This is a genomic window from Lysobacter sp. H23M47 (assembly GCF_015209765.1).
GTDB lineage: Bacteria > Pseudomonadota > Gammaproteobacteria > Xanthomonadales > Xanthomonadaceae > Novilysobacter > Novilysobacter avium.
The window spans coordinates 344,964-401,609 of sequence record NZ_CP063658.1; the positions used below are offsets into that span (position 1 = coordinate 344,964).

The 56,646-nt window shown below is 66.9% G+C and carries 49 protein-coding genes and 2 pseudogenes (2 of these 51 running past the window's edge); 30 read left to right on the plus strand and 21 right to left on the minus strand.

Going from position 1 to position 56,646, the window contains the following annotated elements:
- A protein-coding gene (locus INQ43_RS01460) for a type VI secretion system Vgr family protein (protein ID WP_194036889.1) crosses the window boundary here: on the minus strand, positions 1–1,996 show its 5' portion. The gene continues 773 nt to the left of window position 1, outside the view; only the first 1,996 of its 2,769 coding nucleotides appear in the window; it begins with the start codon at positions 1,994–1,996; its stop codon lies beyond the left edge, outside the window.
- Between the two features lie 220 nt (positions 1,997–2,216).
- Between INQ43_RS01460 and INQ43_RS01465 the strand changes: the two genes are divergently transcribed.
- The 3 genes from INQ43_RS01465 to msrA all read left to right on the plus strand — a co-directional run bounded on the left by INQ43_RS01465 (position 2,217) and on the right by msrA (position 4,695).
- The gene (locus INQ43_RS01465) at positions 2,217–3,629 is read left to right on the plus strand and encodes a deoxyribodipyrimidine photo-lyase (protein WP_194036890.1); all 1,413 of its coding nucleotides are present in this window, start codon (positions 2,217–2,219) and stop codon (positions 3,627–3,629) included.
- Between the two features lie 110 nt (positions 3,630–3,739).
- Positions 3,740–4,189 (plus strand): peptide-methionine (R)-S-oxide reductase MsrB, encoded by a 450-nt coding sequence (gene msrB, locus INQ43_RS01470; protein ID WP_194036891.1) that lies wholly within the window; start codon positions 3,740–3,742, stop codon positions 4,187–4,189.
- Positions 4,186–4,695: a peptide-methionine (S)-S-oxide reductase MsrA gene (gene msrA, locus INQ43_RS01475; protein ID WP_194036892.1), complete on the plus strand. Its 510-nt coding sequence runs from the start codon at positions 4,186–4,188 to the stop codon at positions 4,693–4,695. Before msrB ends, msrA begins: the two co-directional genes overlap by 4 nt.
- Before the next feature lie 32 nt (positions 4,696–4,727).
- Here the strand turns inward: msrA and INQ43_RS01480 are convergent, their stop codons facing one another.
- The 3 genes from INQ43_RS01480 to INQ43_RS01490 are packed head-to-tail and all read right to left on the minus strand — an operon-like array spanning position 4,728 to position 6,709.
- On the minus strand, positions 4,728–5,063 hold the full coding sequence (locus INQ43_RS01480) for a J domain-containing protein (RefSeq protein WP_194036893.1): 336 nt from the start codon (positions 5,061–5,063) through the stop codon (positions 4,728–4,730).
- Positions 5,060–5,770 (minus strand): hypothetical protein, encoded by a 711-nt coding sequence (locus INQ43_RS01485; protein WP_194036894.1) that lies wholly within the window; start codon positions 5,768–5,770, stop codon positions 5,060–5,062. Before INQ43_RS01485 ends, INQ43_RS01480 begins: the two co-directional genes overlap by 4 nt.
- Before the next feature lie 12 nt (positions 5,771–5,782).
- The gene (locus INQ43_RS01490) at positions 5,783–6,709 is read right to left on the minus strand and encodes a DUF2167 domain-containing protein (RefSeq protein ID WP_194036895.1); all 927 of its coding nucleotides are present in this window, start codon (positions 6,707–6,709) and stop codon (positions 5,783–5,785) included.
- A 241-nt stretch (positions 6,710–6,950) separates the two neighbouring features.
- Here INQ43_RS01490 and INQ43_RS01495 point away from each other — a divergent pair, with 241 nt between their 5' ends.
- A complete protein-coding gene (locus INQ43_RS01495) occupies positions 6,951–7,433 on the plus strand; it encodes an Hsp20/alpha crystallin family protein (RefSeq protein WP_194036896.1) in 483 nt (160 codons plus the stop codon).
- A 69-nt stretch (positions 7,434–7,502) separates the two neighbouring features.
- Here the strand turns inward: INQ43_RS01495 and INQ43_RS01500 are convergent, their stop codons facing one another.
- The 4 genes from INQ43_RS01500 to INQ43_RS12845 form a co-directional block, all read right to left on the minus strand.
- A complete protein-coding gene (locus tag INQ43_RS01500) occupies positions 7,503–7,880 on the minus strand; it encodes a hypothetical protein (protein ID WP_194036897.1) in 378 nt (125 codons plus the stop codon).
- Positions 7,881–7,959: 79 nt separating this feature from the next.
- Complete coding sequence (locus INQ43_RS01505; protein WP_194034838.1) at positions 7,960–8,736, minus strand: LytTR family DNA-binding domain-containing protein; 777 nt, start codon at positions 8,734–8,736, stop codon at positions 7,960–7,962.
- Positions 8,729–9,982 carry a histidine kinase gene (locus tag INQ43_RS01510; RefSeq protein WP_228062576.1) on the minus strand — a complete coding sequence of 418 codons (1,254 nt, stop codon included), beginning with the start codon at positions 9,980–9,982 and terminating at the stop codon, positions 8,729–8,731. Before INQ43_RS01510 ends, INQ43_RS01505 begins: the two co-directional genes overlap by 8 nt.
- A gap of 158 nt (positions 9,983–10,140) precedes the next feature.
- Positions 10,141–10,461, minus strand: coding sequence for a hypothetical protein (locus tag INQ43_RS12845; protein WP_228062577.1), 321 nt, complete (start codon positions 10,459–10,461; stop codon positions 10,141–10,143).
- 114 nt (positions 10,462–10,575) lie between these two features.
- On the opposite strand from INQ43_RS12845, the gene INQ43_RS01515 reads away from it, so the two are divergent.
- Both INQ43_RS01515 and INQ43_RS01520 read left to right on the plus strand, forming a co-directional pair.
- Positions 10,576–11,988 carry a coniferyl aldehyde dehydrogenase gene (locus INQ43_RS01515; RefSeq protein ID WP_194036899.1) on the plus strand — a complete coding sequence of 471 codons (1,413 nt, stop codon included), beginning with the start codon at positions 10,576–10,578 and terminating at the stop codon, positions 11,986–11,988.
- A 103-nt stretch (positions 11,989–12,091) separates the two neighbouring features.
- The gene (locus INQ43_RS01520; protein WP_194036900.1) at positions 12,092–12,763 is read left to right on the plus strand and encodes an SDR family oxidoreductase; all 672 of its coding nucleotides are present in this window, start codon (positions 12,092–12,094) and stop codon (positions 12,761–12,763) included.
- Between the two features lie 30 nt (positions 12,764–12,793).
- Here INQ43_RS01520 and INQ43_RS01525 read toward each other — a convergent pair whose 3' ends face one another.
- Positions 12,794–13,435 (minus strand): hypothetical protein, encoded by a 642-nt coding sequence (locus INQ43_RS01525; protein WP_194036901.1) that lies wholly within the window; start codon positions 13,433–13,435, stop codon positions 12,794–12,796.
- Positions 13,436–13,657: 222 nt separating this feature from the next.
- Here INQ43_RS01525 and iadA point away from each other — a divergent pair, with 222 nt between their 5' ends.
- From iadA to INQ43_RS01545, 4 genes are all read left to right on the plus strand, one after another.
- Entirely contained in the window at positions 13,658–14,887 is a 1,230-nt protein-coding gene (iadA, locus tag INQ43_RS01530; protein ID WP_194036902.1) for a beta-aspartyl-peptidase, read from the plus strand.
- Positions 14,887–15,729, plus strand: a complete 843-nt coding sequence (locus INQ43_RS01535; protein ID WP_194034844.1) for a cyanophycinase — start codon at positions 14,887–14,889, stop codon at positions 15,727–15,729. Before iadA ends, INQ43_RS01535 begins: the two co-directional genes overlap by 1 nt.
- Positions 15,730–15,733: 4 nt before the next feature.
- Positions 15,734–18,523 carry a cyanophycin synthetase gene (gene cphA / locus INQ43_RS01540; RefSeq protein WP_194036903.1) on the plus strand — a complete coding sequence of 930 codons (2,790 nt, stop codon included), beginning with the start codon at positions 15,734–15,736 and terminating at the stop codon, positions 18,521–18,523.
- A gap of 152 nt (positions 18,524–18,675) precedes the next feature.
- Positions 18,676–20,271: a Mur ligase family protein gene (locus INQ43_RS01545; protein WP_194036904.1), complete on the plus strand. Its 1,596-nt coding sequence runs from the start codon at positions 18,676–18,678 to the stop codon at positions 20,269–20,271.
- 15 nt (positions 20,272–20,286) lie between these two features.
- Here INQ43_RS01545 and INQ43_RS01550 read toward each other — a convergent pair whose 3' ends face one another.
- On the minus strand, positions 20,287–21,588 hold the full coding sequence (locus INQ43_RS01550; protein WP_194034847.1) for an MFS transporter: 1,302 nt from the start codon (positions 21,586–21,588) through the stop codon (positions 20,287–20,289).
- Positions 21,589–21,762: 174 nt separating this feature from the next.
- Here INQ43_RS01550 and INQ43_RS01555 point away from each other — a divergent pair, with 174 nt between their 5' ends.
- Positions 21,763–23,133 carry an MFS transporter gene (locus INQ43_RS01555; RefSeq protein ID WP_194036905.1) on the plus strand — a complete coding sequence of 457 codons (1,371 nt, stop codon included), beginning with the start codon at positions 21,763–21,765 and terminating at the stop codon, positions 23,131–23,133.
- 61 nt (positions 23,134–23,194) lie between these two features.
- Positions 23,195–23,779, plus strand: coding sequence for a hypothetical protein (locus INQ43_RS01560; protein WP_194034850.1), 585 nt, complete (start codon positions 23,195–23,197; stop codon positions 23,777–23,779).
- 60 nt (positions 23,780–23,839) lie between these two features.
- On the opposite strand, the gene INQ43_RS01565 is transcribed toward INQ43_RS01560, so the two are convergent.
- A complete protein-coding gene (locus tag INQ43_RS01565) occupies positions 23,840–24,559 on the minus strand; it encodes a glycosyltransferase (RefSeq protein ID WP_194034851.1) in 720 nt (239 codons plus the stop codon).
- Positions 24,560–24,875: 316 nt separating this feature from the next.
- Here INQ43_RS01565 and INQ43_RS01570 point away from each other — a divergent pair, with 316 nt between their 5' ends.
- The 4 genes from INQ43_RS01570 (at position 24,876) to INQ43_RS01580 (ending at position 28,429) form a co-directional block, all read left to right on the plus strand.
- Positions 24,876–26,555: a sodium:solute symporter family protein gene (locus tag INQ43_RS01570; RefSeq protein ID WP_228062578.1), complete on the plus strand. Its 1,680-nt coding sequence runs from the start codon at positions 24,876–24,878 to the stop codon at positions 26,553–26,555.
- 11 nt (positions 26,556–26,566) lie between these two features.
- Positions 26,567–26,698: a putative transporter small subunit gene (locus tag INQ43_RS12850; protein WP_228062579.1), complete on the plus strand. Its 132-nt coding sequence runs from the start codon at positions 26,567–26,569 to the stop codon at positions 26,696–26,698.
- Between the two features lie 175 nt (positions 26,699–26,873).
- A complete protein-coding gene (locus INQ43_RS01575; protein ID WP_194036906.1) occupies positions 26,874–27,665 on the plus strand; it encodes a ZIP family metal transporter in 792 nt (263 codons plus the stop codon).
- A gap of 134 nt (positions 27,666–27,799) precedes the next feature.
- A complete protein-coding gene (locus tag INQ43_RS01580; RefSeq protein ID WP_194037517.1) occupies positions 27,800–28,429 on the plus strand; it encodes a fasciclin domain-containing protein in 630 nt (209 codons plus the stop codon).
- A 132-nt stretch (positions 28,430–28,561) separates the two neighbouring features.
- On the opposite strand, the gene INQ43_RS01585 is transcribed toward INQ43_RS01580, so the two are convergent.
- Both INQ43_RS01585 and INQ43_RS01590 read right to left on the minus strand, forming a co-directional pair.
- Entirely contained in the window at positions 28,562–30,169 is a 1,608-nt protein-coding gene (locus tag INQ43_RS01585; protein WP_194036907.1) for an MFS transporter, read from the minus strand.
- Between the two features lie 31 nt (positions 30,170–30,200).
- Positions 30,201–30,467 (minus strand): DUF3297 family protein, encoded by a 267-nt coding sequence (locus INQ43_RS01590; protein ID WP_194034855.1) that lies wholly within the window; start codon positions 30,465–30,467, stop codon positions 30,201–30,203.
- Between the two features lie 346 nt (positions 30,468–30,813).
- On the opposite strand from INQ43_RS01590, the gene INQ43_RS01595 reads away from it, so the two are divergent.
- Positions 30,814–31,023: a cold-shock protein gene (locus INQ43_RS01595; RefSeq protein WP_043958777.1), complete on the plus strand. Its 210-nt coding sequence runs from the start codon at positions 30,814–30,816 to the stop codon at positions 31,021–31,023.
- A gap of 97 nt (positions 31,024–31,120) precedes the next feature.
- On the opposite strand, the gene INQ43_RS01600 is transcribed toward INQ43_RS01595, so the two are convergent.
- Positions 31,121–31,447, minus strand: a complete 327-nt coding sequence (locus tag INQ43_RS01600) for a DUF3247 family protein (RefSeq protein WP_194034856.1) — start codon at positions 31,445–31,447, stop codon at positions 31,121–31,123.
- 133 nt (positions 31,448–31,580) lie between these two features.
- Between INQ43_RS01600 and INQ43_RS01605 the strand changes: the two are divergent.
- The 3 genes and pseudogenes from INQ43_RS01605 to INQ43_RS01615 form a co-directional block, all read left to right on the plus strand.
- Positions 31,581–32,459: pseudogene (locus tag INQ43_RS01605) on the plus strand (Ku protein); the annotation flags it as partial.
- A 194-nt stretch (positions 32,460–32,653) separates the two neighbouring features.
- Positions 32,654–35,176: a DNA ligase D gene (ligD, locus tag INQ43_RS01610; RefSeq protein ID WP_194036909.1), complete on the plus strand. Its 2,523-nt coding sequence runs from the start codon at positions 32,654–32,656 to the stop codon at positions 35,174–35,176.
- 197 nt (positions 35,177–35,373) lie between these two features.
- Complete coding sequence (locus INQ43_RS01615; RefSeq protein WP_228062580.1) at positions 35,374–36,132, plus strand: M23 family metallopeptidase; 759 nt, start codon at positions 35,374–35,376, stop codon at positions 36,130–36,132.
- Positions 36,133–36,188: 56 nt separating this feature from the next.
- On the opposite strand, the gene INQ43_RS01620 is transcribed toward INQ43_RS01615, so the two are convergent.
- The 3 genes from INQ43_RS01620 to INQ43_RS01630 all read right to left on the minus strand — a co-directional run bounded on the left by INQ43_RS01620 (position 36,189) and on the right by INQ43_RS01630 (position 38,227).
- A complete protein-coding gene (locus tag INQ43_RS01620; protein ID WP_194036910.1) occupies positions 36,189–36,845 on the minus strand; it encodes a serine/threonine protein kinase in 657 nt (218 codons plus the stop codon).
- A 33-nt stretch (positions 36,846–36,878) separates the two neighbouring features.
- A complete protein-coding gene (locus INQ43_RS01625; RefSeq protein ID WP_228062581.1) occupies positions 36,879–37,418 on the minus strand; it encodes a sigma-70 family RNA polymerase sigma factor in 540 nt (179 codons plus the stop codon).
- A 140-nt stretch (positions 37,419–37,558) separates the two neighbouring features.
- A complete protein-coding gene (locus INQ43_RS01630; protein ID WP_228062582.1) occupies positions 37,559–38,227 on the minus strand; it encodes an arylesterase in 669 nt (222 codons plus the stop codon).
- A 98-nt stretch (positions 38,228–38,325) separates the two neighbouring features.
- On the opposite strand from INQ43_RS01630, the gene INQ43_RS01635 reads away from it, so the two are divergent.
- Both INQ43_RS01635 and INQ43_RS01640 read left to right on the plus strand, forming a co-directional pair.
- Positions 38,326–39,096, plus strand: a complete 771-nt coding sequence (locus INQ43_RS01635; protein WP_194036911.1) for an ABC transporter ATP-binding protein — start codon at positions 38,326–38,328, stop codon at positions 39,094–39,096.
- Positions 39,093–41,663, plus strand: a complete 2,571-nt coding sequence (locus tag INQ43_RS01640) for an FtsX-like permease family protein (RefSeq protein WP_228062583.1) — start codon at positions 39,093–39,095, stop codon at positions 41,661–41,663. The genes INQ43_RS01635 and INQ43_RS01640 overlap by 4 nt, the downstream gene beginning before the upstream one ends.
- Positions 41,664–41,699: 36 nt before the next feature.
- On the opposite strand, the gene INQ43_RS01645 is transcribed toward INQ43_RS01640, so the two are convergent.
- Positions 41,700–41,954, minus strand: a complete 255-nt coding sequence (locus tag INQ43_RS01645; RefSeq protein ID WP_194036912.1) for a hypothetical protein — start codon at positions 41,952–41,954, stop codon at positions 41,700–41,702.
- 146 nt (positions 41,955–42,100) lie between these two features.
- Here INQ43_RS01645 and INQ43_RS01650 point away from each other — a divergent pair, with 146 nt between their 5' ends.
- A complete protein-coding gene (locus tag INQ43_RS01650; protein WP_228062584.1) occupies positions 42,101–43,219 on the plus strand; it encodes a methyltransferase in 1,119 nt (372 codons plus the stop codon).
- Complete coding sequence (locus tag INQ43_RS01655; RefSeq protein WP_194034864.1) at positions 43,216–43,923, plus strand: pseudouridine synthase; 708 nt, start codon at positions 43,216–43,218, stop codon at positions 43,921–43,923. The genes INQ43_RS01650 and INQ43_RS01655 overlap by 4 nt, the downstream gene beginning before the upstream one ends.
- A 78-nt stretch (positions 43,924–44,001) precedes the next feature.
- On the opposite strand, the gene INQ43_RS01660 is transcribed toward INQ43_RS01655, so the two are convergent.
- Positions 44,002–44,442 carry an MgtC/SapB family protein gene (locus INQ43_RS01660; protein WP_194034865.1) on the minus strand — a complete coding sequence of 147 codons (441 nt, stop codon included), beginning with the start codon at positions 44,440–44,442 and terminating at the stop codon, positions 44,002–44,004.
- Positions 44,443–44,573: 131 nt separating this feature from the next.
- Here INQ43_RS01660 and INQ43_RS01665 point away from each other — a divergent pair, with 131 nt between their 5' ends.
- From INQ43_RS01665 to INQ43_RS01680, 3 genes are all read left to right on the plus strand, one after another.
- Complete coding sequence (locus tag INQ43_RS01665; RefSeq protein ID WP_194034866.1) at positions 44,574–45,056, plus strand: YetF domain-containing protein; 483 nt, start codon at positions 44,574–44,576, stop codon at positions 45,054–45,056.
- A gap of 199 nt (positions 45,057–45,255) precedes the next feature.
- Positions 45,256–47,280, plus strand: a complete 2,025-nt coding sequence (locus INQ43_RS01670; protein WP_228062653.1) for a catalase — start codon at positions 45,256–45,258, stop codon at positions 47,278–47,280.
- Positions 47,281–47,866: 586 nt separating this feature from the next.
- Positions 47,867–49,117 carry a hypothetical protein gene (locus tag INQ43_RS01680; protein WP_194036916.1) on the plus strand — a complete coding sequence of 417 codons (1,251 nt, stop codon included), beginning with the start codon at positions 47,867–47,869 and terminating at the stop codon, positions 49,115–49,117.
- Positions 49,118–49,233: 116 nt separating this feature from the next.
- Here the strand turns inward: INQ43_RS01680 and INQ43_RS01685 are convergent, their stop codons facing one another.
- Both INQ43_RS01685 and INQ43_RS12855 read right to left on the minus strand, forming a co-directional pair.
- Complete coding sequence (locus tag INQ43_RS01685) at positions 49,234–49,803, minus strand: hypothetical protein (RefSeq protein ID WP_194036917.1); 570 nt, start codon at positions 49,801–49,803, stop codon at positions 49,234–49,236.
- A gap of 32 nt (positions 49,804–49,835) precedes the next feature.
- Positions 49,836–50,303: an XRE family transcriptional regulator gene (locus INQ43_RS12855; protein WP_228062585.1), complete on the minus strand. Its 468-nt coding sequence runs from the start codon at positions 50,301–50,303 to the stop codon at positions 49,836–49,838.
- 506 nt (positions 50,304–50,809) lie between these two features.
- Here INQ43_RS12855 and INQ43_RS01695 point away from each other — a divergent pair.
- The 3 genes and pseudogenes from INQ43_RS01695 to INQ43_RS01705 form a co-directional block, all read left to right on the plus strand.
- The gene (locus INQ43_RS01695) at positions 50,810–54,877 is read left to right on the plus strand and encodes a helix-turn-helix transcriptional regulator (RefSeq protein ID WP_194036918.1); all 4,068 of its coding nucleotides are present in this window, start codon (positions 50,810–50,812) and stop codon (positions 54,875–54,877) included.
- Positions 54,878–55,176: 299 nt separating this feature from the next.
- Positions 55,177–56,093: pseudogene (locus INQ43_RS01700) on the plus strand (IS3 family transposase); the annotation flags it as partial.
- A 69-nt stretch (positions 56,094–56,162) separates the two neighbouring features.
- Positions 56,163–56,646 (plus strand): IS3 family transposase gene (locus tag INQ43_RS01705; protein ID WP_194036671.1). Its coding sequence is split into 2 segments (ribosomal slippage): positions 56,163–56,415 and positions 56,415–56,646, totalling 1,116 coding nucleotides (it continues 631 nt past the right edge of the window); the frame shifts between segments, so codons are not numbered across the junction.

Consider the following 56,646-nt stretch of genomic DNA (forward strand, 5'->3'; position numbering starts at 1 on the left):
GCAGTCCGTCGGCGGCCATTTGCTGGCGGCCGGGCTCGGTGCTCAGCAGCAGCCCGGCGCCGGCGCGCAGGGCGCCACTGGCCTGGGTGGACAGCTCCACGCCGAAGCCGCACTCGCGGCCGCGCACGTTGTCCTCCCCGCCCTTGAGGTGCCCGAGGGTCAGCGTGGTGGCGTGCTGGGTGGTGGCGACCTGCGCGCGACCCTGACCGGGTGTGTCGTCCAGGCGCAGCTGCTGGTAGCCGCCGCTACCGGTCTGGCTCGCCCCGAGGGCCTGGCTCTTGAAGCCTGTGAACACGGCCGGATGTTCGTTGCCGTCGAACCACGCGGGGGCGTTGCCGGTCGCGCCCGCCTTGCCGCCGTTGACCTGGTTGTGCGGCGCGTCCGGCTGGCCCGCACCGTTGTAGAGACTGCCGACGATGACGGGGCGGTCGATGTCCCCCTCCATGAAAGCCACGACGACTTCCTGACCTTTGTGCGGCAGCATCACGCTGCCCCAGTTGTCGCCCGCCCACGGGGTGGCGACGCGCACCCACGTCCATGCGGCATCGGTGCCGGGCGCGTTGTCATCGCCGTCGGGGCGAGCCATGCCTGAGCTGGCGCTGCTGCCGCGCTGCCATGGGAACTGGATCTTGATGCGGTGGTCGCGGTCGGTCTGCAGCGGCGCCCCGTCGGTGACCACGATCGCGGTCTGGGTGCCGCGGACCGTGGGCTTTGGGTGCAGGCGCAGCCCATGGCCGTCCACGGTGCGCGGGCGGTAGGGCAGGTTGGCCGGGATCGCGATGAGGGTATTGCGGTAGAAATCGGTCGACGGCGCGGCCGCCATCGCATTGACAGGATCGGAGCCTGGTGACAGCGCCGTTGGCAGTGGCAACGCGCCGACGTTGGTCAGCCCCAAGGTCTGGTCGAGCACCTCGAACACGTCCGCGCCCAGGTTGTTGCGGGCGGCATGCTCGACACGCAGGCAGGTGTACGACTGGCCGTTGGTGTCGGGGTGCTGGCTCAACGAGAACCGCGTGCCAGGTGCCTGGCCGCGCCAGGTGCCCGTGGCCTGGATCGTCCGGCCGGTGACATCGTGCGCTTCCATCTGCCGGTCGGCCCGCAACGCGGCATGCGCCTCGTCGGCCACACCGTAGGGACCGCTGGTGTCGACGTCCTCGGTGGTGACGTCGCCGCCCGCCAGGACGCTCTGACCCGAGGCCGGGCGCAGCGTGCGGCTGCGGTAGTCCCAGCTGGCGCGGCTGATCGAGGCGGTCTGCCAGCGCCGGGTGTTGGCCCACTGCTGGATGCTGTCCGCGCGCTCGGTGGCGTCGGCACGATGGAAGCGCACGCTCCCGGCGTCCGCAAACGCTTCGGGATGGTCGCCCAGCACCAGCATGTGACTGCCCAGCGTCTCGCCAGCGGTATTGCCGGTGTGCTCAAACCAGTACGCGATGCCTTCCTCGGCGAGCAGGCGCTGGAGGAAGTGGAAATCGCTCTCGTGGTATTGAGTGGTCAGGCTGCGGGTGCGATAGAGCGACCGGTCGGAAAGCTCCCAGCGCCACGCCGGCGCCAGCGCCCCGGCCTGTGCGTAATCGGCGAAGAGGTCCTCGGCGATTTCGAGCACGCTCATGTCATGGAAGACGTAGCTGTCCACCCGCTGGCGCAGGAACGCCAGCCAGGGCTCGATGACCAGGCGGTAGCGGGCGATGCCGCCGTTGCTGCCGACCCGCTCGCAGGCGGTGACGTGACCGTGGAAGGGGCGGCGCTGGGAGACGGATTCGGCGGTCAGCAGCTCCAGCAGGACCGGTTGGCCGAGCAGCTCATCCAGTGGCAGGTGCGCGTCGACCGACAGCGCGTCCAACTGCAGCCGATAGCCACCGTCGTCGACCGACTCCACGCCGTGCAGGCTTTCGGCGACCAGCGCGTCGGGACCCAGGCCCGTGTGCAGGTGCAGCAACCGGTCGAACTGCTTCGGCCCGGCGACCAGGGCGGTGAGCAAGGTGGTGCGAGCATCCATGGCGGTGGTCTCTCCCTGGCGGCCGTCCTGGCCTGCCCCGCGCCGATCATAACCTCTCATTGGCTACGGCGGCAGGGGTCGCCGGGAGCCGCACATCAAGCGGTGCATCCGCAGACGCTGCGACATTCGTAGACTGCGCCTGGCCACGACACCATTTTGTCGCCCCGGGCATGGATTCAATCTGTCCGGCGTTTGCATGCGTCCACAGGGAGCACCATTGATGGGTACCGCACTCGTATTGTTCCGCCGCGACCTGCGCCTGGAGGACAACCCGGCGTGGAGCACGGCCTGCGCGGAGAACGGCCGAGTGCTGGCGCTCTATGTCCACGCGCCTGAAGAAGAAGGGCAATGGGCACCCGGCGCGGCCAGTCGGTGGTGGCAGCACCACTCGTTGTCGCGGCTGGATTCGCGCCTGCGCGCCGCTGGCGGTCGCCTGCACGTCGCCCGCGGCGACACGCTGGAGGTCGTGCGCGAGCTGGCTGGCCAGACCGGCGCCACCGCAGTCCATTGGAACCGGCTGTACGAGCCGGCCAGCATTGCCCGCGATTCAAACCTCAAGGCTGCACTGCGCGAGCAGGGCGTCGAGGCCCACAGCCACAGCGGCGCGTTGTGGTCCGAGCCGTGGCAGGTGGAGACCCAGCAGGGCGGCCCGTACAAGGTGTTTACGCCGTACTGGCGCAACCTGCGCCCGCGCCTGTCCGCCGCGCCACCCTTGCCGGTGCCGTCGATTGCCGCGTTTGCCCAGGCCAGCAATGGTTTGCCCGTGGAAGCGCTGGAGCTCAGCCCGCGCATCCACTGGACCGGCGGCCTGGCCGACACCTGGCAACCCGGAGAGGCCGGTGCCCACGAAATGCTGGAAATCTTCACCGATGACGCGGTGAACGATTACGTCCGGTTGCGGGATTTACCAGCCCGCCACGGCACGTCCCGGTTGTCGCCGCACCTGCATTTCGGCGAAATCTCGCCGCGCCAGATCCACCATGAGCTGGACTCCCGAGCCCGCGCCAGCAGCGCGCGCCGCCGTCCGGATATCGAGCCCTATCTGCGCCAGCTGGGCTGGCGTGACTTCGCCCACCACCTGCTTTTCCACTTTCCGCACACGCCGACCGAAAGTTTCAATCCGCGCTTCGCCCGTTTCCGCTGGGCCGATGCGGATCAAGCGGTGCTGGATCGCTGGCAACGCGGTCGCACCGGCATTCCCCTGGTGGACGCGGGCATGCGCGAGCTGTGGCATACGGGCTGGATGCACAACCGCGTGCGCATGATTGTCGCCAGTTTCCTGACCAAGAACCTGCGCCAGCATTGGCATCACGGTGCGCGCTGGTTCTGGGACACCCTGGTGGATGCGGACCTGGCCAACAACACGCTGGGCTGGCAGTGGGTCGCCGGCACTGGCGCGGACGCCGCGCCGTATTTCCGTGTGTTCAACCCGGTAACCCAGTCAAGGAAGTTCGACCCGGAGGGAAGTTACCTGCGGCGGTGGCTGCCGGAGCTGGAGGACGCGGACGCCGGCTCGCTGCATGAGCCATGGAAGGATCCCGGCCTGCTGCGCCGCAGCGGTTATCCGGCGCCGATGGTGGACCTCGCACAGTCGCGACAGAAGGCACTGGACGCCTACGCACGCCGCGGCTGAACGAAACGCGCGCGCGCGGGCTTTCGTCAAGAAAGTCGCCCAAGATCGCCTTGCGATGCATGGCCTTGACCCGCATTACTGCAGTGTTGCCTTGTTTCCAGGAGACCCGCATGAGCCAGTACCGCAAAGACCCCGATGCCATCCAACAGCTGACGCCCGAGCAGTTCCGCGTCACCCAGCAATCGGGCACCGAAGCGCCCGGCAGCGGCGAGTACCTCCACCACAACGCGCCCGGCATCTATGTGGATGTCGTGTCCGGTGAGCCGCTGTTCGCGTCGGCGGACAAGTTCGACGCGGCCTGCGGCTGGCCCAGCTTCACCAAGCCGATCGAACCGACGCACGTCAGCGAGGTGCGCGACACCAGCCATGGCATGGTCCGGGTCGAGGTGCGCTCCACCCATGGCGACAGCCATCTGGGTCACGTGTTCCCCGATGGGCCACCGGATCGCGGCGGGCTGCGGTATTGCATCAACTCGGCCTCGCTGCGCTTCATTCCGCGCGACCAGATGCAGGCCCAGGGGTACGGCGACTACCTCGACCAGGTGGAGAGCGGGCGATGAGCACGGAACGCGCGGTGCTCGCCGGCGGCTGCTTCTGGGGCATGCAGGACCTGATCCGCCGCCAGGACGGCGTGGTTTCCACACGCGTGGGCTATACCGGCGGCGAGGTGCCCAACGCCACTTATCGCAACCACGGCAACCACGCCGAGGCGATCGAGATCGTGTTCGATCCGGCGCGGACCAGCTACCGCAAGCTGCTGGAGTTCTTCTTCCAGATCCACGACCCCTCGACGGTGGACCGGCAGGGCAATGACCGCGGCGCGTCCTACCGCTCGGCGATCTTCACCACCTCGGACGAGCAGCGCCGGGTCGCGCTGGACACCATCGCCGATGTCGACGCATCAGGCCTGTGGCCGGGGAAAGTCGTTACCGAAGTCGTGCCTGCCGGTGATTTCTGGGAGGCCGAACCCGAGCACCAGGATTACCTGGAGCGCATTCCGCATGGATATACCTGCCACTTCATCCGCCCGGGCTGGACGCTGCCGCGGCGCGCGAACACTCATTAGACGACGAGCCGCGGCAAGACGCCGCGGCAGCGTCACTTGCGCTGCCTGCGGGCGATGTCGAAAGCGTGATTGATTTCCTTGGAGCGCTGTTCGGCCAGTGCGCGGATTTCCGGTGCCAGCTGCTGGACTCGATCCGGGTGGTATTGACTGATCTGCCATTTGTACGCCGCGGTGATGTCCTTCAGGTCCGCACGGGAGCCAACTCCCAAAACCTCGTGCCAGGACCGCGTCGACTCATCCGACGGCTCCACGGGTGGAACGGCATCGTCGGCGGAACGGTCGCGCCGCCAGTGCGGCAGCAGAACCGCGACCAGCCAGTATCCGAGAACTCCCGCGCCTACGATCACCGTGATCTCTGCTGCGGTCATCGGGTGGTTCCGTTCAGACGCTGGCGGCAAGCGAGCAGCGCACCGTGCTGTGGGTCGCCCTCGTGATTGAGGGAAAGCGCTGTGGACAGGCGCTCGTTGACCTGCCCTCGCAAGATCGCTTCCCCCGCGGGGTCGCAGAGCTGCCTCGCTGCCGCGATCGGATGAGCCTGAAGGCTGCGTCGCAAGCAGATCTTGCGCACCATGTTGATGGCCAGTGGTGGGCACACGAGGGCTTCAAATCCCCAGGCGATGACGGTTCGACCATCCAGCCCGAACACCCGCCGATAGCGCCACAACTGGCAGGCGATCGCGCTCCCGCACAGGTAGATCAGCAGCAACAGCGCAAGCAGTGCCAGCGGATGGGGATATCGCCACAGCAGCAACGGAAGCACCACAAACAGCAAGACAAGCATCGTATTGCACGCAGGCTTCAAGGATCCCAACGCCGCAACCAGGTGGCGTACGCCGGCCCAGTGCTCTTTGTCATCTGCACTGTTGCCGGCCAGCCAGCTGAGGCGGAAAGTCGCACGTGCCGGCGTCAGCGGGTTGGGTATCAGCGGGTGGCGCCTGAGCACGGGAGCGTCCGCGCCGATGGAGGTTTTCCAGCCGGTGCCCGTTTGCAGGAACGCCACCTCGTCGTAATGCATGAGCATCATCGAGTCATGCAGATAGAGCGCGACCGGCGCCAGTACCAGAGTCAGCTCCAACGATGTGGCCTGCTACGCCTGCTTGTCAGGCTTGCCCGAGAATAGCTTGCGCACAGCTGCGCCGATCCCCAGAACCCCCACGAGTACGAGTTTCCAGGCCTTCGCCAAAAACACGGCGATGGCGGCAAACACGCCCTTTTTCGAGGCAACCGCGGCTGCGCCTCCGGTGATGAGCGCGGCCAGGCCGTATGCAGCCACCTTGTCACCGGGTTTGAAGTCCGCGTACTTCTCGCCGGCGCCGTATTTGAAGCCCGGCAGGAGTTGCTTGAACTCGGCAATCGATGCGTCCAGATCCTCGGGAGCGGCGACCAGTACAACCTCCATCACACCGCGGCGGCCGAGAAGGCGGGTGTTGTAGTTCACGACCTGGCGGTCCGTGCCCTCGATCTGGGCCAGGACGGCCCACTCAAGGGTCTTGAGCGCTTCGTCATACTGGGGCTTGAAGCTCCAGCCAACGATTTCCATGGTGTCCCAGCCATTCTGGCGGCGTTCGACGTTCGCCTGCCTGGTGCCTTCCCGGATAGAATCCAGGATCTCCTCCGGGTCGAGCGATTCGTTGTCCTCGATGTAGCCGACGTCGCTGAAATTGAAAAAGCTCGTCCACCTCAGGTCTTCGGGAGCGACGGTGTATTCATCCACCCCGCTCGCCGGATTTTCAAACAACACGTTGAGCTTGCGGGTACCGTCCGCGCCAAGGAAAGCGAATCCCTCGGGCAGGGCCATGCTTGCGCGATTGGCGATGCTTCCCTCGGTGGGGCCGATCTGCCAATCAAGTTGGGCGATCGGGTTCTGCTCCGCGGCATCCTGCGCCTTGGCGTGGGACATGAAAATGGCAGCGGATGCCAGGATGGCAAGCAGAACAGAACGCATTCGCATCGCGTGACTCTCCCCAGAGTATTTGGAGCCATGGTTGGGCCGACAAGGACAGGTCTGCGTCATTGCTCGTGAAGCGTTCTTCTCCCCAGAAAAACGCTCCGGCCATCCCGTTGATGACTCCGGCAAAAGTCTATGCCACCGGCGGCGATTCAGGAAGTGTTTTGTGTGGTCGCAAAGCCGCATCGCCTCGCTGCACTGCTGGAAGCGACACCGGCCCCACGCAGCAGACTTGAAACCCGTCGCAACGGACCTACGTTGGCAATGGGGCCAAGTTCCCGCCCCGAAGCAGACAAAGGAGACAGTCATGAGCAAGATCGTGCGTAATCCGCAATGGTCCGGCGATGGCAGCAGCCAGGACCCTTTGCGACAGCTGGTTGATCGAATCTTCGATGGGGCGTTTTCCTCGTCGACGGCGACGGACGAATCCTCGGTGGTCACCAGCCGCTGGACTCCGCGGGTGGATATCAAGGAAGAGGCGGATCGTTTCGTGCTTTACGCCGATATCCCCGGCGTCGACCCGGCTGAAATCGAAGTCCAGATGGACAAGGGAATGTTGACGATCAAGGGTGAACGCAGCAGCGAGAACGTCCAGGAGAGCGAGAAATTTTCCCGCGTTGAACGCCGTTATGGCGCATTCCACCGGCGTTTCGCGCTGCCTGACAGTGCCGACCCCGAAGCGATTTCCGCCCACGGCGAAAACGGCGTGCTGGAAATCAGTATCCCCAAACGTCCGGAAACCACGCCGCGCCGAATCCAGGTGGGTGCGCGTAAGACCGGTGACGCCTGATCGGGTGACCGGCGGCGGCCTTTGTATCGGACCGCCGCCGCTTCCATTGGGCCGGCACTAACTTGGGCGTTATCGTTCCGGCCCGTCACAAGCCCTACCCGCGGGGGCGTCCTCCGCACTGACGCACAGGTCGAATCCGGTCAGACCGGCGATCTGCCTGCTGTCACCGCGGGCGACTGTAAAGCGCTCGATCGGGTCGGATTCACAGCTGCCCGATGGGGTCTGATCCGGACCGGAAGTCGGCGCACAACCGTGCGCATATACGCGGTAGTGGCAGGCTCCGCTGGCGCTGCGCAGGCATTCGAAACGGGCGACGCCCGCCTGCGTTGTGGCCTGACTGTAGAGGGTGTCGGTGCCGTCCACGGTGGTGCGGGTGACGTAGCTGCTGCCGCCGATGTCGCAGCCGAACAGCGACAGCACGAAATAGATCAGGGCCAGGAACTTCATGGGTCACCTCGCGCAAGCGTGGATGGGTGGGCCGGATGCCGGAGTGCGTTCTGCGGGCGGTAGCGTCGTCCGGCGGCGATTACATGTGCCGGAACAGCGTCATGAACGGCGCGCTGACCGCCAGGGTTTCCGGCCGCGTCTTCAGGCGCACGGTGCCGCGGCCGCTGTCGTCTCGGACGACGCCGGCGATGGCGCGCAGGTTGACGATGGTGGAGCGGTGGATCTGCTTGAACGTGTCCGGGTCGACCACCGTCAGCAGCTCCTTGATCGGAGTGCGCAGCAGCGCCTCGCCCTCGGCGGTCATCACCGTGGTGTACTTGTTGTCGGCGCGGAAATAGGCGACGTCCTCAACCAGGATCAGCCGGGTTTCGCGGCCGGCGCTGGCGGTGATCCAGGTCAGCGGCGGCGGCGCATCGACGGCGCGGGCGACGGGCGCGAGCCGTTGCAACAGGGTGGCCAAAGTGGCCGCGTCGTTGTTCCCGCTGCGCGCCTGCAAGCGCTGCACCGTGGCCGCCAAGCGTTCGGCGGTGATCGGCTTGAGCAGGTAGTCGACCGCGCCGCGCTCGAAGGCATCGATGGCGTACTGGTCGTAGGCGGTGACAAACACGATTTGCGTGCGCGGGCTGACTTCGGCCGCAGCCGTCGCGACTTCAAGGCCGGTCAGCCCGGGCATGCGGATGTCGAGGAAGGCGACGTCCGGACGGTGTTCGGCCATCGCCTCCAGCGCGCTCGCGCCATCCTCGCACTCGGCAAGGATGTGCAGCTCCGGCCAGGCCTGCGCGAGACGCTCGACCAGGGCCTGGCGCAGCAAGGCTTCGTCCTCGGCGATGATGCAGGTGGTGACGGGCTCAGTCATGGCGGGCCTCCTGGACGATCGTGGCGGGCACGGTGATCGTCGCGGCCACGCCGGCGGGGAAGTTGGCGACCACCGCCAGGGCGGCGTCGCTGCCGTAGACCAGGCGCAGGCGTTCGCGCACGTTCTTCAGTCCGATGCCGGTGCCGCTGGTGCGGCTGTTGAAGCCCTCGCCATCGTCGGCGACGGTCACCGCGACGACACCATCGCTGCGCCGCGCGCGGATCCATACCGTGCCGCCGCCGGTACGTGGCTCCAGGCCGTGCTTGATCGCGTTCTCGACCAGCGTCTGCAGCATCATTGGCGGCAGCGCGGTGGCGCGCAGGTTCTCCGGCAGGTCGACCTGCACCGACAGGCGCGGTCCCATGCGGATCTTGAGGATCTCCAAGTAGGCCAGCGCGCGTTCCAGTTCCTCACCCAGGGTGGACAACTCGTTTTGCGTGCGTGGCAGCGAGTGGCGCAGGTACTGGATGAGGTGACCGAGCATCTCGTCGGCGCGCGCCGGGTCGCTGCGGGTCAGCAACTGCGCGCTGGCCAGGGTGTTGTAGAGGAAGTGCGGTTCGACCTGCGCGTGCAGCAGGCTCAGCTTGGCGACGGTGAGCTCCTTCTCGGTGGCCGTCTGCGCTGCATCCGCGCGCTCGTTGCGGCGGCGTTCGGCAACCCGCCGGGTGATCGCCCGTGTGATCGCCTCCGCGTTCTCGAAGTTGGTCGCGTCGTCGAACAGGAACCAGTCGCTCCATGCCAGTGTCTCGGGCTCGCAGATCAGGGTGAGACTGCCGGTATCGCCACCGGGGGTGACCGTGGCCAGGATCTGGTTGCGCGGTGCGCCGAACCACAGCATCGGGTTCCAGCGACCCAGCGGACGATCCAGGTACGCCTCGGGTCGTCCCGCGGTGGCCCGTATCTGCAGGCTGTCGCGTGCGCTCTCGACTTCAACGATGCGGGGCAGTTCGCGGATGGCGGCATCGACCAGATCGAACGCCTCGCCGGCCTCGAACGGAATCTCGACCTGGCGGCGGTGACGGTTACCCAGCGTGGTCCGGTCGATGCGGTCGGCGATCAGGCGCACCCGGCCGACGTGCGAGAGCGCGCCGATCACCACCAGTGCCATGACGATCATGCCGGCGACCGTGATCGGCCATTCCAGGCGCCCGATCAACGGCAGTTCCGACCACAGCCCCGCGAACAGCAGGATGGCCAGCAGCCACGCCACGGCGATACGGATGACGAAGAACAGGCCCTTGATCACGAAGAGGTTCCGACGGCTGGGGATTTCCGTGGAGCATAGTGACCCCGCCGGCGCAGCGGAGTGCCGCTGCGACCAAGCCGAGATTGTCGCGACGGAACCGCGGGATCGGCGGATGAAGAGACCCTCGGCGCGCGCGTTTGCAGCGCAGGTGCGTCCTCTCAGCGCACGACCACGGTGGTCGCCTTGTTGGCCACGATGTAGTGCTGCAGGTCCTCGACCTCGCGCAGCTTGCCGATCGCGCGCTGGGCGAACTTGCGGGTGGTGATGCGCACGTGGCAGTTCAGGAACGGGGCGTCCGGATCCTTGCCCTTGGAGGAATACACCACGCGGCCGTCGCGGTCCCAGCCCAGCACCAGTCGCTGCTGCTGGTTGCTGGTCTGGTAGATCCAGCCCTTGTGGATATCGCTTTCGGCCATTGCCATGTTGTGGGTCCCGATCGTCAAGCTCGCGTCGGCGAATGCGTCGCGTGCAGTGGCCATGATGACAGCGCGCCCGTAGCGGTTCCAACATTGCGGGCGCCGACGCGAACAATGGCATGCTCAACGGATCGCCAATTATTGCCTTCGGCCTGCGCTGATTCCGAGAGCCCCCCCATGACGACACGTGCCGCCCGCCTGGAAGAGCAACTGCAACGGATGCGTGCCGCCCACGCCGAGGATCCGATGCCGTCGTGGCCGGTACGCGCGGCGCGCCTGCGTACGCTGCGGACGATGCTGACCGAGCAACGCGAGGCATTTTCCAGCGCCATCTCCGCAGACTTCGGTCAGCGCCCGGCGGAAGAGACAGACCTGCTGGAACTGTTCCCCAGCCTGTCGGGGGTCCGCCACGCCCTGCGCCATGGGCGGCGCTGGATGCGGCCACGCAAGCGCTTGGCCGGGCTGGCGTTCCTGCCGGCACGGACCGAATTGTGTCCGCAGCCGCTGGGCGTGGTCGGCATCATCGTGCCGTGGAACTACCCGCTCTACCTCGCCATCGGGCCGCTGGTGGACGCGCTGGCGGCGGGCAACCGGGTGATGCTGAAAATGAGCGAGTTCACGCCGCGCTTCTCCACCCTGCTGGCCGAGCAGGTCGCCCACTATTTCCAGCCCGACGAGATCGCGGTCATCACCGGCGGCGTCGAGGTCGCCGAGGCGTTTTCCGCGCTGCCCTTCGACCACCTGTTGTTTACCGGATCCACCGCGGTCGGCCACCACGTGATGCGCGCCGCCGCCGCCAACCTGACTCCCGTGACGCTGGAGCTGGGCGGCAAGTCGCCGGCGATCATCGGTCCGGGCGCACGCTTCGAGCAGGCGGTCGAGCGCATCGTCTTCGGCAAGATGGTGAATGCGGGGCAGACCTGCATCGCGCCGGACTACGTCCTGTTGCCGCGTGCGCGCGTCAACGAGTTCATCGGCGTGGCTTGCGCGGTGATGGCGCGCATGTATCCCGGGCTTGCGCGCGATGCCCAGTACGCCAGCATCATTTCCGATCGCCAGTACGAGCGCCTCACCGGCTTGCGCGACGACGCGGTCGCGGCCGGCGCTCGCGAACACCCGCTGGACGACACCCCCGCCGATCCCGCGCGCCGGCTCCTGCCGCCGCTGCTGCTGACCGGTGTCAGCGACGCGATGGAGGTGATGCGCGAGGAGATCTTCGGCCCGCTGCTTCCGCTGGTGCCCTACGACAGCTTCGAGGAGGCGATCGCCTACGTGACCGCGCGGCCGCACCCGCTGGCGCTGTACGTGTTCGACGAGGATTCGCAGCGTGTAGATGCGGTGCTGGCCAAGACCCAGGCCGGTGGGGTGACCGTCAATGACACCCTGTTCCACATCGCCCAGCATGGCCTGCCGTTCGGCGGGGTGGGTCCGTCGGGCATGGGCAGCTACCACGGCGAGGCCGGTTTCCAGCGCTTCTCGCACATGAAATCAATCTTCCGCCAGGCCCGCTTCAACGGGGTCGGCCTGCTCAACCCGCCCTACGGCGCGCGTTTCCACCGGATGCTGGACCTGCTGCTCAAGCGCGGTTGAGGCGGCATCAAGGTGTGCGCGTTGGCCTGCGCGCTTCCGCGCAGCGCTTGATTGTCGGCGCTGACGGCGCCATAGAAAGAGAAACCCCTTAACGGAGTCGTCCATGAAAACCGTCCTCATCACCGGCGCCAATCGCGGCATCGGCCTTGCCTTGACCCGCCAGTACAGCGCCCGCGGCGACAAGGTGATTGCCGCCTGCCGCCAGTCCAGCGATGCGCTGGAAAAGACGGGCGTGCAGGTGGAGGCGGGTGTGGACGTCACCGATGACGCCGCGCTGACAGGCCTGGCCCAGCGCCTCGGCGACACCCGCCTGGATGTGCTCGTGCTCAACGCCGGCATCATGACCCGCGAGGCCTTTGGCGAGATCCAGACCGATGGTTGGGAAGACATGCGACGCCAGTTCGAGGTCAATGCAATGGGCCCGCTGCGGGTCGCGCAGGCGCTTTCGGGCCACCTGGCCGAGGACGCGAAGATCGGCATCATCACCAGCCGGATGGGATCGATGGCTGACAACGGATCGGGCGGCCGCTACGGCTACCGTGCGTCCAAGGCGGCGGTCAACGCGATCGGCAAGTCGCTGGCCGTGGACATGGAGTCGCGCGGTGTCGCGGTGTTCCTGCTGCATCCGGGCTTCGTCGCCACCGACATGGTGGGTGGCAAGGGCGAGGTCAGCCCTGAGCACGCCGCCGCGCCACTGGTCGAGCGACTGGACAAGCTGACGCTGGGCGAGACCGGCACGTTCTGGCACGTCAACGGTACCGAGCTGCCCTGGTAAACCCGCCGCCGCCTCGGCGCCGACGAGCGACTACTTCGCTTTTGGCGCGAAGCGGAACGTGCCGCTGATCGACCGCGTGTCGCCCTGCTCGTCGGCAAACAGGCCGTCGAACTGGCCATCTACCGCGACCACCTTCGTGCTGTGGGTGCCCTCTTCCGTCTCCACCGACTTGATGGTCAGGGTGCCCGACTGCGAGGTGAACTCGCCAGCCAGCCCGGTGTCCTTGCCCAAGGGGATGGTTACCGCCGCGCTGTCCGCGCCGGAGACCTCGCTGGCGAGCTGGTAATTGCCCGGCGCCGTGTTACCGGCGGCAATTTCCACGGTGAGCAGGCCAAAACTGGCGAGCGCCTGCTCGCGTTGCGCTTCGGGATCGGCCTCTTTGCCGGCCGCTTTCGCCGACGCCGTATTCACCCAGCCGGTGGCCATCCGGAAACTCAGCGGCGCATCCGCGTAGCCGGGCAGCATGCCGGCGGACGCGGTGGCGTCCAGCTTCCAGCCCTCGCTGGCGAGCGTGAGCCCGTTGCTGTTCTTGGACGCCTTGCTGCCCGAGCCGGTCGGCGACGTATCCGCGTCGCTGCCGCAACCGGCCAGGCCTGCCGCTGCGATCGCCAGCGCCGCGGGCACCAACAACCGGGCGAGCTTCCTGAAACGGTGGGTCGTGGGTGCAGTCATGACGTGACTCCTTCGGTAATGGGATCGATGTTGTCGGAACGGGCGGCGAATCTGCCCGATGCAGAACTGAAGACACGAGCTTTGCCGCCGGTTCCGGACATCCGCCGACCCGCGGCTCCGGCATGACCGATAAGGTCGCCACCGTGGAATACTGGAGCAAGCGCGCTGGCGCGGCCTCGACCCTGCCCGCACCCGTTCCTGTGTACGGTGCGCATTGTCAGGATGACCGCCACCGTCGGCGGCATCTTCCCAGAGGGTCTTTCCAACGTGCCAGAGTCACCGCTGCTTCTGCTCCGCAACGCCGACGTGCACGCCCCGGCCCACCTGGGTTGGCAGGACCTGCTGATCGGCGGTGGCAGGATCCTCGCGATGCAGCCTTCCCAGGATGCCGCCGGGTCGCCGCCCACCCATACCACCTCGATCGATCTTCACGGCCGTCGCGTGCTGCCCGGCTTGATCGATGGCCATACCCACATCACAGGAGGCGGCGGCGAGGCCGGCGCCCACACCCGCGTGCCGCCGGTGCCGCTGTCGCGCTTTACCCTGGCCGGAATCACTACCGTGGTCGGCCTGCTGGGCACCGACGACACCACGCGCTCCACCCGCGAACTGGTAGCGACCGTCAACGGCCTGCGCAACGAGGGCATGAACGCCTACGCCTACACCGGTGGTTACCACCTGCCGGTGGCGACGGTGACCGGCAGCGTGCGCGACGACCTGGCCTTCATCGACTGCCTGATCGGCGTCGGCGAGCTGGCGATCTGCGACCACCGCTCCAGCCAGCCGACCCGTGACGAGCTGCTGCGGGTCGCCGCCGATGTCCACGTCGGCGGCTTGCTGACCGGCAAGGCCGGCATCCTGCATTTGCACCTGGGCGACGGCCCGCGCGGACTGGCGCAGGTGCGCGAGGCGCTCGACGCCAGCGAGATTCCCGCTCGCGTGTTCAACCCGACCCACGTCAACCGTCGTCGTGCGCTTTTCGAGGAAGCGCTCGAGCTTGCGCGCCGCGGCTGCACCATCGACATCACCGCCTTTCCCGTCGCCGCCGACGAGGACGCCTGGCCGGCCGATGAGGGGCTGCTGCGCTACCTGGCCAGCGGCGCTCCGGCCGAGCGGGTCACGATCAGTTCCGACGGCGGCGGCTGCCTGCCGGTGTTCGACGATCAGGGCCGCATGCTGAGCATGGACATCGGCGCGCCGGACTCGTTGCACAGGACGCTCAAGACGCTGCTGGCGCGGGGCGAGGAACTCGCGCGCGTGCTGCCGGCGTTCACCAGCAACCCGGCGCGCCTGTTGCGGCTGGAAAACAAGGGGCGGGTCGCGCAGGGCGCGGACGCGGATCTGTTGATTCTGGATGAGGACGACAATGTGAGTGATGTACTGATTTCCGGTCGCTGGTTCGTGCGCGATGGCCAGGCGGTCATCCGCGGCACCTTCGAGGGCGCGCGCTGATGTGCCCCAGTCCCGTCCCCGACGGCGTCGACCGCGGCTGGATCATCCCCATCGGGGGCGGCGAGGAGAAGGAAAGCAATCCGCAGATACTCAAGCGCTTCGTCGACCTGTGCGGCGGCGATGCGGCCGACATCGTGGTGCTGCCGACCGCCAGTCGCCTGGTGGAGACCGGCGAGCGCTACGAGGCGCTGTTCTCCGGGCTCGGCGCGGCGCGGGTGACCACGATCGATTTCGACACCCGCCGCGACTGCAACGAGCCCTCGCGGCTGGAACGCATCGCCCAGGCCAGCGGCATCTTCATGACCGGCGGCAACCAGCTGCGCCTGTCGACGATCGTGGGCGGCACGCCGGTGGCCAAACTCATCCGCCTGCGCAATGCCGAGGGCGTGCATGTGGCCGGCACCAGCGCCGGGGCGAGCTTCATCAGTGAGCACATGATCGCCTTCGGCGAGGAGGGCCCCACTGCCGTCGCGGGGGGCGTTCGCCTGGCGCCGGGGCTCGGCCTGACCAACCGGTTCATCATCGACCAGCACTTTCGCGAGCGCGACCGGATGGGCCGGTTGATGACCGCACTGGCCTACAACCCGTTTGCCGTGGGCCTGGGCCTGGACGAGGACACCGCGGCCTTCATCGGCCCCGACAACGTGCTGGAAGTGGAGGGCAGCGGCGGCATCACCGTTCTGGATGCCAGCGACATCAGCTTCACCTCGATGGACGTGGTGGACGAGGGCCAGCCGGTCTCCATGTTGGGTCTGGTCCTGCACCAGCTCGTCGCGGGCAACACCTTCCATCTCAGTACCCGCCAGGCCTCGGCCGGCCGGTTGGCTCGCCAGAAGAGGTAACCCCATGCGGATCCGCAATCGTTCGGTTTTCCTTGGTCCTTCGCTGTACGCGCATTTTCCGGTCATCCGCCTGGAGCTTGACCTGGGTGTGCTGGAGGCATGGCCGACGGTCCGGTTGGGCACCGGTTTCATCGACGGACTGGTGGCGGCACTGCCGGGGCTGGACGAGCACGGCTGCTCCTACCGCGAACCCGGCGGTTTCGTGCGCCGCCTGCGCGAGGACGAGGGGACGTGGCTGGGCCACGTGCTCGAGCATGTCGCGATCGAGCTGCAGAACGTGGCCGGTGCGGACGTGACCTTCGGCAGGACGCGCGGCACCGGCGAGCCGGGCGTGTATTCGGTGGTCTACGAGTACAAGCAGAAGGACGAGGGCCTGGAAGCCGGCGAGTTGGCGATGCGCCTGCTGACCTCGCTGCTTCCGGCGGAACTGCAGACCGCGGGCATCCTTCCCGACGGCTGGGAGTGGTCTTCGGCGCGTGACGAATTCATCCGCTTCGCCCAGCGCCGGGCGCTGGGTCCGTCCACCAGCGCGATCGTCGCTGCCGCCCAGGCGCGTGACATCCCCTGGATGCGCCTGAACGATCACTCGCTGGTCCAGTTGGGCTACGGCAAGTACCAGCAACGCATCCAGGCGACCGTGACCGGGAGGACCTCGCACATCGCGGTGGAACTTGCCGGCGACAAGGACGAAACCAACCAGATCCTCGGTGCGCTCGGCCTGCCGGTGCCGCGCCAGGCGCTGGTCCAGACCGAGGAGCTGGCGCTGCGGGCCGCGCGCCGGATCGGCTATCCGGTGGTGACCAAGCCCTACAACGGCAACCACGGCCGCGGCATCTCGATCCACCTGACCAACGAGGCCGAAGTGCGCGAAGGCTTCCATCTTGCGCAGGCGGTCTCGCGCTCGGTGATTGTGGAGACCTTTGTCCCCGGCGACGACCACCGCCTGCTCGTGATCAACGGCGAGCTTGTCGCGGCGACGCGGCGCACGCCGGGCCACATCATCGGCGACGGCCAACACAACGTCGCCCAACTGGTGGAGCTCGTCAATGCGGACCCGCGTCGCGGCGTTGGCCACGAGAAAGTGCTGACCCGGCTGGAGCTCGACGCGCAGGCGCTGACGATGCTGGAGCGCGTCGGCTACACGCCCGGCTCGGTACCGGCCGCCGATGAGGTCGTCTACCTGCGCTCCACCGGCAACCTGTCCACCGGCGGCACCGCCACCGACGTCACCGACATCATCCATCCCGACAACCGCGACATGGCGGTGCGTGCGGTGCAGGCAATCGGCCTGGACGTCGGCGGCGTCGATTTCCTCACCGAGAACATCGCCGAGAGCTACAAGAGCGATGGCGGCGGCATCTGCGAGGTGAATGCCGCGCCGGGTTTCCGCATGCACGTTGCGCCGAGCGAAGGCATGGCGCGCGATGTCGCCGGCCCGGTGGTGGACATGCTGTTCCCGCCCGGATCGCCCTCGCGGGTGCCGATCGCTGCGGTCACCGGCACCAACGGCAAGACCACCACCGCCCGGATGCTCGCCCACATCACCAAGATGGCCGGCTACACGCCCGGGCTGACCACCACCGACGGGGTCTACATCGACGGCCAGCGCACGGTGGAAGGCGACATGACCGGCCCGGTGTCGACCCGCATGGTGCTGGCCGACCCGCACATTGATATGGCGGTGCTGGAAGTCGCGCGCGGCGGCCTGCTGCGCGCGGGCATGGGCGTGCCCTACGTGGACGTCGGCGCCGTGCTCAACGTGGCGGCCGACCACCTCGGCATGAAGGGCATCGACACCCTGGAGCAACTGGCCGAGGTCAAGCGCATCGTCGCCGAGGTCGCGCGCGATTGCGCCGTGCTCAACGCCGACGATCCGATGGTGCTGAAGATGGCGGCCTACACCGATGCGGCCACCATCTGCTACGTCACCACCAACCCGCAGCATCCGCTGGTACGCGAACACATCCGCGCCGGTGGCCGGGCGTGCGCGCTGGAGGCGGGCATCAATGGCCAGATGATCACCTTGTACGACAAGGGCAGCCACATCCCCCTGCTGTGGACGCACCTGGTGCCGGCGACGCTGGAAGGGCGGGCGATGCACAACGTGCAGAACGCGATGTTCGCCGCCGCGATGGCGTTCTCGATGGGCATCAAGCTCGATGCCATCCGCCAGGGCCTGCGCACCTTCGACACCACGTTCTTCCAGGCCCCGGGGCGGATGAACGTGTTCGCCGAGCACCCGTTCAAGGTGATCTTCGACTACGCGCACAACGCGCACGCGGTCGGCGCAATGGCCGACCTGGCCCAGCGCATGGAAGTGGGGGGGCGACGCATCGTGGTCGTCGCCGGCCCGGGCGACCGCCGCGACGAGGACCTGCGCGCGATCGCCGACGCCGTTGCCGGCCGCTTCGACCACTACATCTGCCGCCGCGACGACAACCTGCGCGGCCGCGATGGTGACGAGGTGCCCCGCATCCTCGCCAAGGCACTCCTCGCCCAGGGCGTGGACGAGGAGCAGGTCAGCATCATCAACGAGGAGGAGGCCGCGATCGATGCCGCCCTGCGAATGGGCGAGCCCGGTGACCTGGTGCTGATCTTCGCCGATGCGCTGGTCCGCTCGTGGAAGCAGGTGATCAAGTTCCAGCCTGAAGGCGAGCCGTCGGCACCGCTCCGGCCCGAGGTGCCGGTGACGGCCGAGCCGGCCGATGAATCCACCCCTGCCTCGCTCGCCGATTACGAGGATCTTGTGCGCGATGAGCGCGGCGTGCGCCTGGCACGCGAGGAGAACGACTGAACCTCCCGCCGACCGCGCCGATCGATGAGCTGTTCGACAGTTCCCGTCGCCTGACCGGACCGAACCGCTACTTCGGCGGCTGCGGCGCGGTGCTGGAGGTCTTCGAAACCTCGCCTGCTCTTTGCGCGCAGTGGGCCGTGGGCGTGCGGACCATGCGCGCCCACCTGGACTGGCCGGATGCGGAGGTCGTCCTTGACATCCACCGGGCCGGCGCCGCGCTGGCGATGGCCGCGCCGCAGGACATGCTCTACACCGCCACCGAGGTCAACGAATGGGCCTGGCAGCGGGTTGCCCCCAACGCCGCTCACTGTGCGCTGCCGCATGCGCCCGCCCATCCCGCCAGCTGGGACGACGAGCTCGCGAGGCACACGCTGCGGCACCTTGCCGCCGATGAGGCCAATCCGCGTGCAATGTCCCTGATGCAGGCGGCCAGCGCGCGCGGGCTGCCGGCGTTCTTGGATGACGATGGCCTGACGCTGGGCGCGGGCGAGGGCGGCCGGAGCTGGGCCCTGGACGCGCTGCCAGACGATGTGGCCTGGTCCGATCTGCACGACATCCCCACTGTCCTGGTGACCGGCTCCAACGGCAAGACCACCAGCGTGCGGCTGCTGGCCGCGCTGTTTGAACAGGCCGGCAAGACCGCGGGCTTCAACTGCACCGACGGCGTGTTTGTCGGCGACGCACGCGTTGCCCAGGGCGACTACTCCGGCCCCAACGGCGCCCGGCGGGTGCTGCGCGATACCCGCGTGCAGGCAGCGATCCTGGAAACGGCGCGCGGAGGCATCCTGCGCCGGGGTCTGGCCGTGCAGCATGCCGACGCTGCGCTGGTCACCAACGTCAGCGCCGACCATTTCGGCGAGTACGGCGTGCACGACCTGTCCGACCTGGCCGACGCCAAGCTCGTCGTCGCCCGCGCCGTGCACGCCGATGGCGTGCTGGTGCTCAATGCCGACGATCCCCTGCTGGTGGAGAAATCGGCAGCGCTTACATGCCCGCTCGCCTGGTTCTCGCTGGACGATGGCAACCCGGTACTGATGGCGCATCGCGCGCGTGGCGGGGCAACCTGCGGGGTGGAGGCCGGCGTCCTGACCCTGAGCGTGCACGGCCAGCGCCACCGCCTCGGCGAGGTGGCCGCGATGCCGCTGACGCTGGAGGGCAGCGCGCGTTACAACATCGCCAACCTGGCCGGGGCGGCGCTGCTCGCGGTGACCCAGGGCGTATCAGTGCGGGCCATTTCCACCGTGCTGATGCAGTTCGGCGGTTCGCGCGAGGACAATCCCGGCCGCCTGGAGCGCTGGCACATCCGCGGGGCCGACGTCCTGCTCGATTACGCGCACAACCCGGACGGCCTGGCCGGCCTGCTCGCGGTCGCCGCGCGGCTGCGGCAGCAACGCGGTGCACGTCTGGGCCTGCTGCTCGGCCAGGCCGGCAACCGCGACGACGAGGCCATCCGCGACCTGGCCCGAACCGCGGCGGCGGTGCTGCCCGATCTGGTCGTGCTCAAGGATCTGGACGGCTACGTCCGCGGTCGCCGCGCCGGCGAGGTGCCGGAGATCCTGCGCGGGCAGTTATTGCTGCAAGGCCTGCCCGAGTCGCGCCTGCAGACGATCCTGCCCGAGGTCGAGGCGGCGCAGGCGATCCTCGCATGGTCCCGGCCGGGCGACGTGCTGGTGTTGCCGGTGCACAACCTCGCCGCGCGCGCGGAGCTGATCGAGTGGTTGCAAGACAACGGCGGCGTGTCCGGCTAGTGGCTCCGGTCGGCGTTACCAGCTGTCTTCCAGCATGCGCGGCTTGCACGCCAGGTAGCCGCCGAACGCCAGCACCACCAGCGTCCCGGTCAGGAAGGCGAACGGCCACAGCCATCCGCCGCTGACCTCGTTCAACACCCCGAACAGCAACGGCCCGGCGCAGCTCAGGGCATAGCCCAGGCCCTGGGTGAACCCCGACAGGGCGGTCGAACCGGCCGGCGTGCGGGTGCGCTGGTTGATCAGGGTCAGCGCCAGCGGGAAGGTGCTGGGTCCCAACCCGAGCAGCGCGACCCACAGCAGGGTCAGCGTCATTGGCGCCAGCAGCAGGCCGGTGAAGGCGGTCAGGTGGATCACGCAGCACGCGAGCACCACCGGGAAGGGATTGCGCATGCGCACCGCCACCACCGGCATCACGAAGCTGCTGAGCAGCCCGAGCGACGAGTACACGCCGACCATCGTCCCGCCCAGCAACGCGCTGCCGCCGGCGTCGGTCAGGATCCGGGGCAGCCAGGTGAACATGGAATAGGTCACCAGCGAGGTCATGCCGAACATCAGCGACATGCCCCAAGCGACCGGCGACCGCCACACGCGACCCGACGGCGGCGGCGCGGCAAACTCGGGCGCCTCATCACCGCTGGCCACCGACCGGGCGTGGATCGCGGCCAGCGTGCGGGCCTGCGCGGAGCGGCCGTAGCGTTCCTGGTACAGCACGATCGCCCAGGGCAGCGCTGCCGCCACCGCGACCAGCGACCACGCGCCCAGCGATATCCGCCAGCCGACCGCGTTCGCCACCGGCACCGCGGCCAGCGCCGGCAGGATCGTGCCGAGTTGCAGCAGGGTGATGTACATCGCGCTGATGCCGCCCACGCGGTCGCCGAAGTAGCGTTTGACCAGCGGCGGCAGCACGACGTTGCCGATGCCCATGCCCGACAGCGCAATCGCCGAGGTCAGCAGCAATTGCGTCGTGTTGTCGGCAAAGCCGCGCCCGAGCAGGCCTCCGGCGGCCAGCAGCATCGCCAGCAGCGCGGTGCGCTCCAGTCCCAGTCGATGGGCGATGGCGGGGGTCGCCACGCCGAACACCGCAAACGCCGCCGTCGGCACGATGCCGAACACCCCGGTCATGGTCGGACCGAACTGGAAGGTCTCGCCCAACCGGTCCAGCAGCGGTGTCAGGGATGTCACTGCAGTGCGCAGGTTGAGCGCGGACAGCGCGATGGCGATCAGCACCAGGCCGCGTCCCCGCCATACCGGCAGAGGCGCGCCCGGGGCGACGGGGAAGGGGCGCGAGGCCGGATCGGGTGGGGTGGGACGGGCCATCTGCGCCTGCATTGCTGCCGAGGCGGTCACGCCATCGCGAACGGCATTATATCGGCGCTCGCAGGGCCGGAGCGTGCTCTTTCAGCCATGTGGTTGCCTGCCTGCGCTATCGCCAACCCGCGGTGGCTTCTATGCTCGACGACCGACGCGGCTTGCAGCAGGACGAGTCACAGGATGGAAACGGAGGTTCAAACGCCGGCCTCGGAGAGCCTGTTCGCTCCGCGCTACCGCGCGCTCACGGTGGGATCGGTCGCGCTCATCGTGTTGTACGCGTTCGAGGCGCTGGCGGTGGCCACGGCCATGCCCGTGGTCGCCCAGGCGCTCGACGGGCTGCCGCTCTACGCCATGGCATTTGGCAGCACGCTTGCCGCCGCGGTGGTGGGCATGGTCACCAGTGGCCCCTGGGCGGATCGCCGCGGACCCGGAACGCCACTGAAGCACGGCATCGCCTGGTTCGCGGTCGGCCTGGTCGTGGCCGGGCTCGCCCCGACGATGTGGGTGCTGCTGCTCGGCCGCGTGGTGCAGGGATTTGGCGGCGGTTTGATGTCGGTCGCGCTGTATGTCGTGGTCGGCCGCGCCTACCCGCCGCAACTGCGAGCGCGGATCTTTGCCGCCTTCGCCGCCGCGTGGGTCCTGCCAGCAATTGTCGGGCCAGCGCTCAGTGGCCTGATCGTGGAATTCCTCGGCTGGCGCTGGGTATTCCTGCTGGTCCCCCTCCTTGCAGGTTTGGCCGCGGCGATGGTGCTGCCGCCCCTGCGCGGCATCGGCCCCCTGCCCGATCACGCGCCTGCTTCGGGCGCCAGCAACCGGAAGCGAATCGTGCTCGCCGGCGGCGCGGCCGGCAGCGCCCTGTTGCTCAGCTACGCCGGCCAGCAGCGCGGCTGGATCGCCTTGGGGCTGATGGCGGTATCGCTGGCCGGGCTGTTGGCAAGCATGTTGCAGCTCTTGCCCACCGGCACCCTGCGCGCCGCGCGCGGGTTGCCGACGGTCATCGCGATGCGCGGCATCGCCTCGGCCGCGTTCTTCGGGACCGAAGTGTTCCTGCCGCTGCTGCTCACGCGCGAGCGCGGCCTCTCGCCCACCTTTGCCGGGATGGCACTCACCGTCGGCGCACTGGGCTGGTCGCTGGGGTCGTGGAATCGTGGCCGGATGCGCGCGCCGGCTCCCGGGCGCGTGCTGCAGGCGGGCATGGCGCTGATGCTGGTCGGGGTGCTCGGGGTTTCCGCGGCGGTGCTGCCCTGGGTGCCGCTTGCCGTGGGCGTCGTCGGCTGGATCGTCGCGGGAGTGGGCATGGGGACGGTCTACCCGAGCCTGTCGATCCTGACCCTGGAGCTCTCGCCACCCGAACGCCAGGGCGCCAACGCCTCCGCGCTGCAGCTGTGCGATGCACTGTTTACCGCCACCATGCTCGCCGTGGGCGGCTCGCTGTTCGCGCTGCTGCTGGAGCGCTCCGCGCTGGCTGCGTACCTGTCGGGATTTGCGATCACCGCGAGCCTTGCGATCCTCGGACTCGCGCTGGCGTCGAGGGTGCGTCCTCCGGCATGACGGCCCCTGCACGAGGCCGCGTGGCACGATGCCAAGTACGCCCTTTGCCCGGAACACGACGATGACTGCCCACGACCCGGAATTCGATCCCGACGACAATTTCGCCAACGGCCTGGAGTCCGGCACCGGCGTGGACCTGGAGTCGGCCGACACCCGCGAGGCGCTGGTCTGGCAGTTGCTGCTGCTGATCAATCCGGGCGACGAGGAGTCTGCCCTGCAGCAGTTCTCCGCCTATCGCGAGGCGCTGGAGGCCGCGGGCCCCGAGGAGGTCGAGCCGCTGTGGCTGCTGAAGGACCTGATCGACTGGAAGTCGGGGTTCTTCGTCGACGAGGATGACGCGGTCTCGTTCATCGATACCATCACCGAACTGGCGGCGCGATGGAACGTGGTGATCGACTGGGGCGTGGAGGATGCCAGCGACGAGGATTTCCTCGCCGAGGCAGAAGTGCCATCGCTGATGGCTGTCGCCGCGGACCGCCTGCGCGAATACGGCTACAGCCTGTGGACCTGGAACACGGCCAGCGGCCCGCACGGCGAGGAAGGCGTCCACGCCGGCTGGATCACCCTGTCCAGCGACGATGAGGCGATGCAGGAAGTGGCCCAGGCGCTGGAGATCGAAGTGCGTCCGGCCAGCGACCCGTTCTGATTGCCGCTTGCGATTCGCGCGTGGCACACAGCGTCAGTCCGGCTGTTCACGCGAGGGCGCCTAGGGTTCGTCGCGGCGGTCGCCGTACCACATCTCCAGTTCGTCCCTGGAGTGCAACATCCGCCGCCCCCGCCACAGGAAACGCCCCAGCAAACGCAGCTGGTAGCCCAGCGAATGGGTGCGCAGCTTGCGCGCCGAGGTCATCACCACCTCGTGCACGATCACCAGCCGGCCGTGCCGGGCCAGCGCGCGACCCATCGCCACGTCCTCGCCGGCGTAATAGCGCTCATCAAAACCGCCGATCGCCTTGAACGCGGCGCGCGTGCAGAACAGGCTGCAGCCTGGTGTCACGCCCACCAGGCGGAACACGTGGATCATCAGCCACTGGCCGATGCGCTCGTGCAGCCGCGTGGGTCCGATCAGCTTCACGCCGGCGCCGCCACCGGACGCACCCCCGCGCAGCGCCCGCAGAGCCGCTGCCAGATAGTCGGGATTGATCAGGGTGTCGGCGTCGATGAAGAACAGCCAGTCGCCGTTTGCGGCATGCCCGCCGCTGTTGCGCGACGCGGCGATCTGGCGGTGGTGCACCTGCACCACGCGCGCGCCGTGCTCGCAGGCGATGCCCGCGGTGTCGTCGGTGGAGGCGTCATCGACCACGATGACCTCGTAGTCGGCGCGCAACTCGCGCGCGCTTGCGTGGATCGCTTGCAGGCACGCGGCGATCAGGCGCTGCTCGTTGTGCGCGGGCACGATGAAGCTCAGGTGCGGATCGTCTGCCATCCGGCGATGGTGGCACGGGGCCGCGGGAGGGCTTGCGAACGCCGCTTCCATCGCTGGCATGCGGGGCTGCCGGCGCCACGTACGGCTTGCAGAACGCGTTTCTGTTAAGGTTGAGGATTGGAATCGCGCGGTCCTCGCTGCATCTTCGCCCATCGTGGCGCTAACGGACCGTTTTTGCGGCGTTGCCCGTTCAGGTGTTGCTTCCCTGTCGCGGTCCCGCAGCGTGGCGTCGTAGTGGCACCGCCGGTGCACCAATCCGACGCGGCCTGCCGTCCTTCCGCCTTGCATCCGCCGTCGTCACTTATCGGAGAAGTCCTTGGCTGTTCCCGCGTTCGAGTTCAACCAGCTGCAATCGTCCACTGTCTTGCTGCTGCTGCTGGCCTTCTACGGCGGGACCTTCCTGATCTCCACGCGCATCGGCCGACGCAAGGAAAACGTCGACGGCTACATGACCTCCAGCAGCCAGGTCGGCTTCGGCGTATCGGCCGCCAGCATGACCGCGACCTGGATCTGGGCGGCCTCGTTCTACGCCGCGGCGACATCCGGATACAAGTACGGCATCTCCGGGCCGATCCATTACGGGCTGTGGGGCGCGCTGATGATCCTGTTCATCTACCCCTTCGGACGCCGCTTCCGCGCACTGGCGCCCGAGGCGCACACGCTGGCGGAGATCATGCATGCCCGCCACGGCCGCTCCAGCCAGCTGATCCTGGCCGGTTCCAACATCGTCGGCAGCGTGATCAGCCTGATGGCGAACTTCACCGCCGCCGGCGCGCTGGTCGCGATGCTTTCGCCGCTGGAGTTTGTCCACGGCGTGCTGATCGCCGGCATCGGCACGCTGTCCTACACCCTGTGGTCGGGCTTTCGCGCCTCGCTGCTGACCGACGTGGTCCAGGTCGCGGCGATGATGGGCTCGGCGGCCTTGATCATCCCGCTGGTGTTCTTCAGCGCCGGTGGCACGGAGATCTTCACCCAGGGCTGGGAGCGGATCAGCGCCGAGCAGTCCACGTTCTTCTCCAAGCAGGCGTTCCTGGAGCAGGGCGCGCCGTACTTCGTCGCCGTGCTGGCCTACGCCATCGGCAACCAGACCATCGCCCAGCGCCTGTTCGCGGTGCGCGAGGACCTGATCAAGCCGACCTTCCTCGCCGCCACGGTCAGCTACGGCGCGACGGTGATCGGGCTGGGCATGATCGGGGTGTTCGCGCTGATGATCGGCATGAGCCCGGCCGACGGCGACCACAACAACCTGATCCCGCAGATGGCCTCGACCTACCTGTCGCCGTTCGTGGTCGGCATCTTCTTCATCATGGTGATCGGCTCGCTGTCATCGACGGCGGACTCGGACCTGTCGGCGCTTTCCTCGATCATGATGACCGACATCTACGGCAAGAACCTGGCCCGCGGCAAGGTCCGCCCGGCAACGATGCTCTGGGTCGGGCGCATCACCATGATCGTGGCAACCACCGCCGGGCTGATCTTCGCCAGCTTCCGCATCGACATCCTCGACCTGCTGGTGTTCGTCGGCGCGCTGTGGGGCTCGATCGTGTTCCCGGTGATCGCCAGCGTTTACTGGAACAAGGTCACCAACAGGGCGTTTACGGTCGCCGTCGCGGTGTCGCTGGTTTTCTTCATCGTCGCGCGCTTCCAACTGGTCCCGATCGAAGGTGCGCTGGCGGTCCTGCTGGAGGTCTTTGCCGCGGTAGGCGCCGGCGTGGTGCTGGGACTGATGGCGTTCGGCTTCTTCGGCAAGCGCACCGGACTTACCGTTGGTGTGGTGGCCGCGCTCGCACTGGTCGTGCCGATGGTCGGGTTCCTGCGCGACTACCCGGTCCTGCTGGCATCCCTCAACGCGTACGGTGTCAGCACGATGGTCTGCTCCGCGCTGAGCGTCGGCAACCACAAACCCTTCGACTTCAACCTGATCGCCAAGCGGGTGACCGCGTTCCAGGAGGACGAGCCTGATGTGGCGGCCATCATGTCCAGGTCGGACAACTGAGGAGCGGAAAAATGCGTGACATCCTGATGACCGCGTATGTGCTGGTATGGCCCACGATCGTGCTGGTGATGATGGTGATCATGGGCGTGGGGCTGTATCGCGACATGCGTGCCGCGAAACGCAGTGGTGACGAACTGGTCTGACTGCACGCCGCGCTGCGCGCCGGTTCGCTAGGATTTCCCGGCCGACACTGCCAACGGAATACTGCGTGCCCCCGATCATTGCCTGCCAGCAGCTCACGCCCACGCGCGGAACTTCCTCCCCCATCGGCATTTTGCCGCCGGCGCAGTCACTCCGCATCGGCCGGGAACAGAGCGCATGATCCTGGCGACAATCCAGGCCAACCCGGTACAGGGTGCCCTTTGTGGTGGCCTGATCGCAGCAGGGGCGACCGCGCTGGGCACACTGCCGGCGTGGTTCTCGCGCGGCATCAGCGAACGCTTCCAGGACGCGCTGTTGGGCTTCGGAGCCGGCGTAATGCTGGCCGCGAGCGCTTTCTCGCTGGTCCTGCCCGGCCTGCAGGCGGCCGGGGAGAGCGGGCTGGGGCCGTGGAGCTCCGGGTCCCTGGTCGGTGCCGCGATCCTGGCCGGCGCACTGGCGATCATGCTGATGGAGCGCTGGGTTCCGCACGAACATTTCATCAAGGGACCGGAAGGTCCGTCGCCGGCCCGCCTGAAGCGCGCGTGGTTATTCGTTTTCGCGATCTGCCTGCACAACCTGCCCGAGGGCCTGGCGATTGGCGCCGCATTCGCCTCCGGCCACGCACACGGGGTGCTGCTGACCACCGGGATTGCGATCCAGGACCTGCCCGAGGGCTTGGTGGTTGCGATCGCGCTGATGGCGGTCGGCTATGACCGCACCCGCGCCGTACTGGTGGGAGCGGGTTCGGGACTGATCGAACCGGTCGGAGCCGTGTTGGGCGCCAGCGTGCTGGTCGCGGCGCCGCTGCTGTTGCCGGTGGGCTTGGGCTTCGCCGCCGGGGCGATGCTGTTCGTGGTCAGCCACGAGATCATTCCCGAGTCGCACCGGCAGGGACACGAGCAGCACGCCACCTCCGGACTGATGGTTGGCTTCGTGCTGATGATGCTGCTGGATACCGCCCTCGGCTGAGGCGAGCCGACAGTCCGGTTTGTCAAAATCGCGTGATGCATCCATGCAGGGCCCGCACCCGTAACAAGGGACATGGTGGCGATTGCCGTCGCCATTTCCCCCAACCGGTACGGAGTTTCCCCATGAACACCAAGATGCTGCTTCCCCTGGCCCTGACCACCGCCCTCGCCGCGACCCTGTCGATGTCAGCCTGCGCGCAGAAGACCGATGCCGATACCAGCGCTCCGACCGCGATGAGCGACAACACCGCAGCGCCCCAGCGCGCCGACAGCATGTCCGCAGACCGCATGCCCGCCGATACCATGGTTGACGCCGTAACCGCCGGTGACATCGTCGATACCGCCAGCCAGTCCCCCGACCACAGCACCCTGGTCGCCGCGGTCAAGGCCGCCGACCTGGTCGGGACGCTGCAAGGCGCCGGTCCGTTCACCGTGTTCGCACCCACCAACGCCGCGTTCGACAAGCTGCCCGAAGGCACGGTTGAAACGTTGCTGAAGCCCGAGAACAACGCCGACCTCGCCGGCATCCTCACCTACCACGTGGTGTCGGGTTCAGTGGATGCGGCCACCTTGACCGATCAGATCAAGGACGCAGGTGGCAAGGCGGAGCTGACGACGGTCAATGGCGCGACGCTGACCGCGGAAGTCGCCAACGGCGGCGTGAAGCTGACGGATGCCAAGGGCAACAGCGCGATGGTGACCACCGCCGACCTGATGGCGAGCAACGGCGTGATCCACGTCATCGACGCCGTACTGCTGCCGTAAACCCTGCGACAACTGCGTTTGCCGCGACCGTTCCCGTCTTCGGTCGCGGCATCCAGGGGACGGTCCCGGCCGTCCCCTTTCTGCGTCTGCAGTCGGCGGACCGGCAGTGCCGGACTCGCGTGACGCCGCGTTCTATAGGGCGGGAATCGCAAGCGCTCGCTGGATGTCCTCCAGTCGCCGCCCGCGGGTTTCCACGCCGTGGCGCGCCAGCATCAGGCCGGAAACCGCCATCGCCAGCGCGATCAGCAGCGCGGACAGCGCGATGTGCTCGAACAAGCCCAGCACTCCCAAACCGGCTCCGAGGATGCCGCCAAACTTGGAGCTGGCCGCGATCATGCCCGCGCCGGTGCCGCGCACATGGGCCGGGTAGATCTCTGCGGCGTAGGGAATCAGCATCGCAATCACCCCGCCGCTGCTGACCAGCAATGCGGCCGTGGCCAGCGTGGTCGCGACAACCGAGCGCAACCCGCCCAGGTCGATCAACGCGAATGCGGCCAGGGCCAGCGCCGTCAGCGCGATGAACGCCACCAGCGCCTTGATCGTGCTCCAGCAGTGGTAGAGCCACACCACCACGCCGATGCCGGGCAGGGCCAGCAGTGCTGACTGGGCGAGCAGCGCGCTCGCGGCGCTCGCATCCACGCCGAGCCTGACCAGGTTGACCGGCAGCCACAGCACGAAGCCGAACGTGACCAGGCCCCAGCCGATTCCGCACATCGCCAGCCCCGCGCCGATCCGCGCGTGTGGGCCGCGCAGCAACCGCCCCGGGGCACTGGGAACGGTCCGCGCACCCAACGCCGTGGCAGTCGCTGCAACCGCGTCGCGCTCGACCGGGACCGCGCCGGAGAACCTGGCCAGCACGGCGCGCGCCTGGTGCGGCAGGCCAGCGGCGGATAGAAACCGCGGCGACTCGGGAATGAAGCGGTTGAGGAAAATGATCAGTGCGCCCGTGGGCAGGCCCAGCAGCCACAACGCGCGCCAACTGAACAACGGTTCCAGCCAGGTGGCCGCTGCCGCTGCGGCCAGGTAACCGGCCGACGTGCCGATGCCTCCCAAAGCGACCAGCAGCCAGCCGCGGTGCGCGGTGGGAATGATTTCCGCCATCAGGGTGAAGGTGATCGGCAACAGGCCGCCCGCGGAGGCCCCCATCAGGAAGCACATCGCCAGGTTCCAGCCAAACGCCGGCATCGCCCCGCAGATGGCCGTACCCATGAACATCAACGCCGACAACAGGATGGCCGCGCGGCGTCCGTAGACATCGGCCAGCCGACCCCACAGCAGCGAGCCGACGGTGGTGCCCATCAACGCCACCAGAGCGAGCCAGCCGGCCGATCGGGTGCTGATGCCGTACTCGGCGGTCAGCCCCGGGATTACGAAACCGGTGGTGGCGGGCTTCATCACATCGACGGTCAGCGCCACCACCAGCACCGCGACGACCTGCCAGTGCTCGCGATTGAGCGCGACCGAATCGGCGAGGTGGAACTGCAGGTGCTTGCCGCCGGCCAATACGTGGCGCATCTGCCCCAGCCGTGGCATCAGGCCATGGAAGGCCAATCCCAGCCCCAGCGGGATCAGCGCCATCCCGGTCAGCATCCAGCCATCCATCGCCATGCCGACCATCTGCCAGCCGGTGTGCCGGCCCATCAGGAACATCGGCAGGTGCGAGAGCACGCCGCCCACCAACAGCGCGCAGCCTGCCCAGAAGGCAGGCGGATGGTGGAACGACAGCTCGCCGGATTTCACCGGATGCCGGCCGGCGCGAGCGACACGGAGCCTACTGGTCGTCCGTGCCAGCCACGGTGTCCAGGAAGTAGGGCTCGACCGTGCCGCTGAACTTCATGGTCATTGCGTTGCCGCGGCGGTCCAGTGACTTGCCCACCGGCAGGCGCACCCAACCTTCGCTGACGCAGTACTCCTCCACGTTGGTCTTCTCCTCGCCGTTGAAGCGGATGCCGATGCCGCGCTCGAACATCGATTCGTCGTAGTGCGGGCTGCGCGGATTGGTGGCGAGGCGGTCGGGCGGGGTGTTGGGGTCGGTCATGACAAGCGCTCTTTGCGTCTGGAGATGGAGGGCGCGCGAGGGCGCCGCTGGACAGGATAATGGTCGCGACGCCTGTGCGGCACCATTTGGCTTGCGCCGGGCTGACGCCGCTCCGGTAAGCGGCTGCGGTCCTGAACGCCCGCCCGGTCCAAGGTACGAACTTGTTGCAATCCCGGCGTGCTGGCAGTACGGTGCGCTTTGCTGTTTGCCAGGGTCACCGTGAATCGTGGCCCGATGCTGTAGATCCCTGATCCGCTACATCGTTGCACCTCGCTTACTCCTTGCAACCAGCATCTCGCCGCATTCATTGCGGTACTTCAAAAACACTGTTCCAAGGAGCAAGAAAATGTCAGACCGCGAAACCGGTACCGTCAAGTGGTTCAACGATGCAAAGGGCTTCGGCTTCATCTCCCGTGAGAATGGCGAGGACGTGTTCGTTCACTTCCGCGCTATCCAGGGCCAGGGCTTCAAGTCCCTGCAGGAAGGCCAGAAGGTCAGCTTCACCGTCACCCAGGGCCAGAAGGGCCTGCAGGCTGACGCGGTAGAAGCCGTCTAAGCACCGATCAACTGCAGTCGCCTCGGCGATCGCATGCGATAAAAGGGAAACCCGGCTTCGGCCGGGTTTCTTTTTGCCCGGCGTTTGGGCGCCTGGCTCAGTGGCCCGGGGCTGGTGCGGGCTGCTCCTCGGGGTCCAGTCGCCGTATCAGTACGATCCGGTCCAGCCAGACGTCGGTGTTGGCCACGCTTTCGGGCTGGTACATCGCCGGCTGGGAAAGACGGACCCTGGCGTTGGTGCCTTCCTTGCCATCGGGGCCAAAGAACAGTTGCGCGGAAGGCCGCACCACGACAATCCCCTCGATCTCTTCTCCGTCCTCCATCAACAGGCTGACGTGGGCGCCGCCGGGCAACTGCTCGATGCGCTCCTGGATCCGTTCAATGGCTGCGGGATCGGTGTGGACGGTCTGTGCTTTGCGGGACATGGCGGACTCCATCGGGATCTGCGCTCGACGCTAACCGGGGGGGCGGCAATGGGCGGTGAAACGACTCCACGCCTGCATCACCGCGGCGTGCCAATACTGGCGCTACCCATCCTCAGCCAGGCAGGAGTCGCCCATGGCCCGCCCGATCTGGACCGGCACGTTGTCCTTCGGTCTGTTGAACATCCCCGTGTCGCTGATGGCCGGTGAGCGCCGCACCGACATCTCCCTTCGCATGCTCGATTCGCGCGACCAGACCCCGATCCGCTACGAGCGCGTCAATTCCTCCACCGGCGAGGAAGTCGCCTGGAAGGACATCGTCAAGGCGTTCGAATACGACAAGGGCAGTTACGTCGTGCTCGAGCCCGAGGATATCCGCTCGGCCGCGCCGGAGAGCCACGACGCGATCGAGGTCGAATCCTTTATCGAGGCCAGCCAGATCGATCCGCGCTATTTCGAGAAGCCCTACGTGCTCGTGCCGGCCAAGAAAGCCGAGAAGGGCTACGTGCTCCTGCGCGAGGCGCTCAACGCGACCGGGCGCATTGGGGTTGCGCGCGTGGTCATCCGCACCCGTGAGAGCCTTTGCGCGGTGATTCCGCACGGCGATGCGCTGCTGCTGCTGATGATGCGCTTCCCGCAGGAACTGGTGGACATCGACGAATACCGGATCCCCGAAGGCAAGCCGGAGGACTACCGCATCTCCGCCAGGGAGCAGAAGGTCTCCGAGCAGCTGATCGAGGCGATGTCGGGTGACTGGGATCCGGAGGAATACCACGACGAGTTCCGGCAACGCCTGCACGACGTGATCGCCAAGCGGGTGAAGGACCGCAAGGTGGTCGAGCGTCCGGAGGAAGAGCCGGCGGTCGGCGAGGATGCCGCGACCAACGTGGTCGACTTCATGTCACTGCTGCAGAAGAGCATCGAGCGCAAGCAGCGAACCCCGGCGGCAGAGAAAACCGCGACATCAAAGAGCGCCAGAAAAACAGCGGCGGCGAAGAAGAAGTCGGCGACTAAGGCGCCTGCCGGCAAAACCGAAAAGGCCGAAGCCGGCTCCGGCGCGAAGAAGAAGGCGGCCAGCGCCAAGTCGACGAAAGCGAAGAAGACCGCGTCCGGCAAGTCGAAAGGCGCGGACGGAAAATCCAGCGCCGAGGCGTCAAGGAGCGCCACCAAGAGCGCCACCAAACGCCGCAAGGTGGCCTGAGGTCGTCCGTGGGTCTGCAGGAATATGCCCGCAAACGCAGGTTCGGCGACACCCCCGAGCCCGATGACGGGGCCGTGCGGAAGACGGGGCAGCGCCCCATCTTCGTGGTCCAGCTGCACCATGCCCGCGCGCGCCATTACGACTTCCGCCTGGAAGCCGATGGCGTGCTGAAAAGCTGGGCGGTGCCAAAAGGGCCTTCGCTGCGGGTGGGTGAGAAACGTCTGGCGGTGGAGGTCGAGGACCATCCGCTGGACTACGCCGACTTTGCCGGCGACATTCCGGCCGGGAATTACGGCGCCGGACACGTGCAGATCTTCGACCACGGGGTCTGGGCGTGCGACGGCGACCCGCTGGAAGGGCTGGCCAAAGGCAAGCTGGATTTCGTGCTCGAGGGCGAGAAGCTCCGCGGTGGCTGGAAGCTGATCCGCACCGCCAAACGGGCCAGCAAGCCACAGTGGCTGCTGCTGAAGCGCGATGACGCGTATGCCGCCGACCTCGAGGCCGATGACCTGCTCGCGGACGGGGCCGGTGCACCGGTTCGCGCGGGCAAAAAGTCGGGCAGGCAAGCCAGCCCCCCGCGACCCGCGCAGCCCGGATCAGCCGCCAAGGCGTCCAGGCCGCGCAAAACGAAAGGCCGGGTGGACTGGAAGGCGCGCGCCCGGTCGCTTGAGGGGGCCAAGCCCCTGAAGGGCGGCACGGAAATCGCGCCGCAGCTGGCCACGCTTCAGGCCGCACCGCCGGGCGGTGACGACTGGCTGCACGAGCTCAAATGGGACGGCTATCGTCTGCTGGCGACGATCGATGACGGCCGCGTCCGGCTGCGCTCGCGCAACGGCCTGGACTGGACCGGCGAGCATCCCGTCATCGTGGATGCGCTGGAGCGTCTGGGCCTCGATTCGGCCAGCCTGGATGGCGAACTGATCGCCCTGGATGCCAAGGGCAATGACAGCTTCAGTACCCTGCAGCACACGCTCAAGGGAACGGCCCGGGGCGACCTGCGCTACGTGGTGTTCGATCTGCCCACCCTGGCCGGCATCGACCTCACCGCCACCCGGCTGGATGAGCGCAAGGGCTTGCTGGCCGAACTGCTGGACACGGCTGGAACGCCCGGGCCGCTGCTCTACAGCGAGCATGTCACCGGCCACGGCGCCGAGGTCTTCGCAGCAAGCCGCACCCAAGGGATGGAAGGCATCATCAGCAAGGCCGCGGATGCCCGCTACACACCCAGGCGCTCGCACAGCTGGCTGAAGATCAAGCACGCCCAGGGCGACGAGTTCGTGGTGGTGGGCTTCATGCCGCCCCAGCGCTCCCGGATCGGATTTGCGTCCTTGCTCCTGGCCACCCGCCGAGAGGGCGAGCTCGTCTACGTGGGGCGCGTCGGTACCGGCTTCGACGACGCTACCTTGCGTGGGCTGGCAGCGCGGCTGAAGCCGATGGTGCGCAAGCAGCCGACCGTGCCGCTGCCGGCCCACGTCGCCTTCCCGGTGGGGAACGCGGTGTGGGTGAAGCCGGAAATCGTGGTGGAGGTCGCGTTCCGCGGTTGGGGCAAGGAAGGGCTGCTGCGCCAGGCCAGCTATCAGCGGCTGCGCGAGGACAAGAGCGCAGACGAGGTCGGTTCCGCGGCCCCTGCAACCGCCCGTTCCCAGAACAAAAAGGAGGACCCCAAAATGGCCGCGATCAGCAGCCCCGACCGGGTGGTGTACCCCGATGCGGGCATCACCAAACAGGAAGTCGCAGATTACTACACCGCCATCGCCGACTGGCTGTTGCCCGAGGTGGCCGATCGACCGCTGTCCTTGCTGCGGTGTCCGGACGGGATCGCCGGCGAGTGCTTCTTCCAGAAGCACCACGCGGAAGCATTCGGCGACAGCGTGCATGCGATAGCGGTCCGCGCCAAGGACGGTGGCAAGTCCAATTACATGGTGGTCCGCGATGTCGAGGGACTGCGGGGCCTGGTGCAGATGGGTACACTGGAATTGCACCCATGGGGGGCGCGCGCCGACGACCTGGAGCATCCCGACCGGCTGGTGTTCGACCTTGATCCCGGTGATGGCGTGGCGTGGAAAGCGGTCGTCGTCGCCGCGCGCGACGTGCGCGACCGGCTCGAGGAACTGGGCATGCAGTCCTTCGTTCGCCTGACGGGGGGCAAGGGGATCCATGTGGTGGTTCCCATCGCGCCCGGGCCGAGCTGGACGCAGGCCAAGACGTTCTGCGAGGGATTCGCCGATGCGATGGCCAGCAGCGCGCCGGAGCGTTATGTCGCCACCGCGTCCAAGGCATTGCGCGATGGCGTGGTCTTCATCGACTGGCTACGCAACAGCCGCGGCGCTACCAGCGTTGCCAGCTGGTCGCTGCGCGCGCGGCCGGGCGCGCCGGCGGCAGTGCCGCTGCGCTGGAGCGAGCTGGGCCGCACGGCGTCTGGTGCGGACTATCCACTCGCGCGGGCATTGCGGCGCGCGTCCAGTCTGGGCAGCGACCCGTGGGAAGGCTGGAGCGACGCGGTAGAACAGTCACTGGTGGACTGGTCCTGATCGCTTCCGCGTTTTCCTGTGGCGACGCCCGTTCACACAATCGCGCCGCTGCGTCGGAGACGATCACGGCATCCCGCTCGAGGCTTCCCGCATGACGTCATCCATCGCTCGCCAATCCCGTTCCGCGTTCGCGACATTCCGTCCTGGCGACCGGGTGCAGCAATGATTACCGGCGGTCCGACCGCGAGGGGGCGCGCATGTTGAGGGGCGTGTTGCTGTTCCTCGCCGGCGCCCTGGTGGGTGCGAATATCGTTTATTTCGTGATGAGTCGCCGCCCGCCTGCCCCGGCAGCGGCGCCGGTGCCCGCGCTGTCGGAGATTCGCCGCGAGCCAATACCGGTGGAACCCCTTGACGGCCCGGAGAGCGCCGACACCCCACTGAAGCCCGAGCTGGTCCGAGTCGACCCGAAGCGCGTCGCGCCCCAGGGGGTATCGCCCGATGCGGACATCGGCCATGCCGGCACGGAAGTCCAGCCGACCGCCCCCCGCAGCGCCGCCGACATCGCGGCCGCCAGCCGGTTGAAGCTGATCGTTCCAGTGCGCGGCGTCACTCCGGACCAACTCAGCAACACCTATGAAGATGCGCGCGGCAGCGGCCGTGTTCACGAAGCGATCGACATCATGGCCAAGCGCGGCACCCCGGTGCTGGCCGTTGCCGACGGGGAGGTGGAGAAGCTCTTCACCAGCGACCGCGGTGGGCTGACCCTCTACCAGTTCGAGCCCAGCGGTCGTTACGCCTACTACTACGCCCACCTTGACCGCTACGCCGACGACCTCGAGGAAGGCCAAGCACTGAAGCAGGGCGACGTGATCGGTTATGTGGGCAGCACCGGCAATGCCAGCGACGACGCGCCGCACCTGCACTTCGGCATCTTCGAACTGGACGAGGAGCGGCTGTGGTGGAAGGGCACCGCGATCAATCCGTATCCGGTGTTGACCGGCCAACGGCCGCAGTAGCGAAGGGCCGCTCGCGCGGCGTGTGCGGCGCCGAAATGCGGCATTGCCCACCCGGCTCAGGGGCGTTCGAAACTGGCAATCTCATCAATGCGCGCCTGTGCCTGGCGCAGGCTGTGACCGGTGGCGCTGTTGTCCATCCAGCGCGCAAGGCGCGCACGTTCCGGGCCCCGAGACCATCGGTGGAACCAGATCGTCCCGATCAGGCCAACCACCCCTGCGGCGACGCTGAGGTATTCCCAGGGGTAGAACCACGCTGGGCGGGCCTGCCCTCCAAGTGCGGCGAGCAGGACCACCACCGGTACCCATAGCACCCACCACGACAGACCGACCACCGCGCCGCTCAGCACATGAAAGCGACGCAGGCGGGCCAGCTGTTTCTGGATATGCAGTACGGGCGCGGCGTAGTCGATCTGGCCGATCAGGCCCAGGGTGATGCCGCCGCTGATCATCACCGCCACGCCATAGGCATGCAGGACGATCCCGGCAACAAGCATTCCGGGCTGCGGCGGGTAGCCGTTCCAGCCTGTCACGCCGAGCGCGAGACAGGCCAGTCCAAACAGCATCTGCGCGACCTGGCCCCACTGCAGGGGACGCAGGTGCCTGCGCGCCTTCTCCAGCGTTCGCTCCGTGAGCATGCGCGTGCCCAGCGCATTTTGCTGCTGCAGCCGGGCATCCAGTGAGTGCCATGCCTGCCTGAGGTCATCGAGTTCCATAAGGTGTCTCCGAGGGTGGGGCGCGTGCGCCGTTTACGCGATCTGCTCGCGGATCCGCTGTTTCAGGCGGCCGATCTTGGTCGCCACGTTGCCCGGGGTGATGCCGAGGATCTCGGCAATGTCGCGATGGCTGCGATCGTCCAGATACAACAGCATCAGCGCGCGGTTGAGCGGGTCGAGTCGGCGGATCAGCGCTTGCAGGGTGTGCAAGGCCAGGGTGTCTTCGGGAGAGGCCGCAGCCTGATCGGGAACCGCCGCGATGGCGTGATCATCCACATCCAGGTGGTGACGTCGACGCCGGCTGCTGCTGCGCAACTGCGAGATCGCGACGTTCAGCGCGATCCGGTACATCCACGTCGAGAACCGGCTCCGCTCGGGATCAAATTCCGGGAATGCGCGCCACAGTTGCAGGCTGATGTCCTGCACCAGGTCGCGCTGGTCGTCGGTGTCCCGGCAATAGCTGTAGGCGATCTTGAGCACGATGCCGCGGTGCTGTTCCAGCTTCGCGGTGAACGCGGCCTGCCGGGCGTGCGGGTCACCGGTGCCTGACGTCATCGCGTAGGGTGCGCTCATCGTGTCCATGGAAAGTGATTCGCCCGGTGAGGCGGAATATCACACCGGCAGTACGAGTCGTTGTTTGCCGCCGCCGTTTCAGCTCAGGCACCACGTCAGGCACACGGTCGCCGCCGTCCAGACGGCGGCGAGAACTCCGACTAGTCCAGCAGCGGCGCCAGTGCTGTCCAGACATGGTCGCGCAACTGTGGCTGCGCGGCGGCGGTGGGGTGCAGGTTGTCGTCCTGGTAGGCATCGCGATCGGCGGCGATCGGCTGCAGCAGGAAAGGCAACAGGGCGACGTTGAATCGATTCGCCAGCGTGCGGTAGTTCTGCTCGAACGCGCGGGTATAGCTCGCGCCGAGGTTGGGCGGCATCTGCATGCCGATCAGCAGCACCTTGGCACCCGCGCCGTGCGCCGCGCCGATCATGAAGGCGAGATTGTCCGCGCTGCGCGCCGTGGGTAGCCCACGCAGGCCGTCGTTGGCACCCAGGGCGATCACCACAACTTCGGGGCGTTCACGGACCACGGCGTCGAGGATCCGTGAGCGACCGCCGGCGGTGGTTTCTCCGCTGATGCTGGCGTTCACCACCCGCCACTGCGGCTTCTGCTTCGCGATGCGATCCGCGGTCAGCGCGACCCAGCCCTGCTCAGCGGCCATGCCATAGCCGGCCGACAACGAGTCGCCCATCACCAGCACGGTCCTGGTTGCAGGCGCGGCAACCGCTGGGGCGAACGCGCCCAATACAACGGCGAGCATCAACAGCAGCATCGCCCAGGCAGCGCCGGATTGAATGCGCCGCCCACCAGCCTCATATCGTGGCGTCATGGAACCGGATGCCGCGGTTCTGCGTACTGTCACCATCGCTCTCCCATCCGAACAACCGTCGCCCAACCGCACCGCGCGGCCGTGACCCAGGAGCCATCATGGCCGATCACCCCCTGCCCGCCGATGAAACCGCGACGCCAATTGCTCCCGCTGCGGCTGTTGATGGCAGTGATGCCGGAGCGCGTGCAGCGGCGCTGAGCGTGCGCGGGCTGGGCAAGCGCGTGCCCCTGCCGACCGGCGAGCTGACCATCCTGGATGGCATCACGTTCACGATCGATGCCGGCGACACCATTGCCATCGTCGGCGCCTCCGGCTCGGGCAAGAGCACCCTGCTGTCGCTGATGGCCGGCCTGGACACGCCCAGCAGCGGCGATGTCGAGCTCGACGGCGAGTCGCTGTCCACGCTGGACGAGGACGGCCGGGCGAGGGTGCGCGGGGAGAAGGTCGGCTTCGTGTTCCAGAACTTCCAGTTGCTGCCCTCGCTGACCGCGCTGGAGAACGTGATGTTGCCGCTGGAACTGCGCGGCGACCGCGACGCGGAGGGTCCGGCGCGCGCGATCCTGGGGCAGGTCGGCCTCGGCGAGCGCCTTGGCCACTACCCGCGGCAGCTGTCGGGCGGCGAGCAGCAACGCGTCGCGCTGGCGCGCGCCTTCGTGACCCGGCCGTCGCTGCTGTTCGCCGACGAGCCGACCGGCAACCTCGACAGCCGCACCGGCCAGGCCATCATCGAGTTGCTGTTCGAGCTCAACGCGCAGGCCGGCACGACGCTGGTGCTGGTGACCCATGACGACCACCTGGCCGACCGCTGCGGACGGCGCCTGCGCCTGGACGGTGGACGACTGGTCGCTACCGGGCCGCAGGCGGCATGAGCGCCGCCCGGGCTGCGCGGCCGCGCAGCGGCGCTCTGAAGGTCACCGCGCTGGCATGGCGCCAGCTGCGACGCGACCTCAAGGCTGGAGACATCCGCATCCTGCTGGCCGCGCTGGTGCTGGCTGTGCTGGCCGTGACAGCGGTCGGTTTCGTCACCGATCGGGCGGAGCGTGCGCTGGCCATCGAAGCCAATCGCCTGCTCGGCGGCGATGCGGTGGTGCGCGGCGATTCGCCGATCGCTTCGGGCATTGCCGACACGGCAGCCGCGCTCGACCTGAAACAGACCACGACGGTCGAACTCAACACCATGATCAGCGTCGGCGGCGGCGTGGATGCCCGCCTGCAGGTGGGCGACCTGCGCGCGCTGGGCAACGGATTCCCGCTGCGCGGCGTGTTCCGCATCGTCGGTGCGGACGGCGTGGAGCGTGATGCTGCCGCCATCCCCGCGCCCGGCACCGCCTGGCTGAGCCGCGCCGGTGCCAGCACGCTGGATGCCGGGGTCGGCGACACGATCGTGGTCGGTGAGTCCCGCTTCACCCTCGCCGCGTTGGTCGCTGCCGAGCCGGATGCCGCGCTGGACTACTTCAACATCGCGCCGAAGGTGTTCATCAGCCTCGCGGACCTGCCGGCCACCGGCCTGGTGCAGGAAGGCAGCCGGATCGGTTACCGGCTGGTCGTGGCCGGGCAGGCCGGTGCGGTGGACCGGTTCGTCAACACGGTCAAGCCGGAGCTCGCGCGCGGCCAGAGGCTGGAAACCGCGGGCGATGCGCGTCCGGAGATCCGCGCGGCGCTGGACCGCGCCGGACGCTTCCTGGGCCTTGCCGCGCTGGTCTCGGTGGTGATGGCGGCGGTGGCCGTCGCGATGGCGGCGCGGCAGCACAGCCAGCGTCATCTTTCCGGGACCGCGGTGATGCGCTGTCTGGGCGCCAGCCAGGCCACCCTGGCGGGCATCCATATCGGCGAATTGCTCATGCTGGGGCTGATGGCCAGCACGGTCGGCGTCGCCCTGGCGTTCGCGCTGCAATGGGGCATCGGCCTGTGGCTGGCGCCGGTGCTGGGCATGACCATCCCGCCCGCGGGATGGACGCCGGCACTGCACGGTTTTGCGGTTGGACTGGTCGTGCTGATGGCGTTTGGTGCGCCGCCGGTGCTGGCGCTGCGCCGTGTACCCGCACTGCGAGTGCTGCGCCGCGATCTCGACCCGACCGAGCCCAGTGCGTGGCTCGTGGCCGCCGCCGGCCTGGCCGGCCTGGCCGCGCTGCTGTGGTGGAAGGCCGGCTCGGCCGCGCTGGGGATCGCCATGCTCGGCGGACTGGTCGCCACCGCGGCGGTGCTCGGCGCGCTGGGCTGGGGGATGATCGTTTTGCTGCGCCGCCTGCGCCCGCGCCTGCGCGGCAGCCTGCGTTACGGGCTGGCCAACGTCAGCCGACGCCCGGCAACCAGCATCGCCCAGATCGCATCGCTCGGACTGGGCCTGATGGCGCTGCTGCTGTTGACCTTCGTGCGCACCGACCTGCTCGACCGCTGGCAGCTCCAGCTCGCCGCCGACGCGCCCAACCGGTTCATCATCAACGTCCAGGATGACCAGATCGATCCGGTGGCGAAGTTCATCGCCGACCAGGGCATGGCCGCTCCCACGTTGTACCCGATGATCCGTGCCCGCCTGGTGGCCCACAACGGCGCGCCGGTGGTCCGGGCGACCGACGCTGACACTGATGACGCGACGGCCGAACCGAGCGACGGTCCCGACCGGCGGCGCACCGAGCGCGAGTTCAACCTGTCCATGGCCGCGACGCTGGACGACGACAACCGCGTCGTTGCCGGCCGCTTCTGGGACGGCCTGCCGGCGACGCCGGAGATCTCGGTCGAGGCGGGCTACGCAAAATCGCTGCAGTGGAAGCTGGGCGATACCGCGTCGTTCGATATCGCCGGTCAGCCGTTCACAGCCACGATCACCAGCCTGCGCGAGGTCGACTGGACCAGCTTCCGGCCGAACTTCTTCGTCGTCGCCTCCCCGGGTTCGCTGGACGGCTTCCCGGCCAGCCACATCACCGCGGTCAGCGTTCCGCCGGAGCAGACCCGCTTCACCGCGCAACTCGTCGGCCAATTCCCCAATCTGACCGTGATCGACATCGACGCGGTGCTCTCGCAGGTCAGGGCGACCGCCGACCAGGTGTCGGTGGTGGTCGAGGTGGTGTTCTGGTTTTCGCTGGCCACCGGGGTGCTGGTGTTGCTGGCGGCGGTCAGCGCGAGCCAGGACGAGCGCCTGCTGGAAGGTGGGGTGATGCGCGTGCTGGGCGGCAGCCGGCGTCAACTGCGGCTCGCGCAGGCGTCGGAATTCGCCGTCGTCGGCCTGTTGTCCGGGTTGGTCGCCGCAGTCGCCGCGTCCGTGCTGGCGGGCGTGGTGGCGGTGCGCGTGTTCGATCTTCCCTGGCAGCCCAACTGGTCGATGGCGCTTGCCGGCGCGGTATTGGGCATGCTCGCCGCGTTGGTCGCCGGCATGTTCGCCACCCGCAAGGTGCTGGACGCACCTCCATCGCAGACGCTGCGTGAGCTGCAGGGCTGAGTCAGTCCGTATTGCCGCCGGTTGTCATGGCGCCCGTCATTGCCTGATGGTCTCGTCGGCGGAAAACCGCCTGGCGTATTCGCGCTCGGCAGTCACGCGCTCCACCTCCGCGTCGGCCATTTCCATCGCCGCATACACGGCGTACGCCACCTCGCCGTCACGGCGTCCCGTCTCGAAAAGCCGGTAGCGCTGGGTATCGCCGCCGGCGTTTTCCGGGTACTGGGCGGGCGGCTGGCCGTCGAGGTCGACTTCGCTGTTGTCGATGGTGCCGCCGATGAAGAGTGCTCGCATGGTGGTTCGTCTCCGCTGCGGGGGTGCGGCCAGACTGTCGCGCTCGACGTTGGCTCGCGATGAAACCCGCGTTGTCGGGGCATGAACGAGCAGGCGCGCAGCAACCGCCACGGTAAACTGCGCGGATCTTCCTACCGATGCACACCGTGGCCACTGACGACCCTGCGCTGGAAACCCTGATACTGCCCTTTGAGCGCGGCCTGCTGGCCTGGCCGGGGGTGGGCGGAGCGCTGTTCCTGCGTGCGCGCGACGGCTGGCCGCTGCACCAGCGCCGCTTGCCCGGCCTGGTATGCGAACAGAGCTTCAAGCCCGACGCCGATGCCCTGGTGCGGGCGGGCCTGACCCTGGTCGCGCCTGACAACACGGCCCGCTATCCGCTGGTGCTGGTGCTGCCGCCGCGCCAGCGCGAGGAATTGCGCGCGCTGTATGCCCGCGCCGTGGAGCGGGTGGCCCCGGGTGGCCGGGTGGTCGCCTGTGTGAGCAACAAAGAGGGCGCCCGTTCCGCCCAGGACGACCTGCGCAAGCTTGCCGGTGCGGTCGGCGACCTGACCAAGAACAAGTGCCGCGTGTTCTGGACCGCGCCGCTGCACGTCGATGACAGTGCGGCGTCGCTGGACACCGCGTTGCAGGCGCAGTGGCTGCAGCTGGATGCGTCGCGGCCTGTCGCCGGCGGGCGGTTCATCAGCCGTCCGGGCGTGTTCGCCTGGGACCGCATCGACCCGGCCTCGGCCCTGTTGGCGGCGCAGCTGCCGGCTGACCTCGCCGGCGCGGCCGCCGATCTTGGCGCGGGTTTTGGCTACCTGTCGGCCGAGTTGCTGGCGCGCTGCCCGTCGATCACCGCGCTGGATCTCTACGAAGCCGAGGCGCGGGCGCTGGCGCTGGCGCGAACCAATCTGGGCGCGGTCGACACCACCGCCAGGCTCGACTACCACTGGCACGACGTCACCGCTGGCCTGCCGAAGCAGTACGACGTGATCATCAGCAATCCGCCGTTCCACACCCAGGGCAGCAGCTACCGCCCGGACATAGGTCGCCGGTTCATCGCCGTGGCCGCCGAAGCGCTCAAGCCCGGTGGCCGGCTGTGGATGGTCGCCAACCGCCACCTGCCCTACGAGGCCGTGCTGACCGACAGTTTTGGCAGCGTGCGCACGGTGGCCCAGCACGATGGCTTCAAGATCATCGAGGCGGTGAAGGCAGCGGCGTCCCGCCCGGCGCCGCCGGAACGGCCGTTCGTGCGCACGAGGCCCGGGGGCCGCTCGCTGTGAAGCTGGTCAAGCTGATCGCCAACCTGGGGTATGGCAGCCGCAAACAGGTCGCGCTGATGTTCCGCGAGGGTCGCATCACCGACGCCGACGGCGAGGTGCTGTACGCGGACGACAAAGTTCCCCACGCCGCGATCCGCATCGACGACGAGCCGCTCGATCCGCCGGCCGGCCTGGTGCTGATGCTGCACAAACCCACGGGTTACACGTGTTCGACCAGGGATCCCGGCCGGGTGATCTACGACCTGCTGCCGCCCCGTTTCCGCCTGCGCTCGCCGCTGCTGTCACCGGTCGGGCGGCTGGATCGCGAGACCAGCGGGTTGCTGCTGATGACCGATGACGGCCAGTTGCTGCACCGGATCACCTCGCCCAAAACAGGGCTCGCGAAGGTTTACGAGGCCACCCTGGCCCAGGACCTGCGCGGCGACGAGGCGGCGGTGTTCGCCAGTGGCACCTTGATGCTGGAGTCGGAAAAAACCCCGCTCGCTCCCGCGCCCATGGTCGTCGATGGCCCGCGCCAGGCACGGCTGACCCTGACCGAGGGCCGCTACCACCAGGTCCGGCGGATGTTCGCCGCGGTCGGCAACCACGTCGACGCCCTGCATCGCAGCCAGGTTGGCGGTCTCGCTCTGGACGGACTCCCCGAAGGCGAGTGGCGGCTGCTGGATGGCGTTGATCTCGACCGCCTGTTCGGTGCCGTGGACTGAGTTCGCGCTCCGTGTCGAACGTCCATGCCAGGACCGCTGGAGTGCTGGCGCCGTGCGCGCGCCATCCGCAGCTGACGCTTATTTGTCCAGGCTGCGATCGGAGCGGACCTTGAGCCGCATGAAGACCCGGAAAACCAGCCAGTTGATCACCGCCAGCGCGACGGCGAACCCCCACGCGCTCATGGCCGCAGCCGCACCGATCGCGCCGACGATCCAGATGCTGGCCGCCGATGCCGTCCCGGACACCGTGTCGTCGTGTTTGAGGATCGCTCCGCCACCGACAAAGCCAATCCCCGTCATCAGTCCCTGCAGCAGGCGCGCCTTCGCCTCCGGGCCCGCCCCGTCGATGAAGTAGAGCCCGAGCAACATGTAGGCGCATGCGCCCACCGCGACCAGTGGGAAGGTCCGCACCCCGACCAGGTCGCTGTGCCGTTCCCGGTTCCATGCGACCGGAAAGGCCAGTACCAGCGAGGCCACCAGTGCCACGTAGGGCTGGAATTCATGCCACCCAAGTTGCATGCGTTGAAGTCCGTCAGCAGAGGTTGCATCGTGGTTTGGCAGCAGTGATCACGACGTAGTGATGGCGATTCTCACGCGGTCGATCCGGCCAGCGCCCTAACGTTGTCGTCCGTGCCCCGGCAGGAATCGTGATGAATTTATCGGCTGACTGGTCTGATCTGCTCCGCGTGGTTGTTGTCGGCAGCTGCGCCTATCTGGCGCTGGTGGTTCTGCTGCGCGGATACGGCAAGCGCACCCTCAGCAAGATCAACGCCTTCGACTTTGTCGTGACCATTGCCTTGGGGTCGATCCTCGCCACGATCCTGCTGAGCAAGTCGGTGTCGCTGCTGGAGGGTGTCACCGCATTGGTCGTGCTCATGTCGTGGCAGTTTGCGTTCAGCTGGCTCGCGGCCCGCTCAAGCCGGGTACGGAAAATTATCGCCAGCGAGCCGCGCCTGCTTGCCCATGATGGCGAGCTGCTCACCTCGGCGCTGCGGGACGAGCGGATTGCCGCCGACGAGGTGATGCAGGCGCTTCGCAATCACGGCTTCCAACGTCTGCACGAGGTCCGGTGCGTGGTTCTGGAGCCGGATGGAACGCTGAGCGTGATCGGCCGGGACACCCCGGCTGCCTGATCGTTTCGGCCGCACTTTCTGACGGCAGCATCACGGAACGGGGCGAATGATCGGGGGCCACTCCTCCATCACGCAGGACCCGGCCATGGCCCGCACACCCACCCCCGACGACGCTTCCCGCATGCCGCCGAATCCTGACGCACATGCAACGGAAGACGCCGCCGACCACCAGCGCGGCAACGGCGACGAGCCCCAGCAGATGGTCGCGGGCCAGCACGCCACGATGACCACCAACCAGGGTCTCGACATCAGCGACAACCAGAATTCGCTGAAGGCCAGTCCGCGGGGCCCGGTGCTGCTGGAAGACTTCATCCTGCGCGAGAAGATCCAGCACTTCGACCACGAACGCATTCCCGAGCGCATCGTCCATGCCCGCGGGTCCGCCGCGCACGGCCATTTCAAGCTGACCCGATCGCTGGCGGACTACACCACGGCGAAGATCCTGACCGAAGTCGGTGAGGAAACGCCGCTGTTCACCCGGTTTTCCACCGTCGCCGGCGGCAGCGGCTCGGTCGACACCCCGCGCGACGTGCGCGGCTTCGCGGTGAAGTTCTACACCAAGGAAGGCAACTGGGACCTGGTCGGCAACAACATCCCCGTGTTCTTCATCCAGGACGCGATGAAGTTTCCCGACCTTGTCCACGCGGTGAAGATGGAGCCCGACCGCGGCTACCCGCAGGCCGCCAGCGCCCATGACACGTTCTGGGATTTCGTCTCCCTGACCCCGGAGACCTTCCACACCGTGATCTGGGCGATGAGCGACCGCGCCATCCCGCGCTCGTTCCGGATGGTGGAAGGATTCGGCATCCACTCCTTCCGCCTGATCAACGCGGCGGGCAAGAGCACCTTCGTCAAGTACCACTGGCGGCCCCTGCTGGGCCTGCAATCCACGGTGTGGGACGAGTCGGCCAAGCTGCAGGCCGCCGACAACGACTTCCTTCGCCGGGACCTGTTTGAAGCCATCCAGGCCGGCAAGCACCCGCAGTGGGAGTTGGCGGTCCAGCTGTTTACCCAGGAGGAAGCGGACGGCTTCCCGTTCGACCACCTCGACTCCACCAAGCTGATCCCCGAGGAACTCGTGCCGCTGACGGTCATCGGCACGATGACGCTGGACCGTTGGCCGCACAACTTCTTCGCCGAAACCGAGCAGGTCGCGTTCTGCCCCTCGCACCTCGTTCCGGGGATGGACTTCAGCAACGACCCGCTGCTGCAGGGCCGTCTGTTCTCCTACCCCGACACCCAGCTGTCGCGGCTGGGGTCGGTCAACTTCCACCAGTTGCCGATCAACGCGCCCAAGTGCCCGTTTGCCAACCAGCAGCGCGATGGCCACATGCAGATGCAGATCCCCAAGGGCCGGGTGAATTACGAGCCCAGCTCGCTGGATCCGACATCGGCCCGCGCCACGCCCGACGGATTCCGCAGCTTCGCCGAACGCGTCGGCACTGGCGATGTGGACGATGCGGCGAAAAGCCGGATCCGCGCAGAAAGCTTCGCCGACCACTACAGCCAGGCGCGCCAGTTCTACCGCAGCCAGACGAAATACGAGCAGGCCCATATCGCCTCGGCGTTCGTGTTCGAGAACTCCAAGGTCGAGACCCTGCACATCCGCGAGCGCGTGGTCGGGCACCTGCGCCACATCGACGAGGACCTGGCCCAACGCGTCGCCGACGGGTTGGGAATGGAGACGCTGCCCGATGCGCCGCCAACCGCGGTCCCGGCACGCGATATGCCCGAATCGCCGGCCCTGCAGATCATCTGCAAGATGAAGGACACCCTGGACGGTCGCAGTGTGGGGATCCTGATCAACGATGGCAGCGCAGCAGCGACCGTCCAGTCCATACGCCAGGCGGCCGAAAGCGCCGGGGCAATGGTCAAGATCGTCGCGCCCAAGGTCGGTGGAGCGACCCTGGACGACGGCAGCAAGCTCGCCGCCGATGGCCAGCTGGCGGGCACGCCGTCGATGGTGTTCGACGCGGTGGCCGTCACTCTGTCGAAGGAGGGCGGCGACATGCTCCTGTCCGAAAGCGCCGCGATCGACTTCGTGCGCGACGCGTTCGGTCACCTCAAGGCGATTGCCGCCGATGCCGGCGCGCAGAAGCTGCTGGACCGTGCCGGGATCGAGAAGGACGCCGGCATCGTCGCGGCCAGTGATGTCGACGCCTTCATCAAGGCTGCCAAAACCCGCCAATGGGAGCGCGAGAAGAAGGTCCGGATGCTGGCGTAGCGTCGTCTGCTGCGGCAGCAACGCGGCGACTGCAGGTACCCGAACGCCCGGTACGGACCCAATCGGTTGCCGGAAGGACGTCGCGTCGGGAGTGCACGCGGTTGCCTGGCGCGTGCGCCGTTCAGCCCGGATCGTGTGGGGCAGGCAGAAATCGTCGAAAATCAGCGGTTATGAGCCCCGCCCAACATCGCGGCGTCGCCGGTCGTACATCGGTTGCGTCCAACCAGTCCCGCTACCAGGCCTCGATCCGCCTGTCCGTCGCGCCGATGATGGACTGGACGGATATTGCAGAGAATCTCTTCTCTATCAATAAGTTAGATCCTTTGTTGAGGGTTGCGTTGCACCTGCGCTGCCCTGAGGTGACCTATGGTCTCTCGTAACTTGGCCCTGGCCCACTCGAAGAAGTGCCAAGTCGCGGCCTGCGCGAGGCAGTGCCGCTGCCGCGTTTAGCTCCCACCATTGATTTGCGGTCGAGGATCGACGCTGACCGTCGCGCTTCGATGGCCTTCCTGCATCCGCCGACTGCAGACACCACAACAAACCCCACTCTGCCATGCTGCACGCTCTCCCTCCGGCGTCCCCTGACATGCCTGACGTGAACGAATTCGGCCCCCAACACTACCCAAGCCGCAGGCAGCCTTCGACCTTGCCGTTTTTTGCGTGCGCAATCCCGCTGATCCTGTTTGCCATGCTGGCCGCTACCTCATGCGCCCGCATTTCAGACCGAGAGGGAGAGCGGTGGCCTGTCCGGCCCACGATCGAGGCCTCTGGCTTCGCCACCGTTCTGAAGGCGCCGCCGGTGCCGTATGCGGATGCGCCGCCGCCATCGGACCGGGAGCGAATGAACACCGCCACGGCAATGGCAATGGAACTGCACGCCAATCCTCCCGAGGACGCACGCCAGGCCGCCATGGCGCTGGCGCGAGAACTGCAGGCACAGGAAGGGCGGAACTACATCGGGGTTCGCGTCATCCGCGATCCGGCGCCGCGCTTCGCGTTCCAGTTCCAGACCGATGCGGTCGCCACGCTGGCCCGTTACACGGACGATCCGCGCTTCGCCGCGATCGACGGCGGTCACCCCGCCGCGGAGCTGCAGCCGTTGGCCGATGAATGGAACGCACGCTTTGCTCCGCACCGGCTGGGCGTCGGGAACGTGTACGAGTTCGACGGCGTGGTGCGGTTCGACCTGCAGGTCGACGAGGCGGCATTCCGGTCGATCGCCCGTGCCGAGGGCTGGCGGTTGCCTGCGCAGGTCGAGCTGGTCTTCACTCCGCCGCCGAACGCGGATGCGCTCGATCCCGCGCTTGCAGCGCTGGTGCACCTCGTGCCCAGGCACGACCGGGTGCCTGCGGTGACCACGCTTGCGCTGCACTCCGGACGTGTCATTTTGCGCGACGGCTGCTTTCGCCTCGCCGCGCAGGAGGGGGGCGGGGAGGAAGCGCTGGTGATCTTCGACCGCGACATCGCGCTGGTGCGCGACGACGCGGGCTACCTGGCCCTGCAGGCGCCGGACACCGACCAGCCGCTTCCGCGTATCGGGGAACGTATGACCTGGGCTGGGCCGCGCGGCGTCGATGAGCGAGACGCCGGGGTGCAGGCGCTTCGCTCCGCATGCGGCGAAGGGACGATCGTGAGCGTCGGGACGCCATCGAGCGCGCATCATTCCCGCGTGCGGCCCTGGGTGATCGACAACCTCGCGCACGATCGCGGAATGACGCGGAAGCAGGCCTGGGATGCGCTCAAACGGTGCTGGGCGCTTATTGATGATGCCGGCTCGGACGCGCGCTTCTCCCGGTCAGAGAGCGAACACTGCGGCGTCCCGCCAGACTATCTGTGAGATCGGGGCACCGTCCGGGGACAGGAGGCAACCCGGCTCATCTTCCCCTGGAAAACAGCTAGCCAAGGACTCTTCTTGGCCGGTGAAGATCATCGTCGCTGGCGGAGGGCCTTGCATCATTCTCCTGTTAGCAGGCTCCTGACTTCCTCATAGCGTGCATCGATCAATCTGTGTTTGTCGTTGTGATAAAGCGCGCCTTGGCTAATGAGGTAGTAACCGCGGTTGAGGCTGAGATAGCCCTCTTGTGGAGTTCCTTGCCTCGCTGCCACCTGATGCAAATACGGTGCGCGCGTCAAGGTGACCAAGAAGATTTCACCCCGGTAGCTCTCCAGCGACTTGCGCTTCAGACATCCGTTTCGCAAATCGCAGAACTCTCCGCTCGTGGAGAACGGACCGCTAAAACGGGTCTTCAGCTGCTCTCCCGCAACACAAGTCCCCGCATGGCAACGTGTGACTCTCCACACCATGGTCCCATCCATCGTGTCTGGATAATTCTCGTAACGAACGTCTTCCAGAATCGCGTTTGCGACAATGTCCGCGGTTTGGGCGCTGGACGCCACTTCCTCTGCGGAAATGCCGGTATCGGTAAGACGATCCGACCGCGCGCTACAAGCCGCGCTTCCCAGCGCTACAAGTACGAGAAAAACTTGACTGCAAATGCGGCGTGCCGGCGTGTGCGATTTCATCCTGCATCCTCCGTTGGCTTCCGGGCAAAGAGCTATGCCGCTTCCAGTTCCACATGGACCCGCTGGCCCAGGATTGCCGCGATGTTCACCAGCGCGTCAAGCGAGAAGCGGCCAATACGGCCGCGCAGCAGGTCATTGATACGCGGCTGGCTGATACCGCAATGTTCGGCAGCCACTGCCTGCGTCCAGCTCTTGTCATGGATGAGCGCGGCGATTTTCCGCATGAGGTCGGCGCGCATCTTCAGATTGGCCGCGTCCTCAGTGGAGTCTGCAAGCGCATCCCAGGCGCTGTCGAATCGGTCGGTCCTGGCCGTGGTCTTGCTCATGGTCACCTTGCTCGAGGGTAAAGCACTGCTTTTTCCGACTTGATGTCCCGTTTTCAACGTGGCCTGTACCTTCTTCTGGAGCGCGTGGAGAACATGGACCGCATCGGCCAATCGGGGCATGTAGACGAGGCGGTAGGCGTCGCTGTCGTCCCTTTGCCGAGCGGTGGTCCGCACGCATGCTGCTGGTCGGAGTCTGCTTCCCGGCGACGCATCCATTCGGTTGTCAACTGCTGCGGTCGAACGTCGCTGATTCGGAGTGCATCCACCTGCTTTACCGGTGGATGCGGATTTGGGCCGTGTAACCTAACGATCCATCTTCGCGGCGCGCACTGACGATGCTTCCGTGCGGGCCGACGCTACATGGCCGTTTTCTCAGCATCCGGCCTAGCAACGACAACCCGAAAACTGCCGAAATCGACCGATCATGAGCGCTACTGAGGAACGCGAAATCGCTGGCAAGTCATTGGATTTGCGCGAGAAGTCGCGGTATGACGCATCCGTGCGTCTTTCGGTTGCGCCGATGATGGACTGGACCGCAAGTTCGTTTAATTGCAATGACTTCAAAGAGTTACGATGATCCGAGGTCGTTCGGTTGCGCTGACGTTTCACCCGGGAGTTACGTCCGATAGCTTGCACCTAATGCGATAGCTTTTGCTTGATGTCATAGATATTCTATGACCATGGCGAAGCTTATCTCCCTCTCCCCGACAGAACTCACGCCCAAGCACATTCGGGCCGCTCGTGCGCTATTGGCCTGGTCGCAACAGGATCTGGCCAAGGCGGCCGGCGTCGCCACATCAACTGTGGCGGATTTCGAACGGGGGCAGCGTACGCCGGTCGCGAACAATGCGCAGGCGATCCGGAGCGCCCTGGAGGGTGCCGACATTCGGTTTCTGGCCACTGGCGCGGTCATCGGGCCTGCCATCCCGGGGATCGCGCCATCGCAGCGCCCCGGTGCGCCCGTGCGCTGGGTAGATGCCGAAGACCTGTCTGATTGGGCGAACCGAACCGACGGCGCCGGCAGCCTGCCGAGGCTCGTGTCCGACCTGATTCGGGCCAGTCACGGGTCCACGACCGTCCTTCGCTTTCCCTCCGATGAGGGGGTGCGCTACGCCGGCTGGGATGGATACACGTCGGCGGAGACGGGGAGCGCCTATGTGCCCCAGGGCGAGGCTGGATGGGAGATTGGCAGCCAGCGCAGCAACATCGCGCAGAAGGCGACCGACGACTTCCAAAAGCGAACGAACGATCCTGAGACGCTCGATCCGGCCAACGCCACGTTCGTGTTCGTCACTCCTCGACACTGGCCGAAGAAGGAGCAGTGGGCGCGGGCACGGCGGGAGGAAGGCGTGTGGAGGGACGTACGTGCCTACGATGCCGACGACCTTGTGCACTGGATCGAGCTAACGCCGGCGGTCGGTCTTTGGTTGGCTACCCGGCTGGGCAAACGGCCCTCTGGTACGCGACAGGTTGAGGATGTCTGGGAAGAGTGGTCTCTCGCGACGCAATGGCCGCTGACAGAAGAGCTTGTTCTCAGTGATCGCGATGAGGATGCGGCGGAAGTGCTGCGCTGGCTTCGCGGTGAGCCGTCCGTCCTGTCGCTTCAGGCAACGACTTCGGATGAAGTCATCGCCTTCTTCCATGCAACCTTGGACATGCTTCCGGACGAGGTGGAGAGCGCTTATCGTGCACGTAGCCTGGTCGCGACCACGGCTGTGGGCGCTCGGATGCTTGCGAATGCACCAGCCCCCCTGATCTTGCTGCTGACCGAAGCAGAACCGGGGCTGGCCCGTACCCTGGTCGAACGTGGGCACTACGTGCTGCAGGCCTACGACGACAGGCCCGTCTCCCGCGGCGAAGTTCGAAAGCTGGCGCGTCCTTCACGGGAAGGGATTGCGAACGCGCTGATGGCTGCCGGCATCCCGGAGCCGAGGGCACATGCCCTCGCGCGCGACAGCGCTCGCAATCTCGCCATTCTTCGTCGCCTCATTCCAAGTGCGCCCGGCGGCGTACCGAGTTGGGCTCAAGAGGCGCCCCCTCGTGCGCTGCTGGCGGCCCTGTTGGCCGGGGGCTGGGACGAGGACTCAGAAGCCGACAAGGCCCGAATCTCCGAATTGGCCGATCAGTCGTATGAAGCGGTCGTGGCCGAACTTGTTCCCTATGCAGGAGATCTCGACAAGCCGCTTCGAAAGATCGGATCGACGTGGCGTGTCGCCTCGCCACAGGATGCGTGGTTTCTGCTGGCGCCCTATCTCACGAGTGCCGACATCGGCCGTTTCGAGGCAGCGGCCAACGCCGTCCTCGGTGCTGCCGATCCTCGCTTCGAGATGGATCCGAATGAGCGCTGGATGGCGGCGGTCAAGGGCGTGCATCCGGAGTACTCGGGCCTGATGCGCCACGGGATCGGCGAAGTACTGATTCTGCTTGCGCTGTGGGGCGACCGAATCCACACGGTGCGGGACGCATCGCGCCGTGTCGATGCCATTGTCGACAAGCTGCTGTCGCGCGCCGATCGCCAGCGTTGGTGGTCTCTTTCCAACGAGTTCCGGCTGTTGGCGGAAGCCGCTCCGAGTGCTTTCCTCGATGCCATCGAGAGCAGTCTGGACCAGCCCGACCCGGCAATCCGTGCCCTGTTTGGCAACGATGGCGACGGCGTGTTCGGAACCGAGCACCTGTCCGACTTGCTGTGGGCGCTTGAATCCCTGGCGTGGTCGCCGAGTTTTATGCCGCGCGTGACCCACGTCTTGGCGCGGCTCGACGCCATCGACGATCCACCTGGCCGATACGCGAACCGGCCGGCAAACAGCCTGCGCGAAATCCATCTTCTATGGATTCCGCAGACCTTCGCAACACTGGACCAGCGCCTTGCCGCGCTCGACTTCATCCGTAAGCGCGAGCCTGATGCCGCTTGGAAACTCATGCTGAGCGTGCTGCCGAAAGGGCATGACACCTCGTCGCCGTCTCCCATGCCACGTTGGCGGGACTTCACCGTCGATCTTGTTGAGGTGGTCACTTACGGACTCATCGGCCGGGGTGCCACGGAGATCAGCAAGCGTCTTGTCGCCGATGTCGGACTAGATCCCCAGCGTTGGGCAAATTTGCTCGATCGCTTCGCCGACCTTGCGCCTGACCACGAAGCTGGGCTCGCTGCGCTGGAGCGGGCCGAGCCGCAGATTGAGGACAAGACCGGCCGGGCGATGCTCTGGAAGTGCCTGCGGCACGTGCTGAACCACCATCGGAGTTTTCCCGAGGCCGAATGGTCGATGCCGGGGAAGTTGCTGGATCGACTGGAGGCGATCTACGATCGACTCGCTCCCGCCGATCCTTTGGAGCGCATAGCTTGGCTGTTTGAGCACTCGGTCGCACTGCCTAACCCGTCGGAGGGGGGTTGGGAGGCGGAGCAGCGAGAAGTTGACGCCGCTCGCGTAGAAGCTGCTGGATCACTGTATGCCGCGCGCGGCGTGGCCGGTGTGCTGGCCTTGGCGCGCCTCACGGATGCGGCGGGATATCTCGGAAAGGCCCTGTACGAAAGCGGGCTCTGCGCAAGCGATCTCGACGCGCTTCTGGAGGCGGCGCTGCGAGGTGACAGCCAGCACGAGAGGGACGTGGCGCACGGGCTGATGGTCTCGGCGTTCCGGGATCTGAAGGAGCCTTGGGCCGAGGCGCTTCTCGCCAAAGCACGGGCGGATTCCTGGGGTGACGCCATACTGCTGGTCATTCTGAGGGCCTTTCCCTCCAGGCGTTGGACTTGGGATCGCGTAGCCGAAGCCGGAGAGGGAATCGAAGCAGAGTACTGGCGCAGCGCACCGGTATTCTGGATGGACGAGGATCACGACCAGCTCGAGTTCGCGATCCGGAAGCTCATATCCGTTGGTCGCGCGCGTCACGCTCTTCCCTTGATCGAGCGCGGCGGCAAGTCTGGATTGCCATCCGCGCTCCTGATCGAATCATTGCAAGAGGCTGTCCATCAGCCAATCACGAGCGACGACGGCACCAATGAGGCGACAATGTTCCAGCACTATGTCGCGGAAACTCTGAAAATCCTGGATGAGCGCACCGATATCGCTGATGAAGCGCTGGTCACGCTTGAATGGGTGTATCTGCCGGTGCTCGTTCACTCCCGCAGGCCCGCGAAGGCGTTGCTAAAAGCGTTGTCGCAGCAGCCCGAACTGTTTGTGCAGCTGCTGAAGGCGGTGTTCAAACCGAGTGAGGAGAGTGGTGTATCTGACCCCGACCCGGTAGATCCGCAACGTGCGGAAGCGGTGGCCAGGCAAGCCTACAAGCTGTTCGATCTCTGGAACCGAATTCCGGGAACTCGTGACGACAACTCGATTGACAGCGAAGCTCTTGAAGCCTGGATCAAGGAGGCGCGATCACTTGCCCACGTGGCAGGGCGACTTGAGATAGCCGACAGCAAGATAGGCAAGATGCTGTCGGCTTCACCAATCGGTGTCGATGGGAACTGGCCGGCCGAGGCAGTGCGGGATGCGATTGACCTCTTCCGCAGCAGGGCCATGATCGAAGGCTTTTGGGTCGGCAAGCGCAACAGGCGCGGAGTAACTAGTCGCGGACCGCGCGACGGAGGTGACCTTGAGCGTCAAGAAGCGGCGAAACATCGCGAATGGGCCAAGGCGATCTCCATCCCGCATCCGCACACCGCCAAGGCGCTGGACATGCTGGCGGACAGCTACGAGCATGAAGCGAAACGCCATGACGAAGGCGCTGAACGTCTGGACTGGGAGTACTAGAAAGGGGGTCGTGAGAATTCGGTCAGACTGCTCAGGCATACAACGGGAGACGGGCAGCGCGGCGAAGCGGCTTTCATGCGTAGGCCAAGCCCGCACGTTATCGCCGACTGGCGACACGACGACAACTAAGGACGACCACACAGCAGCTTGCGAGCTAAATTCCGCCGCCTAGTTCTCGCTGCCAACCACCAGGTAGAACAAGCCGACAAGGTAGTAGCCTTCGAGCCGGGGTAATCCCCCCGCAGGTTAGCTGACGCCAGAAGTGGAATTTTCTCGTACCCTTTCCCGAGGAGGTTCCAATGAAGAAGTCCCGCTTCACCGACAGCCAAATTATTGCCGTGCTCAAGCAGGCCCAAGCCGGCACGCCGGTCCCAGAGCTGTGCCGCGAACACGGCATCAGCTCCGCGACGTTCTACAAGTGGCGCAGCAAGTTCGGCGGCATGGATGTGTCCATGGTCGGCCGGATGAAGGAGCTCGAGGAGGAGAACCGTCGGCTGAAGAAGATGTACGCCGACGCCCAGCTCAGTGCCGACCTGCTCAAGGAAGCACTCTCAAAAAAATGGTGAGGCCATCTCTGCGCCGGGAGATGGCCCGAACCGCGGTCGAAGGCGGACGCACCAGCATCCGGCATGCCTGCCAGACCTTCGAGGTCAGCGAGACCTGCTACCGCTACCAAGCCAAGGCGAGCGAGGAGAACGCCCGGATCGCCGACTGGCTGGTGCGGCTGACCACGACGTATCGCGACTGGGGGTTTGGCCTGTGCTTCCTGTACCTCCGCAACGTCAAGGGCTTGGGCTGGAACCACAAGCGGGTTTACCGCATCTACCGGGAGCTGGAGTTGAACCTGCGGATCAAGCCGAAGAAGCGCCTGGTGCGCGAGAAGCCCGAGCCGCTGATGGTGCCGGAGACGATCAACCAGGTCTGGTCGATGGACTTCATGCACGACCAGCTCAGCGATGGCCGGAGCTTCCGACTGTTCAACGTGCTGGACGACTTCAACCGCGAGGGCCTGGGCATCGAGGTCGACCTGTCGCTGCCGGCGGCGCGGGTGATCCGGTCGCTGGAGCAGATCATTGAATGGCGCGGCAAGCCGCGCGTGATCCGCTGCGACAACGGCCCCGAGTACATCAGCGGCGCGCTTCTGAACTGGGCGGAAAGACAGGACATCCGGATCGAGCACATCCAGCCGGGCAAGCCTCAGCAGAATGCCTACGTAAGCTTCCCCATTCAGTAGACAACCCATAAGTAGAGCTTTCTGGCATCTTCCCCTCAGCCAGGAGGTTCCATGAAGAAGTCCCGTTTCACCGAGTCCCAGATCGTCTCGATCCTCAAGCAGGCCGATGCCGGCTTGCCCGTCAAGGACATCTGCCGGCAGGCCGGCATCAGCACGCCGACGTACTACAACTGGAAGTCGAAGTACGGCGGCCTTGAGGCGTCGGAGCTGCGGCGGGTAAAGGATCTGGAGGCCGAGAACAGCAGGCTCAAACGCATGTATGCGGAGCTGGCGCTGGACAACGCGGCGATGAAGGATCTGATTGCAAAAAAACTGTAGGGCCGGAGCAGAAGCGCGAGGCGGTGCGGTACCTGGTCGAGGTGCACGCGCGGCCACTGCGCCGGTCCTGTGCATGCGTGGGCCTGTCGCGTGCGGCTTGGTACCGCCCGCCGCTGGACTGGACGGTGCGCGATGCCGAAGTGATCGCCGCGCTGGCGGAACTGGTCGAGGAGCGCCCGGCCCGCGGTTTCTGGAAGTGCCGCAAGCTGCTGCACCG

What these genes read in the sequence shown, in the direction of transcription:
- INQ43_RS01465 (WP_194036890.1), top strand. Translation starts at nt 2,217, where the DNA reads ATGGGTACCGCACTCGTATTGTTCCGCCGCGACCTGCGCCTGGAGGAC.
- msrB (WP_194036891.1), top strand. Translation starts at nt 3,740, where the DNA reads ATGAGCCAGTACCGCAAAGACCCCGATGCCATCCAACAGCTGACGCCC.
- msrA (WP_194036892.1), top strand. Translation starts at nt 4,186, where the DNA reads ATGAGCACGGAACGCGCGGTGCTCGCCGGCGGCTGCTTCTGGGGCATG.
- INQ43_RS01480 (WP_194036893.1), bottom strand. Translation starts at nt 5,063, where the DNA reads ATGACCGCAGCAGAGATCACGGTGATCGTAGGCGCGGGAGTTCTCGGA.
- INQ43_RS01490 (WP_194036895.1), bottom strand. Translation starts at nt 6,709, where the DNA reads ATGACGCAGACCTGTCCTTGTCGGCCCAACCATGGCTCCAAATACTCT.
- INQ43_RS01495 (WP_194036896.1), top strand. Translation starts at nt 6,951, where the DNA reads ATGAGCAAGATCGTGCGTAATCCGCAATGGTCCGGCGATGGCAGCAGC.
- INQ43_RS01500 (WP_194036897.1), bottom strand. Translation starts at nt 7,880, where the DNA reads ATGAAGTTCCTGGCCCTGATCTATTTCGTGCTGTCGCTGTTCGGCTGC.
- INQ43_RS01505 (WP_194034838.1), bottom strand. Translation starts at nt 8,736, where the DNA reads ATGACTGAGCCCGTCACCACCTGCATCATCGCCGAGGACGAAGCCTTG.
- INQ43_RS12845 (WP_228062577.1), bottom strand. Translation starts at nt 10,461, where the DNA reads ATGGCCACTGCACGCGACGCATTCGCCGACGCGAGCTTGACGATCGGG.
- INQ43_RS01515 (WP_194036899.1), top strand. Translation starts at nt 10,576, where the DNA reads ATGACGACACGTGCCGCCCGCCTGGAAGAGCAACTGCAACGGATGCGT.
- INQ43_RS01520 (WP_194036900.1), top strand. Translation starts at nt 12,092, where the DNA reads ATGAAAACCGTCCTCATCACCGGCGCCAATCGCGGCATCGGCCTTGCC.
- INQ43_RS01525 (WP_194036901.1), bottom strand. Translation starts at nt 13,435, where the DNA reads ATGACTGCACCCACGACCCACCGTTTCAGGAAGCTCGCCCGGTTGTTG.
- iadA (WP_194036902.1), top strand. Translation starts at nt 13,658, where the DNA reads ATGACCGCCACCGTCGGCGGCATCTTCCCAGAGGGTCTTTCCAACGTG.
- INQ43_RS01535 (WP_194034844.1), top strand. Translation starts at nt 14,887, where the DNA reads ATGTGCCCCAGTCCCGTCCCCGACGGCGTCGACCGCGGCTGGATCATC.
- cphA (WP_194036903.1), top strand. Translation starts at nt 15,734, where the DNA reads ATGCGGATCCGCAATCGTTCGGTTTTCCTTGGTCCTTCGCTGTACGCG.
- INQ43_RS01545 (WP_194036904.1), top strand. Translation starts at nt 18,676, where the DNA reads ATGCGCGCCCACCTGGACTGGCCGGATGCGGAGGTCGTCCTTGACATC.
- INQ43_RS01550 (WP_194034847.1), bottom strand. Translation starts at nt 21,588, where the DNA reads ATGGCCCGTCCCACCCCACCCGATCCGGCCTCGCGCCCCTTCCCCGTC.
- INQ43_RS01555 (WP_194036905.1), top strand. Translation starts at nt 21,763, where the DNA reads ATGGAAACGGAGGTTCAAACGCCGGCCTCGGAGAGCCTGTTCGCTCCG.
- INQ43_RS01560 (WP_194034850.1), top strand. Translation starts at nt 23,195, where the DNA reads ATGACTGCCCACGACCCGGAATTCGATCCCGACGACAATTTCGCCAAC.
- INQ43_RS01565 (WP_194034851.1), bottom strand. Translation starts at nt 24,559, where the DNA reads ATGGCAGACGATCCGCACCTGAGCTTCATCGTGCCCGCGCACAACGAG.
- INQ43_RS12850 (WP_228062579.1), top strand. Translation starts at nt 26,567, where the DNA reads ATGCGTGACATCCTGATGACCGCGTATGTGCTGGTATGGCCCACGATC.
- INQ43_RS01575 (WP_194036906.1), top strand. Translation starts at nt 26,874, where the DNA reads ATGATCCTGGCGACAATCCAGGCCAACCCGGTACAGGGTGCCCTTTGT.
- INQ43_RS01580 (WP_194037517.1), top strand. Translation starts at nt 27,800, where the DNA reads ATGCTGCTTCCCCTGGCCCTGACCACCGCCCTCGCCGCGACCCTGTCG.
- INQ43_RS01590 (WP_194034855.1), bottom strand. Translation starts at nt 30,467, where the DNA reads ATGACCGACCCCAACACCCCGCCCGACCGCCTCGCCACCAATCCGCGC.
- INQ43_RS01595 (WP_043958777.1), top strand. Translation starts at nt 30,814, where the DNA reads ATGTCAGACCGCGAAACCGGTACCGTCAAGTGGTTCAACGATGCAAAG.
- INQ43_RS01600 (WP_194034856.1), bottom strand. Translation starts at nt 31,447, where the DNA reads ATGTCCCGCAAAGCACAGACCGTCCACACCGATCCCGCAGCCATTGAA.
- INQ43_RS01615 (WP_228062580.1), top strand. Translation starts at nt 35,374, where the DNA reads ATGTTGAGGGGCGTGTTGCTGTTCCTCGCCGGCGCCCTGGTGGGTGCG.
- INQ43_RS01620 (WP_194036910.1), bottom strand. Translation starts at nt 36,845, where the DNA reads ATGGAACTCGATGACCTCAGGCAGGCATGGCACTCACTGGATGCCCGG.
- INQ43_RS01625 (WP_228062581.1), bottom strand. Translation starts at nt 37,418, where the DNA reads ATGAGCGCACCCTACGCGATGACGTCAGGCACCGGTGACCCGCACGCC.
- INQ43_RS01630 (WP_228062582.1), bottom strand. Translation starts at nt 38,227, where the DNA reads ATGACGCCACGATATGAGGCTGGTGGGCGGCGCATTCAATCCGGCGCT.
- INQ43_RS01635 (WP_194036911.1), top strand. Translation starts at nt 38,326, where the DNA reads ATGGCCGATCACCCCCTGCCCGCCGATGAAACCGCGACGCCAATTGCT.
- INQ43_RS01640 (WP_228062583.1), top strand. Translation starts at nt 39,093, where the DNA reads ATGAGCGCCGCCCGGGCTGCGCGGCCGCGCAGCGGCGCTCTGAAGGTC.
- INQ43_RS01645 (WP_194036912.1), bottom strand. Translation starts at nt 41,954, where the DNA reads ATGCGAGCACTCTTCATCGGCGGCACCATCGACAACAGCGAAGTCGAC.
- INQ43_RS01660 (WP_194034865.1), bottom strand. Translation starts at nt 44,442, where the DNA reads ATGCAACTTGGGTGGCATGAATTCCAGCCCTACGTGGCACTGGTGGCC.
- INQ43_RS01665 (WP_194034866.1), top strand. Translation starts at nt 44,574, where the DNA reads ATGAATTTATCGGCTGACTGGTCTGATCTGCTCCGCGTGGTTGTTGTC.
- INQ43_RS01670 (WP_228062653.1), top strand. Translation starts at nt 45,256, where the DNA reads ATGGTCGCGGGCCAGCACGCCACGATGACCACCAACCAGGGTCTCGAC.
- INQ43_RS01680 (WP_194036916.1), top strand. Translation starts at nt 47,867, where the DNA reads ATGCCTGACGTGAACGAATTCGGCCCCCAACACTACCCAAGCCGCAGG.
- INQ43_RS01685 (WP_194036917.1), bottom strand. Translation starts at nt 49,803, where the DNA reads ATGAAATCGCACACGCCGGCACGCCGCATTTGCAGTCAAGTTTTTCTC.
- INQ43_RS01695 (WP_194036918.1), top strand. Translation starts at nt 50,810, where the DNA reads ATGGCGAAGCTTATCTCCCTCTCCCCGACAGAACTCACGCCCAAGCAC.